The organism is Rosenbergiella collisarenosi (genome assembly GCF_018494085.1).
Taxonomy (GTDB): Bacteria; Pseudomonadota; Gammaproteobacteria; order Enterobacterales; family Enterobacteriaceae; genus Rosenbergiella; species Rosenbergiella collisarenosi.
Genome location: NZ_JABBFP010000002.1, coordinates 283,592 through 341,262, shown reverse-complemented (window position 1 = coordinate 341,262; position 57,671 = coordinate 283,592). Strand labels below are relative to the sequence as shown.

At 50.1% G+C, this 57,671-nt stretch carries 56 protein-coding genes and 1 pseudogene (2 of these 57 running past the window's edge); 10 read left to right on the top strand and 47 right to left on the bottom strand.

The window, feature by feature from the left end:
* Together HGT70_RS04475 and HGT70_RS04470 are read left to right on the top strand one after the other, a co-directional pair.
* A protein-coding gene (locus HGT70_RS04475) for a glucan biosynthesis protein D (RefSeq protein WP_214195017.1) crosses the window boundary here: on the top strand, positions 1–668 show its final stretch. Its footprint begins 991 nt before the window's first position; only the last 668 of its 1,659 coding nucleotides appear in the window; the start codon falls outside the window, past its left edge; its stop codon occupies positions 666–668.
* Between the two features lie 185 nt (positions 669–853).
* Positions 854–1,159 (top strand): hypothetical protein, encoded by a 306-nt coding sequence (locus HGT70_RS04470; protein ID WP_071430781.1) that lies wholly within the window; start codon positions 854–856, stop codon positions 1,157–1,159.
* Positions 1,160–1,250: 91 nt separating this feature from the next.
* Here HGT70_RS04470 and HGT70_RS04465 read toward each other — a convergent pair whose 3' ends face one another.
* From HGT70_RS04465 to HGT70_RS04395, 15 genes and pseudogenes are all read right to left on the bottom strand, one after another.
* A complete protein-coding gene (locus HGT70_RS04465; RefSeq protein WP_214195016.1) occupies positions 1,251–1,619 on the bottom strand; it encodes a hypothetical protein in 369 nt (122 codons plus the stop codon).
* Between the two features lie 157 nt (positions 1,620–1,776).
* Positions 1,777–3,234, bottom strand: a complete 1,458-nt coding sequence (gene nuoN / locus HGT70_RS04460; protein ID WP_214195015.1) for an NADH-quinone oxidoreductase subunit NuoN — start codon at positions 3,232–3,234, stop codon at positions 1,777–1,779.
* Positions 3,235–3,240: 6 nt separating this feature from the next.
* Positions 3,241–4,761, bottom strand: coding sequence for an NADH-quinone oxidoreductase subunit M (gene nuoM / locus HGT70_RS04455; protein WP_071430787.1), 1,521 nt, complete (start codon positions 4,759–4,761; stop codon positions 3,241–3,243).
* Positions 4,762–4,860: 99 nt separating this feature from the next.
* Positions 4,861–6,696, bottom strand: coding sequence for an NADH-quinone oxidoreductase subunit L (nuoL, locus tag HGT70_RS04450; RefSeq protein ID WP_071430789.1), 1,836 nt, complete (start codon positions 6,694–6,696; stop codon positions 4,861–4,863).
* Positions 6,693–6,995 (bottom strand): NADH-quinone oxidoreductase subunit NuoK, encoded by a 303-nt coding sequence (gene nuoK / locus HGT70_RS04445; protein ID WP_071430791.1) that lies wholly within the window; start codon positions 6,993–6,995, stop codon positions 6,693–6,695. Before nuoK ends, nuoL begins: the two co-directional genes overlap by 4 nt.
* A complete protein-coding gene (gene nuoJ / locus HGT70_RS04440) occupies positions 6,992–7,546 on the bottom strand; it encodes an NADH-quinone oxidoreductase subunit J (protein ID WP_071430793.1) in 555 nt (184 codons plus the stop codon). Before nuoJ ends, nuoK begins: the two co-directional genes overlap by 4 nt.
* A 10-nt stretch (positions 7,547–7,556) precedes the next feature.
* Positions 7,557–8,099 (bottom strand): NADH-quinone oxidoreductase subunit NuoI, encoded by a 543-nt coding sequence (gene nuoI, locus HGT70_RS04435; RefSeq protein ID WP_071430795.1) that lies wholly within the window; start codon positions 8,097–8,099, stop codon positions 7,557–7,559.
* A gap of 11 nt (positions 8,100–8,110) precedes the next feature.
* Complete coding sequence (gene nuoH / locus HGT70_RS04430) at positions 8,111–9,088, bottom strand: NADH-quinone oxidoreductase subunit NuoH (RefSeq protein WP_214195014.1); 978 nt, start codon at positions 9,086–9,088, stop codon at positions 8,111–8,113.
* Positions 9,085–11,808, bottom strand: a complete 2,724-nt coding sequence (nuoG, locus tag HGT70_RS04425) for an NADH-quinone oxidoreductase subunit NuoG (protein ID WP_214195013.1) — start codon at positions 11,806–11,808, stop codon at positions 9,085–9,087. The genes nuoH and nuoG overlap by 4 nt, the downstream gene beginning before the upstream one ends.
* Before the next feature lie 92 nt (positions 11,809–11,900).
* Complete coding sequence (gene nuoF, locus HGT70_RS04420; protein ID WP_198363455.1) at positions 11,901–13,241, bottom strand: NADH-quinone oxidoreductase subunit NuoF; 1,341 nt, start codon at positions 13,239–13,241, stop codon at positions 11,901–11,903.
* A gap of 2 nt (positions 13,242–13,243) precedes the next feature.
* Positions 13,244–13,759 (bottom strand): NADH-quinone oxidoreductase subunit NuoE, encoded by a 516-nt coding sequence (gene nuoE / locus HGT70_RS04415; protein ID WP_071430804.1) that lies wholly within the window; start codon positions 13,757–13,759, stop codon positions 13,244–13,246.
* Positions 13,760–13,761: 2 nt separating this feature from the next.
* Positions 13,762–15,575: pseudogene (gene nuoC / locus HGT70_RS04410) on the bottom strand (NADH-quinone oxidoreductase subunit C/D).
* A gap of 87 nt (positions 15,576–15,662) precedes the next feature.
* On the bottom strand, positions 15,663–16,343 hold the full coding sequence (locus tag HGT70_RS04405; protein WP_071430808.1) for a NuoB/complex I 20 kDa subunit family protein: 681 nt from the start codon (positions 16,341–16,343) through the stop codon (positions 15,663–15,665).
* A gap of 12 nt (positions 16,344–16,355) precedes the next feature.
* Positions 16,356–16,799, bottom strand: coding sequence for an NADH-quinone oxidoreductase subunit A (locus HGT70_RS04400; RefSeq protein ID WP_071430810.1), 444 nt, complete (start codon positions 16,797–16,799; stop codon positions 16,356–16,358).
* A gap of 445 nt (positions 16,800–17,244) precedes the next feature.
* Positions 17,245–18,177 (bottom strand): LysR substrate-binding domain-containing protein, encoded by a 933-nt coding sequence (locus HGT70_RS04395; RefSeq protein WP_214195011.1) that lies wholly within the window; start codon positions 18,175–18,177, stop codon positions 17,245–17,247.
* A gap of 819 nt (positions 18,178–18,996) precedes the next feature.
* Between HGT70_RS04395 and HGT70_RS04390 the strand changes: the two genes are divergently transcribed.
* Together HGT70_RS04390 and yfbR are read left to right on the top strand one after the other, a co-directional pair.
* Entirely contained in the window at positions 18,997–20,214 is a 1,218-nt protein-coding gene (locus HGT70_RS04390) for a pyridoxal phosphate-dependent aminotransferase (RefSeq protein WP_157725326.1), read from the top strand.
* A 61-nt stretch (positions 20,215–20,275) separates the two neighbouring features.
* Entirely contained in the window at positions 20,276–20,881 is a 606-nt protein-coding gene (gene yfbR / locus HGT70_RS04385; protein ID WP_071430816.1) for a 5'-deoxynucleotidase, read from the top strand.
* A 49-nt stretch (positions 20,882–20,930) separates the two neighbouring features.
* Here yfbR and HGT70_RS04380 read toward each other — a convergent pair whose 3' ends face one another.
* Both HGT70_RS04380 and yfbV read right to left on the bottom strand, forming a co-directional pair.
* Positions 20,931–21,569 carry a sugar phosphatase gene (locus HGT70_RS04380; RefSeq protein ID WP_071430818.1) on the bottom strand — a complete coding sequence of 213 codons (639 nt, stop codon included), beginning with the start codon at positions 21,567–21,569 and terminating at the stop codon, positions 20,931–20,933.
* Between the two features lie 17 nt (positions 21,570–21,586).
* A complete protein-coding gene (gene yfbV, locus HGT70_RS04375) occupies positions 21,587–22,036 on the bottom strand; it encodes a terminus macrodomain insulation protein YfbV (RefSeq protein WP_214195010.1) in 450 nt (149 codons plus the stop codon).
* A 298-nt stretch (positions 22,037–22,334) separates the two neighbouring features.
* Between yfbV and HGT70_RS04370 the strand changes: the two genes are divergently transcribed.
* Together HGT70_RS04370 and pta are read left to right on the top strand one after the other, a co-directional pair.
* Positions 22,335–23,537: an acetate kinase gene (locus HGT70_RS04370; protein WP_071430822.1), complete on the top strand. Its 1,203-nt coding sequence runs from the start codon at positions 22,335–22,337 to the stop codon at positions 23,535–23,537.
* A 54-nt stretch (positions 23,538–23,591) separates the two neighbouring features.
* Positions 23,592–25,727 (top strand): phosphate acetyltransferase, encoded by a 2,136-nt coding sequence (gene pta / locus HGT70_RS04365; protein WP_425328680.1) that lies wholly within the window; start codon positions 23,592–23,594, stop codon positions 25,725–25,727.
* 43 nt (positions 25,728–25,770) lie between these two features.
* Here the strand turns inward: pta and yfcD are convergent, their stop codons facing one another.
* From yfcD to pdxB, 15 genes are all read right to left on the bottom strand, one after another.
* Positions 25,771–26,292 carry an NUDIX hydrolase YfcD gene (yfcD, locus tag HGT70_RS04360; RefSeq protein WP_214195008.1) on the bottom strand — a complete coding sequence of 174 codons (522 nt, stop codon included), beginning with the start codon at positions 26,290–26,292 and terminating at the stop codon, positions 25,771–25,773.
* A 117-nt stretch (positions 26,293–26,409) separates the two neighbouring features.
* Positions 26,410–27,186, bottom strand: coding sequence for an ABC transporter ATP-binding protein (locus tag HGT70_RS04355; RefSeq protein ID WP_214195007.1), 777 nt, complete (start codon positions 27,184–27,186; stop codon positions 26,410–26,412).
* A 10-nt stretch (positions 27,187–27,196) separates the two neighbouring features.
* Positions 27,197–27,904, bottom strand: a complete 708-nt coding sequence (hisM, locus tag HGT70_RS04350; RefSeq protein ID WP_214195006.1) for a histidine ABC transporter permease HisM — start codon at positions 27,902–27,904, stop codon at positions 27,197–27,199.
* Positions 27,901–28,587 (bottom strand): ABC transporter permease, encoded by a 687-nt coding sequence (locus HGT70_RS04345; protein WP_214195005.1) that lies wholly within the window; start codon positions 28,585–28,587, stop codon positions 27,901–27,903. Before HGT70_RS04345 ends, hisM begins: the two co-directional genes overlap by 4 nt.
* 63 nt (positions 28,588–28,650) lie before the next feature.
* Positions 28,651–29,433: a lysine/arginine/ornithine ABC transporter substrate-binding protein gene (locus HGT70_RS04340; protein WP_214195004.1), complete on the bottom strand. Its 783-nt coding sequence runs from the start codon at positions 29,431–29,433 to the stop codon at positions 28,651–28,653.
* Between the two features lie 125 nt (positions 29,434–29,558).
* Positions 29,559–30,131, bottom strand: a complete 573-nt coding sequence (locus tag HGT70_RS04335; protein WP_071430837.1) for a UbiX family flavin prenyltransferase — start codon at positions 30,129–30,131, stop codon at positions 29,559–29,561.
* 98 nt (positions 30,132–30,229) lie between these two features.
* Positions 30,230–31,747 (bottom strand): amidophosphoribosyltransferase, encoded by a 1,518-nt coding sequence (gene purF / locus HGT70_RS04330; RefSeq protein WP_071430840.1) that lies wholly within the window; start codon positions 31,745–31,747, stop codon positions 30,230–30,232.
* A 35-nt stretch (positions 31,748–31,782) separates the two neighbouring features.
* Positions 31,783–32,268: a colicin V production protein gene (gene cvpA, locus HGT70_RS04325; RefSeq protein ID WP_214195003.1), complete on the bottom strand. Its 486-nt coding sequence runs from the start codon at positions 32,266–32,268 to the stop codon at positions 31,783–31,785.
* A 176-nt stretch (positions 32,269–32,444) separates the two neighbouring features.
* Positions 32,445–33,182: a cell division protein DedD gene (gene dedD / locus HGT70_RS04320; protein ID WP_071430844.1), complete on the bottom strand. Its 738-nt coding sequence runs from the start codon at positions 33,180–33,182 to the stop codon at positions 32,445–32,447.
* The gene (folC, locus tag HGT70_RS04315) at positions 33,172–34,440 is read right to left on the bottom strand and encodes a bifunctional tetrahydrofolate synthase/dihydrofolate synthase (protein WP_071430846.1); all 1,269 of its coding nucleotides are present in this window, start codon (positions 34,438–34,440) and stop codon (positions 33,172–33,174) included. Before folC ends, dedD begins: the two co-directional genes overlap by 11 nt.
* Positions 34,441–34,512: 72 nt before the next feature.
* Positions 34,513–35,427 carry an acetyl-CoA carboxylase, carboxyltransferase subunit beta gene (gene accD / locus HGT70_RS04310; protein WP_214195002.1) on the bottom strand — a complete coding sequence of 305 codons (915 nt, stop codon included), beginning with the start codon at positions 35,425–35,427 and terminating at the stop codon, positions 34,513–34,515.
* Positions 35,428–35,572: 145 nt separating this feature from the next.
* A complete protein-coding gene (locus HGT70_RS04305; protein WP_214195001.1) occupies positions 35,573–36,232 on the bottom strand; it encodes a DedA family protein in 660 nt (219 codons plus the stop codon).
* Between the two features lie 11 nt (positions 36,233–36,243).
* Complete coding sequence (gene truA / locus HGT70_RS04300; protein ID WP_214195000.1) at positions 36,244–37,068, bottom strand: tRNA pseudouridine(38-40) synthase TruA; 825 nt, start codon at positions 37,066–37,068, stop codon at positions 36,244–36,246.
* Complete coding sequence (locus HGT70_RS04295; protein WP_071430854.1) at positions 37,068–38,075, bottom strand: aspartate-semialdehyde dehydrogenase; 1,008 nt, start codon at positions 38,073–38,075, stop codon at positions 37,068–37,070. Before HGT70_RS04295 ends, truA begins: the two co-directional genes overlap by 1 nt.
* A 60-nt stretch (positions 38,076–38,135) precedes the next feature.
* A complete protein-coding gene (gene pdxB, locus HGT70_RS04290) occupies positions 38,136–39,266 on the bottom strand; it encodes a 4-phosphoerythronate dehydrogenase PdxB (RefSeq protein ID WP_214194999.1) in 1,131 nt (376 codons plus the stop codon).
* A gap of 143 nt (positions 39,267–39,409) precedes the next feature.
* On the opposite strand from pdxB, the gene HGT70_RS04285 reads away from it, so the two are divergent.
* Positions 39,410–40,504 carry a flagella biosynthesis regulator Flk gene (locus HGT70_RS04285; RefSeq protein WP_157725327.1) on the top strand — a complete coding sequence of 365 codons (1,095 nt, stop codon included), beginning with the start codon at positions 39,410–39,412 and terminating at the stop codon, positions 40,502–40,504.
* Between the two features lies 1 nt (position 40,505).
* On the opposite strand, the gene HGT70_RS04280 is transcribed toward HGT70_RS04285, so the two are convergent.
* The gene (locus tag HGT70_RS04280) at positions 40,506–40,931 is read right to left on the bottom strand and encodes a rhodanese-like domain-containing protein (RefSeq protein WP_214194998.1); all 426 of its coding nucleotides are present in this window, start codon (positions 40,929–40,931) and stop codon (positions 40,506–40,508) included.
* A gap of 85 nt (positions 40,932–41,016) precedes the next feature.
* Between HGT70_RS04280 and pdxR the strand changes: the two genes are divergently transcribed.
* A complete protein-coding gene (gene pdxR, locus HGT70_RS04275) occupies positions 41,017–42,456 on the top strand; it encodes a MocR-like pyridoxine biosynthesis transcription factor PdxR (RefSeq protein WP_071430862.1) in 1,440 nt (479 codons plus the stop codon).
* On the opposite strand, the gene HGT70_RS04270 is transcribed toward pdxR, so the two are convergent.
* Entirely contained in the window at positions 42,410–43,603 is a 1,194-nt protein-coding gene (locus HGT70_RS04270) for an MFS transporter (RefSeq protein ID WP_214194997.1), read from the bottom strand. The genes pdxR and HGT70_RS04270 overlap by 47 nt on opposite strands.
* 86 nt (positions 43,604–43,689) lie before the next feature.
* Entirely contained in the window at positions 43,690–44,910 is a 1,221-nt protein-coding gene (gene fabB, locus HGT70_RS04265; RefSeq protein WP_071430867.1) for a beta-ketoacyl-ACP synthase I, read from the bottom strand.
* 152 nt (positions 44,911–45,062) lie between these two features.
* Here fabB and mnmC point away from each other — a divergent pair, with 152 nt between their 5' ends.
* Positions 45,063–47,051: a bifunctional tRNA (5-methylaminomethyl-2-thiouridine)(34)-methyltransferase MnmC2/FAD-dependent 5-carboxymethylaminomethyl-2-thiouridine(34) oxidoreductase MnmC1 gene (gene mnmC / locus HGT70_RS04260; RefSeq protein WP_214194996.1), complete on the top strand. Its 1,989-nt coding sequence runs from the start codon at positions 45,063–45,065 to the stop codon at positions 47,049–47,051.
* Here mnmC and HGT70_RS04255 read toward each other — a convergent pair.
* From HGT70_RS04255 to prmB, 6 genes are read right to left on the bottom strand one after another with little or no spacing between them, the layout of a single operon-like run.
* Positions 47,044–47,337: a YfcL family protein gene (locus tag HGT70_RS04255; RefSeq protein ID WP_214194995.1), complete on the bottom strand. Its 294-nt coding sequence runs from the start codon at positions 47,335–47,337 to the stop codon at positions 47,044–47,046. The genes mnmC and HGT70_RS04255 overlap by 8 nt on opposite strands.
* A 26-nt stretch (positions 47,338–47,363) precedes the next feature.
* The gene (locus HGT70_RS04250; RefSeq protein WP_214194994.1) at positions 47,364–47,909 is read right to left on the bottom strand and encodes an elongation factor P hydroxylase; all 546 of its coding nucleotides are present in this window, start codon (positions 47,907–47,909) and stop codon (positions 47,364–47,366) included.
* Positions 47,910–47,927: 18 nt separating this feature from the next.
* Positions 47,928–48,722, bottom strand: coding sequence for a TSUP family transporter (locus HGT70_RS04245; RefSeq protein ID WP_071430873.1), 795 nt, complete (start codon positions 48,720–48,722; stop codon positions 47,928–47,930).
* Between the two features lie 9 nt (positions 48,723–48,731).
* Positions 48,732–49,559 carry a penicillin-insensitive murein endopeptidase gene (gene mepA, locus HGT70_RS04240; RefSeq protein WP_214194993.1) on the bottom strand — a complete coding sequence of 276 codons (828 nt, stop codon included), beginning with the start codon at positions 49,557–49,559 and terminating at the stop codon, positions 48,732–48,734.
* Between the two features lies 1 nt (position 49,560).
* Positions 49,561–50,649, bottom strand: a complete 1,089-nt coding sequence (aroC, locus tag HGT70_RS04235) for a chorismate synthase (protein ID WP_214194992.1) — start codon at positions 50,647–50,649, stop codon at positions 49,561–49,563.
* A gap of 37 nt (positions 50,650–50,686) precedes the next feature.
* On the bottom strand, positions 50,687–51,622 hold the full coding sequence (gene prmB, locus HGT70_RS04230) for a 50S ribosomal protein L3 N(5)-glutamine methyltransferase (protein ID WP_214194991.1): 936 nt from the start codon (positions 51,620–51,622) through the stop codon (positions 50,687–50,689).
* 173 nt (positions 51,623–51,795) lie between these two features.
* Here prmB and smrB point away from each other — a divergent pair, with 173 nt between their 5' ends.
* On the top strand, positions 51,796–52,344 hold the full coding sequence (gene smrB / locus HGT70_RS04225) for an endonuclease SmrB (protein WP_071430879.1): 549 nt from the start codon (positions 51,796–51,798) through the stop codon (positions 52,342–52,344).
* A gap of 22 nt (positions 52,345–52,366) precedes the next feature.
* Here the strand turns inward: smrB and sixA are convergent, their stop codons facing one another.
* From sixA to HGT70_RS04195, 6 genes are all read right to left on the bottom strand, one after another.
* Complete coding sequence (sixA, locus tag HGT70_RS04220) at positions 52,367–52,849, bottom strand: phosphohistidine phosphatase SixA (RefSeq protein WP_071430881.1); 483 nt, start codon at positions 52,847–52,849, stop codon at positions 52,367–52,369.
* Positions 52,850–53,349: 500 nt separating this feature from the next.
* The gene (gene mlaA, locus HGT70_RS04215; protein WP_071435023.1) at positions 53,350–54,117 is read right to left on the bottom strand and encodes a phospholipid-binding lipoprotein MlaA; all 768 of its coding nucleotides are present in this window, start codon (positions 54,115–54,117) and stop codon (positions 53,350–53,352) included.
* Between the two features lie 30 nt (positions 54,118–54,147).
* The gene (ccmI, locus tag HGT70_RS04210) at positions 54,148–55,359 is read right to left on the bottom strand and encodes a c-type cytochrome biogenesis protein CcmI (RefSeq protein WP_071430884.1); all 1,212 of its coding nucleotides are present in this window, start codon (positions 55,357–55,359) and stop codon (positions 54,148–54,150) included.
* Complete coding sequence (locus tag HGT70_RS04205; protein WP_241569222.1) at positions 55,359–55,817, bottom strand: cytochrome c-type biogenesis protein; 459 nt, start codon at positions 55,815–55,817, stop codon at positions 55,359–55,361. Before HGT70_RS04205 ends, ccmI begins: the two co-directional genes overlap by 1 nt.
* A complete protein-coding gene (locus HGT70_RS04200; RefSeq protein WP_071430887.1) occupies positions 55,817–56,374 on the bottom strand; it encodes a DsbE family thiol:disulfide interchange protein in 558 nt (185 codons plus the stop codon). Before HGT70_RS04200 ends, HGT70_RS04205 begins: the two co-directional genes overlap by 1 nt.
* Positions 56,371–57,671 carry the 3' portion of a heme lyase CcmF/NrfE family subunit gene (locus HGT70_RS04195; protein ID WP_214194990.1) on the bottom strand. 661 nt of this gene lie beyond the right edge of the window, so the window shows 1,301 of its 1,962 coding nt (coding positions 662–1,962); its start codon lies off the right edge, out of view; the stop codon is at positions 56,371–56,373. Before HGT70_RS04195 ends, HGT70_RS04200 begins: the two co-directional genes overlap by 4 nt.

The window sequence follows — 57,671 nt, the reverse complement described above, 5'->3', positions numbered from 1 at the left end:
ATCCAAAGGGCTTCGGGCTATTACAACTCAACCATAATTTTAGTGATTATCAAGATGTCATTGGCTGGTACGACAAACGCCCTAGCCTGTGGGTAGAGCCGGTGGGCCAATGGGGTAAAGGGGCGATTAACCTGATGGAGATCCCAACCACGGGTGAAACGCTGGATAACGTTGTCTGTTTCTGGCAACCGGCAACTACCGTTAAGGCAGGGACTGAGGTTAGTTTCGCCTATAACCTGTATTGGAGCGCTTTACCGCCTGTAGAAAGTAAGCTATCGCGAGTAGTTTCTACACGTACCGGTATCGGTGGTTTCCCTGAGGGTTGGGCGCCTGGCGAGCATTTCCCTGATACGTGGTGTCGCCGCTTTGCCGTCGATTTTACTGGCGCTGAGTTAAAGGATGCTGCAGCGAAAGGGATCGAGCCTGTGATCACCGTTTCGTCGGGAACCTTTAAACAAGTCGAGATCCTCTACGTTGAACCGACCAATACCTATCGAATCTTATTTGACTGGTATCCGAATAGCGACAGCACGACCCCTGTCAATATGCGCATGTTCTTAAGAACGAAGGATCAGACGCTTTCGGAAACTTGGCTCTATCAATATTTCCCTCCTGCAGCAGACCAGCGTAAATACGTTGACGACCGTAAAATGACTGCTGGAAATTAAGCCCTTACCCTGAACCGCCACATCGCGGTTCAGGGTTATCCCTCCTTGCACAAAATCTCGTTATTTCTCTGCCGCCTTCCTTGCTATCCACAGGAATTTGCTATAGTTAATTTGTGCAAGCTTCGAAATCATCACCTACTATTATTATATTCTCGCTTAATTCTAATCATAAAAAGGAAATCGCTATGCGCAAGGCAAGTTTATTAATTATCGGAATGTTAATCAGCGGTACCGCCATGGCAAACATGGCCAGTGGTAAATCGGAAGGTGAGCAAATTGCCGGCGTTTGTACCCATATCAAACTGAATGCACACGCTATCGCTGAAAGCGACGCCAACACCATGAATGTCGGCAATGAGGTGCGCTTGGCTTTTAACCATGTGTTAAAAAACAACCCGCAACTCGCGCAAAATCCGACTGATGCTAAAATTGAACAGTGCAAACAATTAGTCGGTCAATCGCTGCATCACCTGAAAAGCAAATCTTTATAACAGTATTGAAGATAACAGTCCGGATCTTGGGCTGTTATCTCTTTTGTTCACGCTTAGGCTTTACCAAGATCACCGTCTATCAACTAGGGTGTCAAGGCATACGAATGTCCAGCCCTGCTCGTGGTCCACTTTGCTGTAAAATGTATTTCCCCTTCTCTTTATCGAAAACCCGCTCTTGTACTGAAGGCCTTGCAGTAGGCGTTATTGAAAAGTCGGAAACTTCGCTTCGAGTGCCGTTCTCAAGCGCATAACACCGCTCATTATTAATACGCGATCCACGGCGTTCCAATTCTGCATGAATTTTCAGCACCAAGCTGCCATCGCCGTTATAAGTGCCTAGACCACGACATAATTCATCATTCGTCCAGGTCGACAACTTGGCCTCGGTAATAGAGGAAGGGTTCGCACAACCGGTGACCGCTATAATCCCCAGCGGAAGGAGTAATTTTATAAATATCATCGTTCATCCTTGAAAAAGCCGTTATGGGCATAACTCTAAGAAAGATTTTTGCGAGCTTTGACGGGGGTATTATAACACTAATGATAGCTAGAGTTCGGGGGGAGCTTGCACCTACTCAACACGAGGGTTTTTCAGTGCAAATAGAGTCTTAATAATCTTACAGCAGTGGCTGCGCCATCTGTACCAAGGTAATCAGCGGTTGAGGATAGAAGCCCGCGACAATAATCACAACTGCCGAGAGCAATACAACTATTCCCCCAGCCGTATAGGCCCAATTATCGTGAGTATCACGGCTACGCTGCTCAGGTCCTTTTAGGAACAAGCTAACCGTCACACGTAGGTAGTAGTAAAGGCCAATCGCACTCCCTACCACCACCGCGGCAGTCAGCCACCACAGATGGGCCTGCACACCATTCGCTAATAGATAAAATTTACCTATAAAACCAAAGGTGGACGGTATACCCGCCAGCGATAACATCGAGGCAGCCATTACGCTGGCTAATACTGGACGTTGCCAGAAAAGACCACGATAGGAGTAAAGTGAGTCGGTATCGCTCCCATTAGCCGGTGACGACATCAAGCTAATAACCCCAAAGGCAATCAACGAGCTAAACAGGTAGCCGACGAGATAAATGCCTGTCGCCTCTAATGACAGTTGATGAGACGGCGTCGCGATCAATGCAATCAATAAATAACCTAAGTGCGCAATGGATGAGTAGCCGAGGAGCCGCTTAATGTTACTTTGCGAGATCGCCATTAAGTTACCGACCAAAATAGAGGCGAAGGCGATCACGGCGAGGACGACACGGATAGACTCATTGTCTGCCACCGGGATGGAGATGAACAAGCGGATCAGGACGGCAAAGATCCCAATTTTACTCGCCGTCGCTAAGAAAGCCGAGACCGGGGCCGGAGCACCTTGATACACATCCGGTGTCCATAAATGAAAAGGCACCAACGAAAGTTTAAAGCCCAGACCGATAATCAGTAGCCCAAAGCCGGTGATTAAAAGAGGCTGTTGTACTACGCCTTCAGCGAAGACTTGTGCGAGTCCAGGAAAACCAAGACTACCGCTTGCCGCATAAATCAGTGCAATGCCGAACAGCATAAACGATGAAGCTGCCGCAGACAGGATCATATACTTCAGTGCCGCTTCTAAAGAGCGTTTCTGTTGAAACGCATAGCCGACCAAGCCAAAGAGAGGCAACGACAGCAGCTCAACCCCGATAAATAGCGAGGCAAAGTGGTCGGCATACGCCAACACTACGCCGCCAAGCCCGGCGATAAGGACTAATAGATAGAATTCATCTTTATGATCGGCATAGCGCTCAAGCCAACGATAGGCGAAGGTACATGTCGCCAAACTCGCAAGGATCACCAGACCACTATAAAAAAACGCATAATGATCGGCCCGTAATAAATCGGTAACCGTCGTTACCGATTGATGAGCAGGGATCCACAACGAGAAGAGCGCAAGGTTAAGGCCAATCACCGTAAGCGTAGCGTTCAAAAAATGATTGCGACGCCAAGCAATGGACAGCATCACCACCACCACTGTTAATCCAATGATTAGCATCGGTAAGAGTGAGAGCAATTGTTGAGAAGTTATTGTCATGGCGGATTACTGCCTTGTCATTGTAAGTGAAGCATTAAACCAGTGCTGAATGGCACCCATGGTCGATGAAGAGGTGTCGAGGATCGGTTGCGGGAAAACCCCCAGCAGCACGACCAATACCACCAAAATCAGGATCATCGTGAATTCACGCGCATTCATCGCCGCCAAGGGTGTCGCGGATTTCGGTGCGCCGTAATACGCGCGCTGCATCATGATTAACGAATAGACCGAGGCAAACACTAAACCGAAGGTGGCAATCACGATAATAACAGGGACCACTTGGAAGCTACCGGTGAGGATCATAAATTCCCCGGCAAAGTTACCCGTACCGGGCATCCCTAAGTTTGCCACCGCAAAGAACAGCGACATTGCTGGGATCCATTTGATACGCGCCCATAGGCCGCCCATCTGCCGCATATCACGGGTATGTAAGCGTTCATACAACTGACCGCAGAGGATAAATAGCGCAGCCGAGGAGAGTCCGTGCGCAATCATCTGCACGACTGCACCTTGATACGCCAGTTGACTCCCCGTGAAAATAGCGATGACCACAAAGCCCATATGGGAGATTGAGCTGTAGGCGATGAGACGCTTAATATCGGTCTGCGTAAAGGCCATCCACGCACCGTAGAAAATCCCGACCAATCCGAGTCCCATCGCGATCGGCGCAAACTCTGCCGAGGCCTGTGGGAACAGCGGCAGACTAAAGCGCAGCAAACCGTAGGCCGCTGTTTTTAGCAAGATACCGGCTAAGTCCACCGAACCCGCCGTTGGCGCTTGACTATGCGCATCGGGTAACCAGCCGTGCAGCGGAACGATTGGCATTTTCACCGCAAAGGCAATAAAGAATCCCAGCATCAGTAAATACTGCACATTATGTGACATTGGGGTGTTGAGCAGCTGCTCGTAGGCGAACGTCCATACCCCCGTGGCAGAATAATGAGTAAAGACTAGGCCGAGGATCGCAATGAGCATCACGAGGCCCGAGGCCTGGGTATAGATGAAGAACTTCGTCGCCGCAGAGATACGCGTTTTACCGTCGGAGGCTTTGTGGCCCCACAAGGCAATCAGGAAGTACATCGGAACCAGCATCAGTTCCCAGAAGAAGAAGAATAGGAACATATCGAGGGACAGGAAGACCCCCATTACGCCACCTAAAATCCAGAGTAAGTTAAGGTAGAAAAACCCTTGTCGTTTTTGGATTTCTTGCCATGAACACAACACCGCCATGAGACCGAGCAGTGCGGTGAGGACCACCATCAGTAGCGAAAGGCCATCAATCGCTAGGTGGAAGGTGATGCCAAAACGTGGGATCCACGCTGCGGTAAAAGATGACTGCCAGTGATCGACACCTACAGTCTGCGTGAATGAAAACCCACCTTGCGACCAGAGTTGCAAAGTAAGTGCTAGCGTTAGCCCCATCGTGACGAGCGCAATCCAGCGCGGTACTTTCACGCCTAAGCGTGCAGTCAGCCAGCACAGTAAGCCGCCAACGAAGGGGAGGATAATTAGCCAAGGTAGTAACACGGCGTAGAGTTCCCTTTTTTAGTGATTCTGAGTCATATTGCTCAAAAAAATTACGCTTGGAGGCAGAGGCACCGATAAACGCGCCCCCACCTACGCACCCTAGATCACCAGCAGTAACGCTAGCACAACCACAGCACCGATACCCATTGAAGCAGCATACCAGCGCACATAACCATTCTCACCGACCACCAAACCACGGTTAAATAATCGAGAGAAAACCGCAAACAGATTCATCAGTGCGTTGAGAGGATCCGATTTTAACAACCAACCTACCGCTTTAAAGGTTTTTACAAACAGTAGGTCGTAAAGCCAATCGAATCCCCATGCCGCGAACCACCACGTCGAAAGGAAACGTCCCGGAGCACTTGCCGCAATGGCATTGACCACGCGACGCTTACCTAGCCACAAGGCAGCCGCAATCAGGATACCAATGATCGCCACACAGCCAGATACCATTTCCAGCATCTCCTTGCCGTCGGATGAGAAATGGTTGTCAGGGAGGACGCCTGCTAGTGGCGGGGTAATCAATGCCCCAACGAAGGTCGATAGCACCAACAGCACCAGTAACGGTAGATGGTGGGTAATCCCTTTGCCCGCATGCGCTTTGATTTTCTCCTCGCCATGAAAGACGATAAAAATCATACGGAAGGTATAGATAGAGGTTAAAAAGGCACCCACTAATCCGGCGATCATCAGCCCATGATGACCGTTAGCCATCGCACCGAATAGAATCTCATCCTTACTGTAGAAACCGGCAGTAATGATTGGTAAGGCTGAAAGCGCCGCGCCGCCGACCAAAAAGCAGATATAAACTAGAGGGATGGATTTACGTAATCCGCCCATCTTGAAGATATTCTGTTCGTGGTGACAGGCGAGGATAACTGATCCTGACGAGAGGAAGAGTAATGCTTTAAAGAAGGCGTGGGTCATTAAGTGGAAAATCGCTGCATCCCAAGCTTGAACGCCCAATGCCAAAAACATGTAGCCAATTTGGCTCATCGTTGAATAAGCGAGGACGCGCTTGATATCGGTTTGCACCAACGCGGCGAATCCCGCTAAGACCAACGTTACGGCTCCTACAATACCTACAAGGTGCAGAACCTCAGGGGTTAACAGGAATAGACCATGTGTACGAGCGATTAAATAGACGCCCGCGGTGACCATAGTCGCCGCATGGATCAGCGCGGAAACAGGTGTTGGGCCTGCCATGGCATCTGCCAACCACGTTTGCAACGGAAGTTGTGCCGATTTACCGACGGCGCCGCCTAACAACATCAGGGTTGCCCACTGCAACATATGGTTGTTACTGGCGAAATGCTGAGGTGCCAATTCGACCACTTCACGAAAGTTGAGAGTACCCAACTCGTTGTAAAGGATGAACAGGGCAAAAGCGAGAAACACATCGCCGACACGGGTAATGATAAAAGCTTTCATCGCCGCTTTGCCGTTGTCTGGATTGGTGTAATAGAAACCAATCAGTAGGTATGAGCATAGCCCTACCCCTTCCCACCCGAGATACATCAGCATCAGGTTATCGGCTAAGACTAATACCACCATGCTCGCAATAAACAGGTTGGTATAGGCGAAGAAGCGGGAGTAGCCCTCCTCACCCCGCATATACCATGATGCAAACATATGGATAAAGAAACCGACACCGGTAACTACCGATAGCATGGTCATGGAAAGCCCATCAAGGGTGAACCGCACGGGGATAGTAAACGGCGGTACACTCATCCAGGTCCAGAGGGTCTGTTCGAATACCGCACGACCGTGAGCGAAAAAGTCCATTCCCACATACAGCGTTGTCAGCGCGGCAAGTCCAATTGATCCCATTCCGATGGTCGCGGAAAGATTCTCGCTCCAACGTCCCCGTGAAAAGGCCAGTAATACAAAACCAATTAGGGGAAAAAGCACAGTTAAATAAAGTAGGTTCATCCGCGCATCTCGCTCACTGAGTCAATGTTGAGTGTCTGACGACGACGATGGAGCTGAAGCAGCAAGGCTAGGCCGATGCTGGCTTCTGCCGCCGCTAAGCTGATGGCTAAGATATACATCACCTGCCCATCGGCCTGTCCCCAGTAGCTACCTGCAACCACTAACGCAAGCGCAGCGGCGTTGATCATGATCTCAAGACCAATCAGCATAAACAGCAAGTTGCGGCGTAAAATGATTGAGGCAAACCCCATGACGAACAAAATCGCCGCGAGGATTAAGCCATGTTGTAACGGGATCATGAACGGTTCTCCTTCTCATTATCCGCTCGGTCATCGGCACGATTAGCCAGCACTTCACCACGGCGTTCTTCGCGCCCTAAGTGATAAGCGACCACGACACCCGCTAACAGCAGCATCGACGCTAACTCGACCGCTAAAACGTAAGGGCCAAATAGGCTAATCCCTACCTCTTTCGCCGCGATAACGGTACCGTCGATACCCTGATCGTTAACCGTTAAAATGGACCTAACGATAACGACTAGCAGTAGTAAGGCAATCGTCCCCGGACCAACCCATAGGGAAGGTTTAAGCCATTCACGCTCTTGCTGAACGGTGCTTTTCCCTAGGTTGAGCATCATCACCACGAAGACGAATAACACCATGATAGCGCCCGCATAGACGATAATTTCCAATGCACCGGCGAAGTAAGCCCCGAGTGAGAAGAACACGCCAGCAATCGCGAGTAACGATACGATCAGATAGAGCAATGCATGAATCGGATTGCTATGAGTGATGACGCGTAGCGTTGCAAGAATGGCAATAATGCCGCAAAGATAAAACGCAAATTCCATGCCCGACTCCTTAGGGTAGTAAGCCTTTTACATCGATAGGTTTGGCTTCGTTTTCTGCGGAGCCCTTCTCTTTACCCTCGATCGCCATTCCCGCCATACGATAGAAGTTATATTCAGGGTATTTACCTGGCCCTGAAATTAATAAATCTTCTTTCTCGTAGACTAAATCTTGGCGCTTAAACTCCCCTAGCTCGAAATCCGGGGTCAGCTGAATCGCCGTGGTAGGACAGGCTTCTTCACACAGACCGCAGAAAATACAGCGAGAAAAGTTGATACGAAAGAACTCAGGATACCAACGACCGTCATCCATCTCCGCTTTTTGCAGCGAGATACACCCGACAGGACAGGCCACCGCACAGAGGTTACAAGCAACACAACGCTCCTCACCGTCCGGATCGCGCGTTAATACGATGCGGCCCCGATAGCGTGGTGGCAAATAAACCGGCTCTTCCGGGTACATCTGTGTTTCACGCTTGGCGAAGGCATGCATCCCTATCATCCAAATACTTCGGACTTGGGTTCCAAAACCCACCACTATATCTTTTATTTTCATGGTGTTATTCCTTACTGCGCGCTATAGAGAATGACGGCAGCGGTCGCCAGTAAATTCAATAAGGTAAGCGGTAGACAAACTGTCCAACCAAAGGTCATCACCTGGTCATACCGTGGGCGAGGAAGCGCTGCACGGATCAAGATAAACATCATCATAAAGAAGGCTGTTTTCAAGGCAAACCAGATAAACGGTGGTAACCAAGGCCCATGCCACCCACCAAAAAACAGGGTAACAATCAACGCTGAAACCGTCGTAATCGCCACATATTCACCGACGAAGAATAAACCAAATTTCATCCCGGCATACTCGATATGGTAACCGTCGGCTAGCTCTTGTTCCGCTTCCGGCTGGTCAAAAGGATGTCGGTGACACACGGCAACGCCCGCGATACAGAAAGTAATAAAGCCTAGAAATTGCGGGACGATGTTCCACAAGTGCGCTTGGCTATTTACGATATCTGTCATATTGAACGACCCGGCCTGCGCCACGACGCCCATTAACGAAAGGCCCAAGAATACTTCATAGCTAAGGGTCTGTGCTGAGGCACGCATGGCCCCGAGTAACGAATACTTGTTGTTACTCGACCACCCGGCGAACAGCACCGCGTAGACGGCCAAGCCTGCCATCATCAGGAAAAATAACAAACCGATATTAAGATCGGTTACCTTCCATGTTGGCGATACTGGGACGATCGCGAATGCGAGTAGTAAGGAGACAAAGGCAATAACCGGTGCCATGGTAAAGATCGCGCGATCAGTAAAAGGCGGTACCCAGTCTTCCTTAAAGAACATCTTAATCATATCGGCGACGAGCTGTAGTGAGCCTCCCCAGCCGACACGGTTAGGCCCATAACGGTTCTGGAACAAGCCCAGTAAACGGCGCTCAGCAAAGCTCATAAACGCGCCACACGCGACGACGACGAGTAAAATGACCACCGATTTTACGACTTGTACTAAAACGTCGATGACTTCAGGGGTGAACCAGCTCATGCTTGTGCCTCCTGCAACATATCCACTTGTGCCCCACTTAAATAAGGAGGAATGCCTGGCATGCCGACAGGTAGCCCTACTAACCCTTGCGGTAAGCTCGCCGAGATGCGTAGCGGTAGCGTCATCGCCACACCTAATGCGTGTAGGTTGACCGCTTGCCCTGCTTTAAGGCTAAGCTTTTGCGCATCATCAGGATGTAATACGACTTCTGCCGGTGCGACGCGCTGTTCAAAGACGGCAGAACGTTGTGACAGCTCTTCGCTCCCAAACAGACGCCACAGTGGTGCAACACGCCACTGAGATTGTGGCTGATAAGCGGCAGGGATCGCGGTGAACCATTCCCTCGCATGGCCTTGTCCGTCAAACAACCTGACACCGGGATCACCGTGTCGTAGATGGCCGCCCACTTCGTCTTGGAATTTATTCCACGCTTGAGGTGAGTTCCAACCCGGAGACCATGCGAAAGGAATCTGTGAACGCGGCGCATCAGGTTGGTTATTCCCTTCCATCGAGAAAGCGAACATCGTGTCCTTATCTTGCGGCTGGCGCGGCTCATGGACGCTGATATTCGCGCGCATGGCGGTCCGGCCACTAGAGCGATGTGGCGAACGCGCGAGTTTCTGACCACGAATACGGAATGATGCATCGGGGGCAGCATCTTTAATGGCATTGAGGAAAGGTTTTTCCGCAATCACCGCATCGATAACATGGTCGAGCTGTGACCAATCGGTTTCCCGACGATTGACGGCGCGCTCTAAGGCGTGCAGCCAGCGCCAGCTTTCCAGCTGTGTGATCGTCGTATCGTAGTAGGCCGGATCGTAGACTTGGAAGAACCGCTGCGCCCGACCCTCTTGGTTAATCAAGGTGCCATCCGCTTCGGCGAAACTGGCCGCAGATAAAATAACGGAAGCTTGCGCCAAGGTTGGCGTTGCTTGATGGTCAAGCACCACGACCTGTTCAGCGCGATTAAGCGCGTCATCGATGATTGCGGCAGGAAGGTGACGATAGAGATCGTTTTCCATGATCACGACCGCGTCGGCGTCACCAACGGATAATGCGTTTAACGCCTCTTCGAGCGGTTTACCGCCGAGGAGTCCAAGGCCAATACTGTTAGCTTGCGGTGCCAGCAGTGTGATACCGACATCGCTACCTCGCGCCTTTAACGCTTGTGCGACATTCGCAGCAGCGTGTAGAAGCTCATCGCTGCCCGCATGGGTTCCCGCAATGATCAATGGCTTTTTCGCCCCACTCAATGCTTGCACGATCACATCGACCTTGCCATTAAGTTGCGAGTCAAAATCATGAACCGCGGGTGCCGAGTCATCGAGGGCATGAGCAATCGCAAAGCCCAGTCTCGCTTGATCTTCCACCGCGGCACAGTAGTTCCATGCGGCGATATCATCAAGACGTGTCGGTTGTGCGGTAGTCATAAAGAGTGGATGTTTTGCATGCTGACCGATATTTAAGATCGCCGCAATCTGCCAATCAGCCACTTTCTGTGCCGCTGCTAGCTCCCGCGCCTTACCCTTAACGGCTTGACGTACAGAGAGTGCCACACGGGCGCCCACTTGGGTAAGGTCTTCACCTAACACTAGCACGGCATCGTACTGCTCAATCTCTCGCAGTGAGGGGGTATAAAGCCCACGATTTTGGAGAATATCGACAATCAGTTCGACGCGACGTTGCTCATCTGCAGGCATACCCGTGGAGAAGTTTTCTTGGCCAACCAACTGCTGTAGGGCAAAGTTACTTTCAACGCTAGCTCGACCCGAACCGATCCCGATAACACGCTTCGCTTGACGCAGCAGATCGGCGCTAGCGGTGATCGCTTGTTCAGCGTTCATCGTTACCCAGTTATCGCCATGACGTAGCTGCGGGTGACGAGGACGGTCTTCACGGTTGACATATCCATAGCCAAAACGGCCACGGTCGCACAGGAAATAGTGGTTTACGCTACCGTTAAAACGGTTTTCAATACGACGCAGTTCGCCATAACGCTCGCCGGGACTGGTATTACAGCCGATGCTGCACTGATGGCAGATACTCGGTGCATACTGCATATCCCACTTACGGTTATAACGCTCAGAGTGCGTTTTATCGGTGAAGACACCGGTTGGGCACACTTCGACCAAGTTACCGGAGAATTCACTCTCAAGGGTACCGGACTCAGTGCGACCGAAATAGACGTTATCATGGGCGCCGTATACGCCAAGGTCAGTACCGCCTGCATAATCCTTGTAGTAGCGCACGCAGCGATAACAGGCGATACAGCGGTTCATCTCATGAGAAATAAATGGCCCAAGATCTTGGTTTTGATGAGTACGTTTGGTGAAACGATAGCGACGGAAGTTATGGCAGGTCATCACGGTCATATCCTGCAGGTGGCAGTTACCGCCCTCTTCGCATACCGGGCAGTCATGGGGGTGGTTAGTCATTAACCACTCGACCACACTCTCACGAAATTCACGCGCTTCGGCATCATCAATCGAAATAAAGGTCCCATCGGCAGCCGGTGTCATACATGACATCACCAAACGACCGCGAGTGTCTTCCGCGTTTTGATATTGCTTCACTGCGCATTGACGACATGCCCCGACACTGCCTAGTGCCGGATGCCAGCAAAAATAGGGAATATCAAGGCCCATGGAGAGACAAGCTTGTAGCAAGTTCTCTGCCCCATTCACCTGATACTCTTTTCCGTCTACATGAATTGTAGCCATAGTCAACATGCTCAAGTAAGGCTCGGTTTGACGCGAGCGTTAAACATTAATACTTATTTTTGTGTATTCGTTTCGCCTTTAGGGCGAGCGAGTTACCAACGACTCTTTAATAAGTTCGGCTGAATCCCGCTGATACTGCGTGTGTTGCCAAATACTTGCGGAGCGATACCCGCTTCGAACTCTTCGCGGAAATATTTAATAGCGCTCTGTAGAGGCTCGACAGCACCTGGCGCGTGCGCGCAGAAGGTTTTACCCGGACCTAGCTGGCGACAAAGCTGCTCTAGCGTTTCAATGTCACCGGGTTGGCCTTTACGCTGCTCCAGCGCACGTAAGATTTTTACGCTCCACGGTAGACCGTCGCGGCATGGCGTACACCAACCACAGGATTCGCGAGCGAAAAACTCTTCTAGGTTACGTACCAGAGAGACCATATTGATCTCATGATCGACGGCCATCGCTAACGCAGTCCCTAAACGGCTACCCGCTTTACCGATACTGGCAAATTCCATCGGGAGGTCTAAGTGGCTATCCGTCAGAAAATCGGTTCCTGCGCCACCCGGTTGCCACGCTTTAAACTTCAGCCCATCACGCATTCCACCTGCATAATCTTCTAAGATTTCGCGCGCAGTAATACCGAAAGGGAGCTCCCACAGACCTGGATTTTTAACCCGACCCGAGAAGCCCATCATTTTGGTGCCCGCATCTTCGCTAGTCGACAAGCCTTTGTACCACTCGACACCGTTAGCCAAGATAGCCGGGACATTGGAAAGCGTTTCGACATTATTCACACAGGTCGGTTTGCCCCATACTCCCGCGCTGGCAGGAAATGGCGGTTTAGAACGCGGATTCGCACGGCGCCCTTCCAATGAGTTAATCAGGGCGGTTTCTTCGCCACAGATGTAGCGGCCTGCGCCGGTATGGACGAACAGTTCGAAATTGAAGCCAGTCCCGAGGATATTCTCACCTAATAATCCCGCTTGCTTCGCTTCTTCGATCGCCCGACGTAGATTCTCGGCCGCTTCGACATATTCGCCGCGCAGGAAGATATAGCCACGATAGGCTTTGAGGGCGAAGGCGCTGATCAGCATGCCTTCTACCAATTGGTGCGGCATTTGCTCCATTAATAGACGATCTTTATACGTCCCCGGCTCCATCTCATCCGCATTACAGAGTAGATAACGGATATTCATCGACTCATCTTTCGGCATCAAGCTCCATTTCAAGCCGGTAGAGAACCCTGCGCCACCCCGCCCTTTGAGGCCTGAGTCTTTAACTTGTGCCACGATTTCATCGGGGGCCATGCTGCCCAATGCTTTACGCGCACCCGCGTAGCCATTTTTTGAACAGTACTCATCAAACCAGACCGGCTGTTTATCGTCACGCAGACGCCAAGTCAGTGGATGTGTCTCTGCTGTGCGGACAATGGTTTTGATGCTCATGAGTATTGCTCCAACAGCGAGGGGATGGACTCGGGTGTCAGATGCACATGAGTCTGTTCGCCGACCATCATCGTCGGCCCCTTGTCACAATTGCCTAGACAGCAAGTCGGTAATAAGGTGAAGCGTCCATCTGCCGTCGTTTGCCCAGGTTTAATCTGTAGCGTCTCTTCTAATGCGGCCTGAATACCTTGGTAACCGGTAATATGGCAGACCACGCTATCGCAATAACGGATAACATGACGCCCAACGGGCTGGCGATAGATTTGGCTATAGAAGGTGGCCACACCTTCCACATCACTAGCCGGGATGCCGAGTACCTCAGCGATCGCCTCAATGGCTCCGTCGGGAACCCATCCACGCTGTTTTTGAACGATTTTAAGCGCCTCAATCGAGGCAGCACGCGGGTCTTCGTAATGGTGCTTTTCATGCTCAATCGCCTGCTGTTCATTTTCACTCAGCGTAAATTCGGGTTGAGTCTCGATCGTTTTAATTGAAATGGTTTGATCGTGCATAATTAGCGGTCCACATCTGACATAACAAAATCGATACTGCCTAGATAGACGATAAGGTCTGATACCAAACTGCCGTTGATCACCGAAGGGATCTGTTGCAGATGAGGGAAGCTAGGAGTACGAACCCGGGTGCGATAACTCATGGTCGAACCATCGCTCGTTAAGTAATAGCTATTGATACCTTTCGTCGCTTCGATCATTTGGAATGATTCGTTGGCGGGCATCACCGGTCCCCACGAAACTTGTAAGAAGTGGGTAATCAGCGTTTCAATATGCTGTAACGTACGCTCTTTAGGCGGTGGCGTGGTCAGCGGATGGTCTGCCTTAAACGGCCCTTCAGGCATATTTTTCAAGCACTGTTCGAGTATGCGTAAAGACTGCCACATTTCTTGCATTTTAAGCTGAACACGACTGTATGCGTCGCTGATACCATCACCGACCGGGATCTCGAAATCGAAGTTTTCATAGCCGGAATAAGGACGCCATTTACGCACGTCAAAGTCTAAGCCGGTCGCACGAAGGCCTGCCCCGGTAGTCCCCCAGCGCAATGCTTCTTCTTGGTTATAAGCGGCAACCCCTTTCGAACGCCCCACTAATACTGAGTTACGTAACGCTGCCTTGTCGTATTCTTTGAGTCGCTTAGGCATCCAATCCAAAAACTCACGCAGTAGCCGTTCCCACCCTTTCGGCAGATCATGAGCAACCCCGCCAATACGGAACCATGCTGGGTGCATCCGAAAGCCTGTAATCGCTTCCACCACGTCGTAAATTTTCTGACGATCGGTAAAGGCAAAGAAGACAGGTGTCATCGCCCCGACGTCTTGAATAAAGGTCGAGATATACAGAAGATGACTATTGATGCGGAAGAGTTCAGAAAGCATGACGCGAATGACGTCTACTTTTTCAGGCACTGTAATGCCAGCCAGTTTCTCTACGGCTAACACATACGGCATTTCATTAACGCAGCCGCCTAAATATTCAATACGGTCGGTATACGGGATATAGCTATGCCAAGATTGACGCTCACCCATTTTTTCGGCGCCACGGTGGTGGTAGCCAATATCAGGGACACAATCGACAATTTCTTCACCATCGAGTTGTAAGATGATACGAAAAGCACCGTGCGCTGAGGGGTGGTTCGGTCCCAAGTTCAAGAACATGAAATCTTCGTTAGCGGTACCGCGCTTCATTCCCCACTTTTCAGGATCGAACGTTAACGCTTCCATCTCCATGTCTTCTTTTGCTTTAGTCAGCATAAAGGGATCGAATTCGGTGGCTCGCGCTGGGTAATCTTTGCGTAATGGGTGACCCGTCCAAGTATCGGGCATCATGATACGCGTCAAGTGTGGATGACCTTCGAAGGTAATACCAAACATCTCCCAGGTTTCACGCTCATACCAGTTGGCATTTGGGAAAATTTTTGTCAGCGTCGGGAGGTTGAGATCGCGTTCGACTAAGGCCACTTTCAACATAATATCGCGATTACGTTCAATCGAAATAAAGTGGTAGAACACCGAGAAATCGGCTTCAGGAAGTCCATGGCGATGAGTTCTTAAACGTTCATCAACGCCATGCAGGTCGTAGAGCATGACGTAAGGTTTAGGGACTTGGCGTAAGAAACTGATTATCTCTAATAACTGCTCACGGCGTACCCATACTACGGGAATTCCGGTACGCGTAGGTTGAACCGTAAAAGCATCCGGCCCAAAACGATTGCGCAGTTCACCGACCACTGGATCATCCAAGTGGTCTTGTGTCTGCCAAGCAGCAGTATTCTGCTGTTGCATATTAATATCTGTCATACGTTGTTCACCATTCCGGCCAGTAGAGGCACGACAAAGAAGGCAGCCATCAGGCGAAGGAGTTATTGTTTTTATTCCTAACGCCGCCCAATGGTTTCAGGTCAAATTTCGTCTGGGGTACGCAGGTTAGTCACCGCGATACGCTCGCCACGCTTGCGCTCACGTTCCGATTGCATATTTGCGCGGTAAACCCCTTGATCACCGACCACCCATGATAGAGGGCGGCGCTCTTTACCGATCGATTCCTGCAATAAAAGCAACGCTTGCATGTACGCTTCCGGACGAGGAGGACAGCCGGGAATATAAACATCAACCGGCAGAAATTTATCGACACCCTGTACCACAGAATAAATGTCATACATGCCACCTGAGTTAGCGCACGCGCCCATGGATATCACCCATTTAGGCTCTAACATTTGATCGTAGAGACGTTGTATAACCGGTGCCATTTTGGTGAAAGGCGTGCCCGCAATAACCATGAAATCAGCTTGTCGCGGAGATGCGCGCATAACTTCAGCACCAAAGCGCGCCACATCGTGGACAGCGGTAAACGAAGTCGTCATTTCGACGTAACAGCAAGAGAGGCCGAAATTGTAAGGCCATAAAGAATTTTTACGGCCCCAGTTCACCATATCGTGAAGTGCATGTTCCAGCTTACCCATGTAAACGCTTCTATGGACGTGCTGTTCAAGAGGATCGCTGACAATTTCCTGCTTTTGCAAAGGATAGCGATCGTTCTCACCATTGCTATTGGGGTCTACGCGGGTGAGTGTATAATCCATCTTAATGCCTCTCTATAACTTTTGAGGAGAATTGCCGCGTCCGTTCTCTGATTTGACGACAATACGACGACGTGCTGGCGCCCAATCGAGTGCACCCGTTCTCACGAGATAAACTAATCCGGCTAACAGAATAAGAATAAATATTGCCGCTTCGGCGAAGCCTACCCAGCCACTTTCACGAACAGAGACTGACCAAGCGTAAAGAAATAGCGCTTCGACATCGAAAATGACGAAGAACATTGCGACAAGATAAAATTTAGCAGAGAGGCGAAGGTGGGTAGATCCGACAGGATCGATCCCCGATTCAAATGGAGTATCTTTATATCTGCCTTTAGCTCTTCCACCCAGCAACCAACCCCCGGTTAGCATGAATGCACAGAGTCCAAATGCAATGACGACAAAAACGACAAAAGCCCAATGATGAGCGATAACTTCGGTAGTGGTTGACATACTCATGCTTACTCTTCAAGTGTGGATGACAGTTTGCAAAACTGCGCAAGGAGTGACCACAAAAGTTTACGGAAGGTGTAACACCTTTTAGTAATGTCTGTTAAATATAACATAACAGTGTTTTTATAGGTTTTTTTTACTCCTTTTCATAACCTTCTGTCAACCTAAGGGGGTAAATATAAATATTTTTTAACAATTGACAAACATAGAATGTAAAGCTTTAACCTTGGGCCTTCGTCACATTTTCAAAAGAAACCTTAAGCAAGTTTGGCAGGTTTATAAGAATTTTCACGCACAATAAGTAAGGTTTTTTTGATCTGACTCATAATTCACTTCGATAAATACTTTCGGGTCACAGAGGCTTCCCTCATCGAGAAGCATCTAAAATGAGTCGATAGCCCCTACTCAGGAAGCGAATCGCTTTCAGCGTCGTAACATTGGGAGGTGAGTACTACCCTTCTTCTAACTCATAAACGTCTTGATCAGGTAACGCCATGCTGATCACCCGTTGAACAGAGTCAGGGATGGGCGCCAAAACGTTAAACAAAGAACGAACGAATGCCTTTTCACCTTGAGGTTGACGACAAAGTAAGTATTGAGTATCAGGAAGCGAGGGTAATCCTTCCGCAGCGCCGAGCACACGTAATTCAGGGTTAAGCATTTCAGCGGGCCTTGCGGTTGCTCCGAGTCCTGCTTTCACCGCAACATTGATCGCGGCTTTAGAATTGGCCACATAAGCAAACCGCCAAGGTACTTGGTGGGCATCAAGTGCATTAATTGCGAGTTCCCTAAATAATTCACCCTCATTCTGAATAACGAGAGGGATTGCTTCGCCAACTGTAATCGCGAAATCTGCCGCACAAAACCACAGCGTGGGTGAGGTTCGTAGAATCTGCTGCTCAAAGCGCGGGTCACCCTGAGTCGTCAGCGCAATATCAATCTCCTGTTGCGCAAGCAGGGCTAAAATAGCCTCGGTTCTATTCACGCGAATTTCAATGTCCAAACTAGGATAGAGCGCGGTGATTCTATTTAACATGAAGGGTAATAAACTTTCTGACGTATCTTCTGTCGCTCCAATAATTAATTTCTCTTGATCATTACTATATTGCAGTGATGCGCAAGCTTCGTCATTAAAGCGGAGTATTTTTCTCGCATAGCCCAGTAATTGTATTCCGTGCTCCGTAAGCAATTTATTGCGACCATGACGAGCAAAAAGCTCACGGTCTACAATTTGCTCTAAGCGCTGCATTTGTTGACTCACTGCAGACTGGGTACGACAGACCGCTGATGCCGCTGCGGCAAAGGTGTTTAGATCCGCCACCGCGACAAAAGTACGTAACAGATCAAGATCGAGATTAATCGATATATTATTGTGGATTGTCATAATTATTCACTTTTTTGATTTTATTTGAGTATTACACTGGTGTTGGTTATTACTGGTAAATATCGTCCACTTTCAAACTATTATGGGGAAAAACCATCACGTTAATGAGTGATAATCTTCCTTTAGTCATCCCTATACTTGCTTAAAAATCCATTTTCAGCCGCACTTCGACAATCAGACAGCAATGAAAGATGAGGAGGATAGATGGCTATTAAATTAATACTCCTTGTACGAGAAGTGTTTAACTGTTAATTCGACTTAATCATTTTTCTTCACTAATTGGAATTTTTTTTCAATAAAACTGTCCTTTTCTTGACTTAGTTCATATTCTGCTAGGTTGAGCGAGTCTTCTTCGTGTAACCCGAGCGAATTACAAGAAATCATATGATCGTTAATAATTTCATACTCCATTATTAATAACTAATACTCGAAAAACATTTAAGACAAATTAATAATTAGATATAAAATTCTCAGTTACTTCTTCCAATTGCTAAATAAAATTAATAGCTAAAAGAGGTTTGAAAATTCTTGTAATATTTTCTTTTCTATTAACATGACTCTAAGAAATTAGCCCACTAAGTATTCATTAATATTTGCTGGTAATCAGATCGAGTGTTGCTCAGAGGCTCGCCGCTAAAAGCGGAGCTTTATTTTGTTTAGGTTGTTTTTTTGGAATAAAATACTGCAAATGTAGATATCCCTTCTGTAATCGACGTTAGCCCGGTGAGGGCACTTCATTTAACTCTCTGACCAGAGTACATTTATGGGGAGAAGACTCCTTCATAGCCATTTCCCGTTTCTAAAGCCGAGATGAAGCCCATGAGCATAAAAATAGAAAAATCTGCCAAATTAGAGAATGTATGTTACGACATTCGTGGCCCTGTATTGAAAGAAGCTAAGCGGCTTGAAGAAGAGGGTAATAAAGTTCTTAAGCTGAACATTGGCAACCCTGCCCCTTTTGGTTTTGAGGCGCCTGACGAAATTTTAGTCGATGTCATTAAACACCTCCCGACTTCACAAGGTTACTCCGACTCAAAAGGTCTTTATTCAGCGCGTAAAGCGATTATGCAGCACTACCAAGCACTGGGGATGCGAGACGTTACCGTAGAAGATATCTATATTGGTAATGGTGTTTCGGAACTTATCGTCCAATCGATGCAGGCACTTCTCAACACCGGCGACGAAATGCTCGTGCCTGCTCCGGATTATCCGCTGTGGACCGCAGCGGTATCACTGTCTAGCGGTAAAGCCGTTCACTATCTTTGTGATGAAGGCAGCGATTGGTTTCCCGACCTTGACGATATTCGTGCCAAAATCACGCCGCGTACCCGCGGAATCGTGATCATCAACCCTAATAATCCTACCGGGGCGGTGTACAGTAAGGAACTGCTCATCGAAATCGTTAAAATTGCCCGCGAACATAATCTTATTATTTTTGCCGACGAGATTTACGATAAGATTCTCTATGATGCAGCCCAACATCATTCGATTGCAGCGTTAGCGCCGGATCTTCTCACGGTAACCTTTAATGGTCTTTCTAAAACCTACCGTGTCGCCGGTTTTCGTCAGGGCTGGATGGTTTTAAATGGACCTAAAAAACACGCAAAAGGTTATATAGAAGGATTGGAAATGTTGGCCTCAATGCGTCTATGCGCCAACGTTCCTGCGCAGCACGCAATTCAGACAGCGCTCGGTGGTTACCAGAGTATCAGCGAGTTTATCGCTCCTGAAGGTCGTCTTTACCAACAGCGTGAGCGGGCATGGGAATTAATCAATCAGATCCCTGGTGTGAGTTGTGTCAAACCTCAGGGCGCGCTCTACATGTTCCCTAAGATCGATATCAAAAAATTCAATATTTACGACGACCAAAAAATGGTTCTCGACTTTCTGCTGCAAGAAAAAGTTCTCCTCGTACAAGGTAGTGCCTTCAATTGGCCGTGGCCGGATCACGTCCGGATTGTTACGCTCCCGCGAGTCGATGATCTCGAGATGGCTATTAATAAATTTGGTCGCTTTCTTAGTCACTATCACCAATAATGCTTCATACCTAAGACGCCTGAAGGCGTCTTTTTTTTATTCAACGGGTTAAGGGGATTAAATGCCGATTCAAAGTACTTTCATGGCGTGGATCACGCGCATGCCTCTCATCAAGCGCTGGGCGCTAATGCATTGTGTGCAGAAAGAAAATGTTGCAGAGCATAGTCATCAAGTGGCCGTTATCGCCCATTTACTTACCGTAATCGGTAATAAACGTTACGGTAATCCACTCAATCCCGACCGTGCAGCCGTCGTTGCCCTGTACCACGAAGTTTCTGAAACCAAATTACAAGATATAAATTCTCGAACTAAATATCACAACCCCGAATTTACCCAGGCCTTTAAACACCTTGAAAAAATTGCAGAGCAGGAGTGTTTGACAACGCTGCCCGAGGATCTGCGTGACGCATTTTCCGGATTAATCATTCAAGATAATGTTGATCAGGAATATAAAAAAATTGTCAAAGCGGCGGATATTTTAGCGGCATATATTAAAACGCTTAATGAGCTACGCTTTAACAACGATGAATTTGTGCATGTCAAAGAAGGGCTTGAAGAGAGACTGAACCATCTTAGGGAAACCATGCCCGAGGTGAATGATTTTATGGAGATTTTTGCCGCTAGTTGTACTACAACCCTCGATCGTATCTCCGAAAATTATCAATGATTCAAGCGGGTATCGGATACCCGATACCCTCATCAATCGCCTAACACAGTTATAAACTGAAACCGTGCGGCTGTAGATGGATGGCGAGTTCATGTAACGTCTTGAGACGTAATGTAGCAGCAAGGTGCGCAGCATCTTGGGCAGGATTGACCGCGACCACGGCGCAGCCAGCAGCCAAACCTGCCTCAATCCCTGCCGCCGCGTCCTCTACCACCACACAATGTTCGGGGGAGAGATTCAGTCGCTTAGCCCCAAGTAGGTAAGGATCGGGGTGAGGCTTACCATTAGCCACCTGCTCAGCAGTAATAAATACCTCAGGCTGAGGGAGGTCTAACACTGTATAACGGGCGCTGGCGACGGGTGAACTTCCCGAGGTGACAATCGCCCAAGGGATCTGCTGTGCCGTCAGCTGGGTCAATAATTCGCGAGCGCCGGGCAACGCCACAATTCCCTCTGTCGTCGAGGACTCCAAACGCTCAAGCCACAGGAACTCTTCTCGTAGCAACGCCTCGTCGGCATGAGGTAAGAAGTGCCTTAATGAGGTGATAGCTTGCTTACCGTGGATAAATGCCAGAATATCAGCCGCCGCAATACCATGGCGTTCGCCCCACTGCGACCATGCCGTTTCCACTACCGCCAACGAATCTACTAACGTGCCATCCAAGTCAAAGAGAAATCCTTTATACATAGTCGATCACCTTATTACTAGAGTTCATCAAAAAAGGCTTTATCCAGTTGCTTAAAAGCCCGCATTAACAATTCAGCTAAATGTTGGTAAGTCACTTCTCCCTGAGGAGGCGTCACGATATGCCCCGAGGTGTGTAACTTTTCGCGAATGGTGTGAAACCACTCTAAGGTAACGGAAGGTAAGGGTTTAACCGCGCGTCTCCCCAGCCACCAGAGCCCTTGTATCGGTAGACTACAGGCGAAGACCGCCGTGGCAATTGCCGGTCCTATTTGAGCATGAAAGGTAATCTGCCAGCAGAGGATGAATACCGCAATGGGCGGCATAAAACGAATACCAAATTGTGTTGCGCGACACACTCTATTTTCTGGAAAAATAGCGGATAAGCTCTTTTCTAATGGCCAGCTCTTCATATATTTCTTCCCAAGACGCAGCGTGGTAAACATCCCGGGGCGATGCGTGTCGTTCATAGTATTTGCCTCAAAAGCCGATAGGTTCGAAAAATTGTAAATAACGAATGATTGGGAGTACCATTCGCTCCACGCTTTCTTAATGCAGTGATGGCTTTAGGATAACATCACCCCCACTGAACGATGAGAAAGATGACACAAACTTACACTGATGATTGCGGATAGTCTCACCTATCACGCGGATATTGCCTTGGAACATAGTTATCCCTACTGACCAGTGTATAGTAGCAGTAATGATAGTAATGACGATCCCCATCAGTCGGGGTGTTGCTCACACAGTAAAATTATAGGTGCGTTTATGTCGAATAACTTAGTTCTGGTTCTAAACTGTGGCAGTTCCTCTCTAAAATTCGCAATTCTCGATCCGACGACAGGCGCGGAATATCTCTCAGGCCTCGCTGAGTGCTTTTCTCTTCCAGAAGCACGCATTAAATGGAAATATGCGGGAAACAAGCAAGAGGCGGCATTAGGCGCTGGGGCCAGCCATAGTGAAGCATTGGCCTTTATCGTTGAGCATATCCTCGCCAGCGCACCTGAACTGTCTGAAAAGATCGCCTCTATCGGCCACCGCATCGTTCATGGTGGCGAGCACCTCACTCAGTCGGTCGTCATTACTGATGAAACGATTAAAGCGATCGAGCAAGCGATCTGTTTTGCTCCATTGCATAATCCCGCTCATCTCATTGGTATACGCGAGGCTTTTAAAAACTTTCCCGCCTTGGCGACGAAAAATGTGGCCGTCTTCGACACCGCTTTCCACCAAACTATGCCTGAAGAGTCATATCTCTATGCCCTTCCCTACGAACTCTATCAACAGCATGGTATTCGCCGCTATGGCGCCCACGGTACAAGCCATTTTTATGTTTCACGCGAAGCCGCCAAACAGCTCGGCCAGCCTGTTGAATCGCTGAATGTTATTACTTGCCATTTAGGTAATGGTGGCTCGGTTGCGGCAATTCGTAATGGTCGCTGTGTTGATACCTCGATGGGGCTCACTCCATTAGAAGGGTTAGTCATGGGCACGCGTAGCGGGGATATCGACCCAGCGATTATTTTCTATCTCCACGACAATCTCGGGATGAGCGTGGCAGAAATTAATCAACTGCTCACTAAAGAATCTGGGCTATTGGGGCTTACTGGGGTGACCAGTGATTGCCGCTATGTCGAAGACAATTTTTCTGATAAACCCGAGGCAAAACGCGCATTAGAGGTGTTTTGCCATCGCCTAGCTAAGTATATCGGGGGGTATAGCGCAATGATGGAAGGCCGACTTGATGCCGTTATATTCACCGGGGGAATCGGTGAGAACTCGGCGAAAATTCGCGAATATACGATTGAAAAGCTAGCACTTCTAAATTTATTTGTTGATGCGAATAAAAACTTAGCGGCACGATTTGGTGAGTCTGGCGCGATACACCGCGAGGGAAGCTGCCCCATATTGGTAATCCCTACTAACGAAGAGTGGGTCATCGCACAAGATGCTGCCTCACTGACCGCTTAAGATTAAGTCCCCGTTTACAGAATTCAAGAGGAGCTTATTTTGTCCCGAACAATTATGTTAGTACCGCTCAGTACCAGCGTCGGCTTAACCAGCGTTAGCCTAGGTGTCATCCGCGCGATGGAACGTAAAGGGATGCGTATTAGCGTTTTCAAGCCGATTGCTCAAGCGCGCGATACCGATGGACCACTGGACCATACCACTGAGATCATTAACGCAACCTCGTCTATCCCGGCGATTGCTCCCTTAGCCATGAGCTACGCTGAGAACCTTCTCAGCAACGACCAGCAAGACACCTTGATGGAAGAGATCATCGCACATTTCCACGATAATACGGCACATGCTGAGGTTGTATTAGTTGAGGGGTTGGTCCCAACACGTAAAAATAACTTCGCACAAACGTTAAATTACGAGATAGCCAAGACACTCAACGCCGAAATTATCTTTATCGTTTCGCCAGGATCGGATACCCCCGCCCAACTTAGAGAACGCATTGAACTGCAGCTAAACAGTTTCGGTGGACGGAAAAATAAAAATATCGTCGGGGTGATTGTTAATAAAATCAATGCGCCGATTGATGAAGAGGGTCGTACACGTCCTGACCTCTCAGAGATGTTCGACGACACGAATGAAGCAACCATCGCCAACATAAATATTGACCAGCTCAGCCATGCATCCCCATTACCTCTCTTGGGAGCTATCCCTTGGAGTTTCGACCTCATTGCTACTCGAGCGGTCGATGTGTGTCGCCACCTTAAGGCCGAGCTCATTAACGAAGGCGATATCGCGACACGACGCATTCAATCAGTGACCTTCTGCGCGCGCAGCTTGCCCAATATGCTCAAGCTGTTCCGACCAGGATCGCTACTTGTCACCTCCGCGGATCGACCCGATGTACTCGTGGCCGCGTGTCTTGCCGCGATGAACGGCGTGGAAATTGGTGCCATTCTACTCACTGGTGGCTATCATATTGACCCGGCGGTTCATGAACTCTGCGCGCGCGCGTTCCAAACTGGGTTACCCGTATTCTTAGTGAAGTCCAATACCTGGCAAACCTCATTAACTCTACAGAGTTTCAATTTAGAAATTCCGGTCGATGATACCCAGCGCATTGAAAAAGTGCAGGAGTTTATCGCCAGCCACATTGATAAGCCGTGGATCGATTCATTAGGTTCCATCGCCGAGCGCAGCCGACTACTCTCTCCGCCTGCTTTCCGCTATCAGCTTACCGAGTTGGCTCGGCAAGCAGGCAAGCGGATCGTACTACCCGAAGGCGATGAGCCGAGGACGTTACGTGCCGCAGCCATTTGCGCCGAGCGTAATATTGCTCAGTGCGTATTATTGGGCGATCCGGCCGAGATCCAACGGGTAGCTTCAGTTCAAGGCATCGTCTTAGGCCAGGGCGTCACGATCGTCGACCCACATGCCGTGAGGGAGCAGTATGTCTCACGACTGGTCGAGCTTCGTAAGAATAAAGGTATGACTGAAGTTGTTGCTCGCGAACAGCTGGAAGATAACGTTGTGCTTGGAACCTTGATGTTGGAAAAAGGAGAAGTTGACGGCCTGGTCTCCGGTGCCGTACACACCACAGCCAATACAATTCGACCACCGCTGCAGTTAATCAAAACCGCGCCAACGAGCAGCATCGTGTCATCGGTATTTTTCATGCTACTGCCTGAGCAAGTGTTGGTCTATGGCGACTGTGCGATCAACCCGGATCCTAATGCCGAACAGCTGGCGGAGATCGCTATTCAATCGGCAGACTCTGCCGCGGCGTTTGGTATTGAGCCTCGAGTCGCCATGATCTCTTACTCTACCGGTAATTCAGGGAGTGGTAGCGATGTGGATAAAGTACGTGAAGCAACACGCCTGGCACAAGAAAAACGTCCTGACCTGATTATCGATGGTCCGTTACAGTATGATGCCGCGATAATGGAAGACGTTGCTAAGTCTAAAGCGCCGAATTCACGGGTAGCTGGCCGAGCAACGGTGTTTATCTTCCCCGATCTGAATACCGGTAACACTACGTATAAAGCGGTACAACGTTCTGCAGAATTAATTTCGATAGGACCGATGTTACAGGGCATGCGTAAACCGGTGAATGATTTATCTCGTGGAGCGTTGGTCGACGATATCGTTTATACGATTGCGCTGACCGCTATTCAATCTCAACAGGCTGAAGAGCGAAACTAGTACTTGACCCTCCTGCCAACGAGCGGGAGGGCAATTTGCAGGGCTAGCGTCCTTCGTTGTTGCGGGTTAGCCAGAGGGCTAAGGCTTTGAGTGAGTCATCCGTAAATTCGTCACAACGCGCCGTAATTTCTTCAGGGGTCATCCAAAAGACCTCCGTCACTTCACCGTCTTGCAGTGCAAAGGGTCCGTGGCAAACACAGCTAAAGAGACTTCCCCAGACACGGCAACCTTCGTCTTCAAAATAAAATTTCCCGTGTTCCGCCAGTGGGACATCGGCGATGCCTAACTCTTCTTCAGCTTCACGACGCGCGGAAGCTAACAGCTCTTCCCCCGATTGCACCACCCCACCTGCCGTAGCATCCAACTTACCCGGTGCGAAGTCTTTGTTCATTGCGCGGCGCTGAACCAGAATACGCCTTGTGCCGTCGGTCACAACGATATAGGTTGCCCGATGACGTAATGACTCAGCACGCATTTGTTGTCGTGCAGCTGTCGCAACGACATCATCGTTCTCATCGACAATATCCACCCATTCGATTTGACCTACAGGCATTTGTTCAACCATGGTTAACCCTTTTCAACGCGAGCGATGACTCGTCGTTTTATGCTTTTATTTACCCTTAGAGTAATGAGTTAATCTAAATTTCGCAATCTCTCCTCTTAAGAAGAAATGCTTTTTGCGCTATTTCAGGTTACTGCTGAGGAATTGTTGTAAACGTGCTGACTGGGGTCGAGTGAAGATAGCCTCCGCCGATCCCTGCTCTTCAATTTTTCCTTGATGAAGAAAAATAACTTGGGAAGCAACCTCGCGCGCGAAAGCCATTTCATGAGTGACCATAATCATCGTCTTACCCTCCTTGGCCAGTTGCTGCATGATCCGCAGTACTTCGCCGACTAATTCTGGATCCAGTGCTGACGTTGGCTCGTCGAACAGCATAATTTCTGGTTCCATCGTCAGTGCTCGCGCAATCGCGACGCGTTGCTGTTGACCGCCCGAAAGATGGACCGGGTATTTTTTCCAATTCACCGAGTCGATACCCACTTTTCTTAGGTAGCTCTCTGCTCGCGCGGTGGCTTGTGCCTTAGACAATCCCAATACCTTGCACGGTGCCTCGATGACATTCTGTAATACCGTCATATGGCTCCACAAATTAAAATGTTGGAACACCATGCACAAACGAGTACGCAGCGCTTTTAACTGTTGCTTGTCCGTAATCGTTAGTTGATGTGTTCGATCCGGCGTTAACGGTATGTGTTGCTGGTTGAGCCACATCTCGCCAGAATTCGGAGACTCTAATAAGTTTAAGCAGCGTAATAAGGTACTCTTTCCAGAGCCAGAGGCACCGATAATGGCAATGACGTCCCCCTCTTTCGCTGTCAAACTTATTCCAGCGAGTACCTCATGCTGGCCATAAGATTTATGCAGCTGTTCGATTCGTAATTTTTCACTTGCACCCATCTATAAACCCTTAGCGTGAACTGATATGGGGTAACCAGCGTTTCTCCACTTGGCGAAACACTAGCAGTAATACGCATGAGATCAGCAGGTAAAGGACGGCTGCGATCCCAAAAGCAGTAAAGGGCTGATAAGTATCGGCATTGATATCGCGCGCGACTTTTAAAATATCCGGAACCGTTGCCGTAAAGGCGAGCGAAGTTGAATGGAGTAACAAAATAACTTCGTTACTGTACGCAGGCAGTGCAATACGTAAGGCACTCGGTAGTAAAATGGAGCGCCATAACACTATGCCACTCAATCCATAGGCTTTGCCCGCCTCTATTTCACCAGCAGGTACCGCGCGTATTGCGCCGGCAATAATTTCGGTGGTGTAGGCCGCGGTATTGAGCGTCAATGCAAGCAGCGTGCAATTCAATCCGCTGCGGTAAAACTCATTAAGTAGCTGATGCTCCTTCACCACCTGCAAGGTGTATAGCCCGGTGTAGATAATCAGGAGCTGCACATAAAGTGGCGTACCCCGAAAAATAAAAGTGAAGCAGGCAATGGGGGTGGCGATCCATCGATAGGCCGAGACTCGCCCAACAGCGAGAAATAGTGCAGTGATACCACCGATGATCATGGAAAACACCAGTAGCCAGAGTGTCATCGCTAATCCACTCATCTGGTAACCATTCGTCCACAGGAGCGATTGCCAATATTGCTCAAGGATGGCACTCATAACGTCACCTTCTTCACGCCGACAGAATAGATGCGCGCCAGCCCCCATAACACAAAATGTGAGACCGTTGTGAACAGCAGATAGATCGCTCCCGCGATCAACGCAAAGAATAGCGGTTGCCAAGTACTCTTACCCGCTAGCTGTGTAGCCTTAACCAACTCCTCCAAGCCTAGTATCGATACCAGTGCAGTTGCTTTTAAGATCACTTGCCAATTATTGCCGATGGCAGGAAGCGCATAGCGCATCATCAAAGGAAACTGTACACGGGTAAAGCACTGCCAAGGACTCATCCCATAAGCGATCGCCGCTTCGCGCTGTCCTGTAGGAATCGCTAACGCCGCACCTCTAAAGGTTTCGGTAAAATAAGCACCGTAGATAAACCCTAGCGTGATAATACCGGCTGGAAAGGGAGCGATATCAATATGCGCCACTCCAATACTGCGCGTTATCTGGTTTAACACCATTTGTAACCCATAGAAGATGAGTAACATTAAGACTAAATCTGGGATCCCACGAATCAGTGTGGTGTAAGTCGTTCCCACGGCCCGCAGTCCGACGAAAGGCGACAGCCTTGCCGCTGCGCCGCCTAAGCCGATCACTATCGCAAGGGCTAACGAGCCTAATGCCAGCTCTAGCGTCATCCCTGTCCCTTGTAAAATAACCTGCCCGTAACCTTCTAGCATCGACGACCTCTCTTAACCTGAGTAGGCAGAGCGGCCACACGCGCGCTCCGCCGCTAAAGCGTATTACTCGTCGTAAATATTGAAGTCGAAATACTTTTTCGCCAGCTTATCGTAGGTCCCATCTTTGTGCATCGAGGCAATCGCAGTATTGATAGCCTGTGTTAATGCGCTATCGCCTTTGCGTACACCAATTCCCGTCCCTACACCAAAAATGGCCTTATCTTTCACGGCCGGCCCTGCAAAGCTATACCCCTTACCCCCTGCAGATTTTAAAAAGCCTTCGCTGGCCTGGACTTCATCCTGGAAGGCGGCATCTAGACGGCCTGAGGCGAGGTCCTGATAAACTTGGTCTTGAGCCTGGTAAGGGACAACGGTTACCCCCGCAGGACGCCAATATTTATCGGCATAAGTTTCTTGGGTCGTTCCCTGTTCCACGCCTATCGATTTTCCTTTCAATGCGGCAACAGTCGGTTGTAATGGCGAACCTTTCACGGCCACTAAACGAGCGTTAGCGGCATATAATTTGTCGGAGAAATCAATTTGTTGCAGTCTTTTTTCTGTGATGGACAACGCTGAGATAATCGCATCAATCTTCTCGGCTTTCAGGGACGGGATCAGTCCATCAAAATCCCCAGGCACGAATTGACATTGAGTCGCGATCCTTTTGCAGATTTCATTCACTAGATCGATATCAAACCCGACCAGTTTACCATCGGGACCTTTCGACTCAAACGGCGGGTAACTCGGATCGGTACCAAAACGTAAAGGTGAAGGAAGCGCAGAGATAGCTTGGCTGGAGAGCGTCAGGCCTAATAGAAGCGAAGCAAATACCGTTAATTTTTTCATGTCTATCACCAGTGAGAAGAAGTCTCACTGGTTAAGCACAAATCATGCCAATCTGTTACGAGGGTCGGTGGGGATAATCGCTCAAAACCTGTACTGGCGCGGTGCAGTAAAAAAATATTGCACCATTAATGCCCTTCCCAGCGTGCAAAGAGATCTTGAGGCAAGTCGATAGCAAACTGGTCGATGATACGGTTGACCGTCTGATCGACGATATCGCTGATCGAGGTCGGACGATGGTAGAAAGCCGGGACTGGCGGCATAATTATTGCCCCCAACTCTGCGGCAGTCGTCATCATACGCAGGTGGCCGAGGTGCAGCGGGGTCTCTCTAACCCCTAGGACTAGCTTACGGCCTTCTTTTAATACTACATCCGCCGCACGCGTCAGTAACGTGTCACTATAGCTATGAACGATGGCAGAGAGTGTCTTAATGGAACAAGGCAAAATCACCATGCCCAACGTTTTGAATGAACCCGAAGAGATCGATGCACCAATGTCACGCACGTCATACACATGATCGGCCAAGGCTTGCACATCTCGCCAGCTGTAGTCGGTTTCCAATGCTAAGGTTTGACGAGCGGCCATGCTTGCCACCAAGTGAGTTTCCACCTCAGGAACGGACTTTAATACTTCGAGTAGGCGTACACCGTATAAAGCGCCACTCGCCCCAGAGAGGCCTACAATCAATCTTGTCGTCATAATGCTCTTCTTACTCACTTAGCGCTAATTGGCGAAGCGCAAGTATAGCAGAAAGCAAAACAGGGCGATATTCGCCCTGTTTCCATGGAGAAGAGAAGTTAGCCTTCGTTATGAAGTTCCAACCCTTCAACCTCGTTTTGGCGGGCAACGGCTTGCACGTCGTCCTTGCGCAGTGAGTGCAAGTAATCTAAATACTCTTGGTTCACATCGTTGGTCACGTAGATACCATTGAATACTGAACACTCAAATTCAGCGATCTCCGGATTTTCCTCTTTGACCGCCTCGATCAAATCGTCGAGATCTTGAAAAATTAGCGCATCAGCCTTAATCAGCTGGCAGATCTCATCGACCTCACGGCCATGCGCAATTAATTCGTTAACGCTCGGCATGTCGATACCGTAGACATTGGGAAAACGAATCTCCGGCGCTGCAGACGCTAGATACACGCGTTTGGCACCCGCCTCGCGTGCCATCTCGATGATCTGCTCAGACGTCGTGCCCCGTACGATAGAATCGTCAACTAACAATACGTTTTTATCGCGAAACTCTGCGCGGTTAGCATTCAATTTACGACGTACGGCGCTGCGGCGTAATTGTTGCCCAGGCATAATAAACGTACGTCCGACATAACGATTCTTAACGAAGCCTTGGCGATAGGGTTTATCTAGGATACGAGCGATTTCCAATGCAACGTCCGTCGACGTTTCAGGAATAGGGATCACCACATCGATATCGAGGTCGCTCCACTCACGGGCAATTTTCTCGCCAAGCTTAGTCCCCATACGGATGCGGGCGTTGTAGACCGAAATTTTATCGATAAACGAGTCTGGGCGAGCAAAATAGACATATTCGAATAAGCAGGGATTATTTTTTGGCTCATCGGCGCATTGACGAGTGAATAATTCACCTTGTTCAGTGATATAGACGGCTTCACCGGCCAGCACATCACGAATAAATTCAAAGCCTAATGTATCGAGTGCAACACTCTCCGAAGCCACCATATATTCGGTGCGTCCATCCGGTAGTTGGCGCTTACCCAACACCAGCGGACGAATACCGTTCGGATCACGGAACGCTATCATGCCATGACCGATTAGCATCGCGACCACCGCGTAGGCACCGCGAATTTGGCGATGCATACGCTCAACGGCGATAAAGATATTCTCTGCCGTCAGCGGATAATCTTGGAAACGATCCAATTCCTGAGCAAAAACGTTGAGCAGGACTTCCGAATCTGACGTGGTATTGATGTGGCGACGGCCTTGTTCGAACAGCTTAGTTCTTAACTCGTGTGCGTTAGTCAAATTGCCGTTGTGTGCCAGCGTGATGCCATACGGGGAGTTCACATAAAAAGGCTGAGCTTCCGAGGCACTGGAGCTACCTGCTGTTGGGTAGCGGACGTGGCCAATACCCATGGTTCCTTGTAGACGCTGCATATGACGCGCTTCAAACACATCACTGACGAGTCCGTTCGCTTTACGTAAGCGAAAGCAATTAAGGTGATCGATCGTACAGATGCCCGCGGCATCTTGACCACGATGTTGTAGCACCGATAACGCATCATAAATTGCTTGGTTTACAGGTAAAAAACCGCTGATACCGACAATCCCACACATGGTGTTATTTCCTCATAGCCGCTTGTCCCGACTCATTATCGGGGTAGAAAACTCGATGTGCTCTGCAGATAGTCGAAAAACCATCTGATAACAATACTAAACTGCGGGATCAACTGTGACTGCGTCCAATCAGGACTTTTTGAAAAACCAGTAAAGGTGTCTAGGAAGAACAGTAGCGCCGCGACAATTAAGCCACCGCGTAACGCACCGAAACAGACACCTAATACGCGATCTGTTCCAGATAACCCCGTCTTATCGACTAAACTCCCAATCACATAATTGACCAGAGCGCCCACAATTAGCGTGGTGATAAAGAGTGCCGCAATAGCGATACCATTGCGGATCATGGGTTGTTCAAACCCCGAAAACCAATCCGCCAACAAAGGGTAGTAATGACTTGCGACGAAGAAGGCACAGCCCCAGGTAATTAATGAGAGTGCTTCTCTAACAAATCCACGAATAAGACTGACTAACGAAGAGAGTCCAATGATGCCGATTATGGTGTAATCAATCCAATTCATCCGCGTAACCTATACCACTTCATGACATTGCTTCCTCTATCGCGGCGCATTCTATCAGAAAAAGAAAACGTTTGCGTATGGTTTTCCTGCGCCAAGTTAAAAAAGGGCAATTCCTAAAAAATAAGAATTGCCCTGCCCTTTCTCTCCCTATATTAGGAGATTTTTATCATCGTTTCTCAATGTACTCGGTAAGGCATAACGACCCCAAATAACCCTGTTTTGGCCTTCAATTCATTTACCTGAGATTGTAAATGACTCTTCGAGGTATCTGGGCCAACCAGGATGCGATTGATCTGACCTTGAACCGGTGTTGCGGGAATTGAATAGGCTTTAAACCCTGCGCTACGCAGTTGGTCGACGACTTCGCTGACCCGCGAAGCATTACGTAATGCACCCAGTTGGATAACATAGGCTTGGCCTGTCGGTGACGAAGGCGTGTCGTTTTGTGGACGTTGTTGTGCCTCGGCTTGTCGCTGAGCGGCTAACTGCTGTTTCTGCTGCTTTTCCAACGCCTGTTGCTGAGCCACTTGCTGCTGCCGCGCCTGATCCTTGAGGCGTTGTGCCTCTTGTCGGGCAAGTTGCTCCTGTGCGCGTTGAACCTGAAGCTGCGTTGGGTTCATGCCAAGGGCTTGCGGATGGTCGCTTCCCCGCGTGGCTGATAAAGTTTGCGAACTGCCATCGTCAGGGATATGTTGCGCCGCCTGTTGACGAATTGTCGTTGAAGGGATGGGCTGCGTAACCGGAGGCACCATCTCCTCACTAAGTTGATCGCCCGGTTTCGGCACCAACGGAATAGCCGCGAACTCTTCGTGATAGTGCTTTTTTTTACCATCTAACAAGCCGGGGAGGATAATAACGCCGAGGGCCACGAGTATAATGGTTCCCGCCATACGATTTTGAAATTTACTGGCCACCTAATTTCTCCTTCTCGCTCAATGCCATCACCGCGGCAACGGTATGAAATGATCCACAGACCAGCACAATGTCTTCGTCAGTCGCTTGGTTGAGTGCCGCCTGATAGGCCTGCTCGACGGTCGAGTAGCCGCTTGCCGCCGAGAGTGAGTATTGTAACTGCTCTGCAGAGGCCCCTCTAGGTCCTTCTAAACTTGCGCAGTACCATTCATCCACTCCCTCACTCAGAATCGCCAATGTGCCAGCAATATCCTTATCATGGAGCATACCGATTACGCAGCGCACAATTCCGGTGGGAGCAAATTGCTTCACCTTATCGACGAGATAACGTGCGGCATGTGGGTTGTGCGCCACATCTAGAATCACCTTCGGCGACTCTTGAAAGATCTGAAAACGCCCCGGTAGTGTGGCGCTGGCAATCGACGCTTTTAATGTCGTTTCGTTAATGGTTAACCCCGAGACACGCAACGCCGCCAGCGCTGTAGCCGCATTAGCGAGTGGGACTTGCGGAAGGGGTAAATCGACCAACTTGCCTTGGATGTCGGTAAACTGCCAACCTTGCGGCGAGGCTTGGTAAGACCATTGCTGGTCACGCGCTAATAAAATAGCCCCCTTATCCTGTGCCACTTTTTTAATGGTGAAAGGCATATCAGGCTCTCCGACCACTGCCGGCTTACCTTGACGAAAAATACCCGCTTTCTCGCGACCAATACTGTCACGATCAGGCCCCAGCCAATCGGTGTGATCTAAGGCGATAGAGGTAATCACTGCGACATCCGCATCGATAATATTGGTCGCATCGAGCCGCCCACCCAGCCCTACCTCCAGAATGACGACATCTAGATCGGCCTGCTTAAAAAGCTGTAAGGCGGATAAAGTGCTAAATTCAAAAAAGGTTAACGAGGTTTCGCCCCGTCCTTGATTTAGGCTATCTAGGCTCGCTACATGCGCTTGATCAGTCAGCTCTTGCCCGTTGATCCGAACACGTTCGGGATAACGGATAAAATGGGGGGAGCTATATACGCCTACGCGATACCCCGCCGCCAAGAGCAAAACTTCCAAGGTGCGGCAGGTCGTACCTTTACCGTTAGTGCCGCCTACCGTAAAAACAAAGGGTGCGGGCTTAAGCAGGTCGAGTTCTGTCGCAACGTGGCGGATACGATCTAAGCCGAGTTCAATGGCCTGACCATGTAACTGTTCAAGGTAAACAAGCCATTCCTCAAGAGAGGAAGACGAGTGAGGATGATGAGGCTTAGACATGGTATGAAATTTTTCGCTGAAACAATGATAAAAAAGACGCTACCAGAGCGTCTTTCAATGTGCAATATAGAATTAAGCGTCGCTTGGCGCTTGCTGAACCTTCTCAAGTTCAGGGGCTGGCTCTTCAGGAAGCGGAGCCGGTAGATTCATCATCTTCGCCAACAGACTCGCCACCTTGAAGCGCATCTCTGGACGACGGATGATCATATCGATCGCCCCTTTCTCGATCAGGAACTCGCTGCGTTGGAAGCCCGGTGGAAGTTTTTCACGTACCGTCTGCTCGATAACGCGTGGGCCAGCAAAGCCGATCAATGCTTTTGGCTCGCCGATGTTAAGATCACCGAGCATCGCGAAACTTGCTGAAACACCCCCCATCGTCGGGTCGGTTAATACGGAGATATAAGGTAAACCACGCTCACGCATCTTAGCCAATGCCGCACTGGTCTTTGCCATCTGCATTAAAGAGGTGAGTGCTTCTTGCATCCGTGCACCACCACTGGCGGAGAAACAGATTAGCGGGCAGCCCTCTTCCAAGGCTTGTTCTGCCGCACGCACAAATCGAGCGCCGACTACCGCACCCATCGAACCGCCCATAAAAGCAAATTCAAACGCGACGGCAACGACCGGCATACCGTGAAGCTGCCCTTTCATTGCGATAAGAGCGTCTTTCTCACCGGTCTCTTTCTGTGCAGCGACGATACGGTCTTTATACTTTTTAGAGTCACGAAATTTCAGTAGATCACGTGGCTCTAACTCGCTACCTAACTCGACGGTAGTACCCTGATCGAGGAAAGTAGTGAGACGAGGACGTCCATGCATGCGCATGTGGTGATCACATTTCGGGCAGACTTCTAAATTACGTTCTAGCTCGGCGCGGTAGAGTACCTGACCACAGCTCGTACATTTTGTCCAAATCCCTTCAGGAATACTCGCCTTACGGGCAGGGGCAACATTTGTTTTGTTAAGAATGCGTTCAATCCAGCTCATTGAGGACCTTTCTGTTTGAACCTGGTTTTACCAGTCACTGTGTTTCTGCTGAATGATTACTCAACAGCCAATAAATAGCGCTCATTAAACCACAACTGTAACGATCTGTGGATAAAAATATGGAGCGATTATACAGATATCAGCATTAAGCTAAAGGGTCTGTATTATTCTTCTTAATGCGATGACGGATCACCTCAATAATACCGGGTAAAACCGAAATAACGATAATCGCGACGATCAACAGATTAATATTGCTCTTTACTACCGGTAAATCGCCGAAGATCGCGCCAGCGTAACTGAACAAGGCAACCCAGCTGATCCCGCCAATGATATTGTAAAACCCGAATTGGCGATAGCTCATCCGTCCCATCCCGGCAACGAAAGGCGCGAAGGTACGAATTATTGGGATAAAGCGAGCTAAAATAATCGTTTTACCGCCATGCTTGTCATAAAACTGATGGGTTTTATCGAGATAGCTCTGACGAAAAATCTTCGAATTTGGGCGACTAAACAGCTTTTCGCCAAATAACCGGCCAATAGTGTAGTTCAGTGCATCGCCCAATATCGCCGCGATAATCATCAGCCCCACCATCACGTGCACGTCAAGGCCATTACTGGGTAACACGGCCAAGGCCCCTGCGATGAATAGTAAGGAATCACCCGGTAAAAACGGAGTTACCACTAACCCCGTTTCGCAAAAAATAATCAAAAAGAGAATCGCGTAGACCCATAGCCCATAGTGCGCAATGAGAGCGGTTAAATGCACATCAATATGCAAAATGAAATCAATGATCATTGATAGCATTTCATGACTCCTTATAGCGACAGATGAGGGTTATCGAGCAGGAATAGCGGCCCTAGCGTAGGGGTAGGCAACGCAAAATGGTCCGGGTAATCGACAGCGACAAGATAGAGACCTTCCGCACGAGCGGTGGCCGCAGCCTTGGTTCTATCGCGCAGTGCCAGAAGTTCAGCCATCCACGTTTCTGGCTGATTGCCGGCACCAACCTCTAACAAACTTCCCACAATATTACGTACCATATGATGAACAAAGGCATTCGCTTTGATGTCGACCACCACAAAGCTGCCTTGCCGCCGCACAGTAATATGCGAAATGTTACGCCATGGCGTTCGAGACTGGCATTGCACCGCACGAAACGAGGTGAAATCATTTTCACCCAGCAGGCTTTGTGCCGCGCGATGCATCGCGTCAGTATTGAGCGGATGATAGTAATGCGTTAAGCCTTTCCCTAAGATGGCAGGACGCAGGCGCTCATTATAGATGACATAACGATAGCGCCGGGCGGTGGCGCTAAACCGCGCATGAAAATCATCAGGTACCGCTTTCACCCAACGCACCGCAACATCGTCCGGAAGATTTGCATTGACCCCAAGCGTCCAAGCCGCGTCAGCCCGCTGCGCCTGCGTCTCGAAATGTACCACTTGTCCGGTACCGTGTACCCCTGCATCGGTACGCCCGGCACAAAATACATCAATGGGATGATTGGCGACCTGAGTCAGCGCTTTTTCAAGCGTTTGTTGGACACTCCGTACCTCACGTTGACGCTGCCAGCCGCAGTAACGGCTGCCATCGTATTCAATACCTAACGCAATTTTATACGGCGCTTCGGGTAACGACATTACAGATAATCCTCGACCAAGCTTTCGGCGATCTTAACCGCCATGAGTGCACCGCCGTAGCGTACGTTATCGGCGACTGACCAGAATTGTAATCCTTCTGCTTGCCCATAGTCCTGACGTATCGCCCCGATATAGAGCTGATCTTGGCCCGTACCCTCGCTCACTGGCGTCGGAAAATCCTGTTCATCGCTCACGGTAACATCAGCGCGCGCCGCCAGTAAATGCTGGGCCTCTTCGACGTCTAAGGGACGTGCGGTCATCACGCGAACGCTCTGTGCATTTCCGTAGAAAATCGGCGCTTGTAGCGACGTGACACTCAACGCGAAGCTCTCGTCTTGTAAAATTTTACGGACTTGATCGACGACGCGGCGCTCTGCGGGCACACTCCCCTGCTCATCCACCGCTAAAGGCATCATGTTAAAGGCTAACTGACGTCCAAAGTGATACTGCTCAGGTGGGATACCGTTTAGTAAACGCGCGCTTTCTCCAGCCAAAGCATCGACCGCGGCTTTACCTTGAGCTGAAACCGAGAGGAATTCGGTAAGTTGGATCGACTGCACGCCCGCTTCATCGTTGAGCGGAGCAATCGCGTTGATTAATTGGCTGACTTGGCTGTCTGCAACCGCAATAATATTACGATTACGATAGTCGGCAAGCGTACTCTCATTAACACCGACTACCGCGAGGGGCACGTCGTGCGCTAAGGCAAATAAGCCGCTACTATCGATAACGATACACCCGGCGTCTGCCGCTAGATCGGCATATTGTGCACTGGCTTGCTGCCCTGCCACAAAAAAGGCGAGCTGGTTGTCGCTCCAATCATGGGATTGCGCGTCTTTGACCTGATAATTTTTACCCGAAAAACGAATGGACTCGCCTGCGCTCTCTTCGGTGGCGAGTAAGGTCAAGTCGCCTACGGCAAACTGGCGTTGCTCCAGACATTCAATTAACGCACGACCCACCGCACCGGTAGCGCCTAAAATAGCAATATTCCAACCCTGGGACATGGGGTACTCCACACTCAATGTATAGGATGACCCGATGTCATCCCCAATAACAACAACGCCTTAGGCGCTATATAATGAATTAAATCCAAGTTGACGTAGGCGTTCTGCAGTCGCTTCTAATGAGCATTTCACTAACAAGGAAGACCATTCGCGGCGCTCTTGATAATGTTTTCTCAATCGATCAAAACCGCCCTCATCACCGATATGCAGCCTAAGCAATGCATCATCGCGGCGCACATCATACACGAGATGTGCCAAACGTTTTAGGAGTGACTGCGAAAACTCGCCGTTTACCTTAACCTCTGGAATATCGGGATGGGGTAATAACTCACTGAGCGATACGCTCTCCGGCTGTCCGATAAACGCCGTCCACGCTTCATAAAGTTGCGTAGTGCCTCGAACTTTACCTTCTAAGGTGTATCCCGCTATGTGCGCGCTCGCGATGTGAACTTGCGCTAATAGCTGTCGATCAAGATCCGGCTCTGGCTCCCATACATCGAGTACTACCCTAAGGTCGTCTCTATGCAGCAATACCTGTTTAAGCGCTTGATTATCAACGACCGCTCCGCGACAGGCATTAATCAATACACAACCTGGGCGTAGCGCTTCCAGCAGCGATTGATCGACGCAGTGCCAGGTTTGATAGGCGCCCTGCTTGATGAGTGGTGTATGAAACGTCAGGATATCGGCTTGCGCCACGACGCTGTCGAGCGAGAGAAATTCTTCTTTGTCGCCACGATCGGCACGAGGAGGATCGCATAACAATACCTTCATCCCCAGTGCTTCACAGCGGGCTTGCAGACGACTCCCCACATTACCCACCCCTACAATACCGATCGTTTTGTCACTCAGCAGGTAGCCATCTTTTTCTGCTAAGAGTAATAGCGCAGAAAGCACATATTCCACCACCGCAATGGCATTACATCCAGGGGCCGCAGAAAAGGCAATCGATGCCGCCTCAAGATCTGCGAGTTCAACATGATCGGTACCCGCAGTTGCCGACCCGACAAACGCCAATGACGTACCAGTAATCAGTTGTGTATTCACTGGCGTGACTGAGCGAACCATTAAGGCTTGTGCATCTTGCAGTGCGCTGATCGGCAGCGGGCGTCCTGGAACCCGAACAACCTCTCCCTGACGGCTAAATAGCTCTTGAGCATAAGGCATATTTTCATCGACGACGATTTTCATGGTTTGGCCTGGTGGGTGAAAAGAACAGTCTGAATATTCTGTCATACTCTCTGAATGAAAACATCTGAGAATGATTTGTCGTGATCCGATAAATAATAGGGGTAAGGCTCGATTGGCACTTGGGATTTAGCGAGGGGATTGCTATGATAGCCGGCTATTCCCCCGGTCATCCGGTTCGTAGCTCTTGTAAGGATGTTGCCATGCAGCCACTCAGCGGCCCTCGCGGATTTTCCGACGGTCCACACCGTCACGATTCCACCTCCCCGAATAGCCTTAAAGCTAAGCCGTTGCACAGTGAAGCGCTGACCTCAGCCCAACGCACTGCACTCGAACGCATCATCGTGAAAATTTTAGCGATTAGCAGTCTCAAAGCGCCTGCGTTATGGGCAGGTATTCGTCATCAAGTTAATGTAGGGGGCGATGCAGAACTCTTATCCGCACATTTCCCCGAAGCCGAAAAGTGGTTAAAAGACCTGCTCCAGCAAGAACAGAATAACCATTTAGCTCGCCGACAGCTTCAGCAATTGACTGACTTACTCCCGCAAGGTAACAACCGACAAGCCGTGAGCGAGTATATTCGTCATCAGTTCGGGCAAACGGTGCTGAGTGCGTTGTCACAAGCGCAACTACAACAGGTCCTGACCCGTTTGCAGCAAGGGGAAATCGCGGTTCGCCCCCCCCTGCAGACGACTTCTACCTCGCGTAGCCTATTGCCCGCCGAGCATCTGACATTGAGCCAACAGGTGATGAAATTATCGATGGCGAGCGGTGAATCAACGCTGAGTATTTGGGAAACCTTACATACGATGATCGGCTTGAAAGACGGCGACCCCATCCCTGCAAAACATTATCCCCTACTGCTTCAGTATTTGCAGGCACGGCAATCGCTAGTCGGCCAAGAAATGCAGAGTTTATCGCAGCTGCTACATGGATTAAAACAACCTGCCAGCGTTGACGAATCCCAGCAAGCCGAGGAGTATTGCCAGCAACATTTTCAGCTAGCCCCTACCTCCGCACTGTCGAGCGTTCAAGCGCATGACCTACTTAATGCGTTTTTCAGTCGTCGCGCAGGCTTCGGTTGGCAACCTGCAAAGGGACCACACTACCGCGGGCCACAGCCTATCGATAGACCGGTCCCCACTCAACATAATGACATGAACTTCTGGCCACTTAGCCCACGCGTGAAAATGCTGCTGATCGGCGCGGCCCTGCTGATCTTACTATTTTTTTGGATCTAAGTTAGCAGCCGCAAGCTTGGCCTTCAGTCGCTGGCCAAGCCTGCGGCGTTTCGCCTACCGCAATAGGGTGGTTATCGCGTCGCCAAAAATCTAAGCCACCGATTAACTCCTTCACCCTGAAGCCAGCCTGCGCTAAATTGAAGGCGCCCTTCGTCGAACCATTACATCCAATCCCATCGCAATAAGTTACATAAACCTTATCATCGGCTAACTGGCTAAGCGTTTGCGCATTCATCTCGCGGTGCGCGAAATGAACCGCCCCTGGGATATGCCCTGACGCGTAGTGTTCGGCCGAACGTACATCAAGCACCACATAGTAGGCATCGGCCTCTCTACACTTTTGTGCAAGATCCCAGGCATCGATGTAATACGCCAGTTTAGCTTTAAGGTATGCGGTACTCGCCTCAGGGGTAGCAAAATCGATCATTGTTTATCTCCTTGTATGAGACAGAGATAATATCGCACAATAGTGGCCCCAATAAGACCCATTTTTTATAGAGTTTAAGACCACAATGGCGCAACGTTCTTCAATCTGGCTATCCCTAACCTTGTCCGGACCGGGGACTCGCGTGGCACAACTTTGTCGTGCGCTAAAGTCGGCAGTCGAAAGGGGGCATCTGGTATCAGGTGAGCGTTTACCTTCTTCACGTCAGTTGGCAAATGATCTAGGCTGTTCGCGCGTAACCGTCGAAGCGGCTTATCAACACTTAACGGCTCAAGGCTATATCACGCGCCAGCCGGGACGAGGCAGCTTTGTTGCTCATCATGCCTTAACGATGGCTCCCTCCGCTTCTAAAGGGCTGCCCCCGGCGCTGTCGCAGCGTGGACAGCGACGAGCAACCCAAGTCCAGTGCCGTGATCCACAGCATATACAAGCCTTCAATACCGGCGTTCCAGATGTGCATGCATTTCCCTTAAAACAATGGACAGACGTGACGCAGCAAGTGATGAAAGCCCTACCCGCGGAACAGTTGCTCTATGGCGATCCGCAAGGGTTGGCTAGCTGTCGAAAAGCAATTAGCCACTATTTGACTCTCTCTCGACAGGTGAACTGCTCCCCGGCACAGGTTTTGGTAATGACCAGTTCGCAACAAGCCCTGCAACTACTCGCCCATGTTCTGGTCGATGAAGGCGATACGGTTGTTACAGAAGCCCTTTGTTATCCCGGGGCGGTGAATGCTTTTCGCCAAGCGGGCGCGCAACTTTTAGCACAGCCTCTTGACGATGATGGGGCTTATCCACCGACGTTCGCCGCTAAAATGGCCTATCTAACGCCTGGACATCAGTATCCGTTGGGAATGACCATGAGCCAACCGCGACGCCAGCAGTGGCTAGACTGGGCACAGCGCCACCAGAGTTGGATTATTGAAGACGATTATGATGGGGAGTTTCACTACGAAAACGCTACGCCGCCATCACTACAACGCGTAGATCGTGCGCAGAGGGTGATTTATATTGGAACCTTCTCGAAGACTCTTTTTCCTGGGATCCGCCTGGCTTATCTCGTCGCCCCGTCGTCTCTTATTCCGAGCCTAGTCAACGCACGCCAATCGATGGACGGCCATACTAGCCCATTAATGCAGGCCGTTACCGCAAAATTTATCAACGAAGGCTATTTCGCTAATCACCTACGGTTGATGAAAATACTTTATGCAGCGCGGCGGCGCTTACTGATTGACCTACTTGATCATAGTCCGCCCGATACCTTACGACTTTTTCCTTCGCAAGGTGGGCTACAACTCGCGGTAGAGTACCTGTTGGGTGATACTACGGCCATCACTCTCGCCGCGGCACGCCAAGGATTACACCTCACAGAGCTGGCTCCTCTTTGCCTCAACTCTCCCCCCCTACAGGGTTGGATCCTTGGCTTTTCCGCATTGACGCCACAGGCCATGCGTCATGCCGTTACGCTGCTGAACCAGATCTTGCAGAACGTAGCATCGCAGCGCTAACCAGAACCCCAATACCGGCGCTACAGGCTCCCGCCAAGTATACGGCACCGTAACCGGCACTATTGGCGAGAAAACCGGCTAAAGGCCCTGTCGCACCATAAGCGACATCTTGGAAGGCGGAAAAACATCCTAGGGCGGTACCACGAACTTGTGGATCGACACGCTTCATTATTTCCACGCCCATCGCCGGAAAGACTAATGAACAGCCTGCACCGGTTAATGCCGCGCCAACTAATGCCTGCCACTCTTGCTGGCTAAGGCAAAGCAGTAACAGACCCGCCATTTCCACCAGTAGAGAGATGATGGTTACCACAACCCCCCCTTTCTTGTCGGGTAGTCCACCGAAGAATACTCGAATCAGGACGTAGGCGAGTCCGAAGATGGTTAAGGTATATCCCGCGTTTCCCCAATGCTCTGCAGCAAAATAAAGCGAGATGAATGCACCAATTACAGCAAAACCGACGCCTTGTAGGGCTAATACGCTACCCGGGGCAAGTATCTGCCTGAGCACCGTCGTAAAGCTAGGACGGTCGCCGCCGCTCACCGGTACAGAGGGGATCTTGGCATTACAGAGCAGAGCGATAAGTGGGCATAGCACACACGCAATACTAACCCCGAGGAAAGCGAAGTGGTGATAGAGTAATAACCCGATCGGCGCACCCGCCGCCAATGAGCCATAAATCGCCATACCGTTCCAAGACATGACTATTCCGGAACGTTTCTGGCCAATCAGCCCCAGCCCCCAGGTCAAATTGCCGGTAAGTAAGAAACTTTCTCCAAGTCCTAACAGTATCCGACCGACCAGTAATAAGCTGAATTGCAACCAGAGTGAATGATTAATAAAAACCGAGAGGAGATACGCTACGCCGACTAAGGCAATAATGCTCATACCCAATCGCGTCGTCTGCTTTGCGCCGTGCTGATCGGCTTTTTTCCCCGCAAATCCGCGGTTGACGAGCGTGGCAAAAAACTGGATCCCGACGGCAATACCCACCATTACATTATTCATTCCTAGATCATTATGAACAAATAAGGGGATAACGGGTAACGCGATTCCAGCTGTCAAATAGGTGATAAATACCGAGAACGATGTAACGGCAACGGGCTTCACAGAGCGGTCTTCGGGGCGACTAGTATCCTGCGTCATCGGGTACTCCTACAAGAATAGAGGATTTGGTTTCTATACCAATAAAAAACGGCAGCCTAGGCTGCCGTTTTATCACAATATACTGATTATGACGTGAATTTGCGCATCGTCAATGTTGCGTTAGTCCCACCGAAACCGAAGCTATTTGACATCACGGTAGTTAATGCACGCTCAGTTGGCTGAGTGATGATGTTCATCCCTTCCGCCGCCGCATCCGCCTGCTCAATGTTGATACTTGGCGCAATAAAACCATGCTCTAACATCAGCAGACTATAAATGGCTTCCTGTACACCAGCAGCCCCTAAGGAGTGACCGGTCATCGCTTTCGTCGCCGAAAGAGCAGGCGTGTTATCACCAAAAACAGCACGAATCGCACCCAGTTCTTTCACATCGCCCACCGGCGTAGAAGTACCGTGGGTATTCAGATAATCGATAGGTGTATCAACACCTTCCATCGCCATCTTCATACAGCGTGCTGCACCTTCACCAGAAGGAGCAACCATGTCAGCGCCGTCAGAAGTCGCACCGTAGCCTACGATTTCCGCGTAGATGTGTGCGCCACGGGCTAATGCGTGCTCAAGCTCTTCAACGACGACCATACCGCCACCGCCTGCGATGACAAAGCCATCACGCTCAGAATCATAGGTACGAGACGCTTTTTCTGGCGTATCGTTATACTTAGTGGATAACGCACCCATTGCATCGAACTCGCAAGCCAGTTCCCAGCAAAGCTCTTCACCACCGCCGGCGAAGACGATATCTTGCTTACCGAGTTGGATCTGCTCAACCGCGTTACCGATACAGTGTGCGGATGTCGCACACGCTGAACTAATTGAATAGTTAACGCCATGGATTTTAAAAGGGGTCGCTAAACATGCCGACACGCCGGACGCCATTGCCTTAGTCACAACATAAGGACCTACCGCTTTCAAGCCGCGTGGGCTACGCATAGCGTCCGCACCAAATACTTGGAAACGAGGCGATCCGCCACCGGAGCCCGCAATCAATCCTACACGAGGATTGTTTTGATATTGCTCTTCGGTTAACTGGGAGTCCTTGACCGCTTCAGCCATTGAGAGGTAAGCATAAATCGACGCATCGCTCATAAAACGCACAACTTTGCGATCAATTAAGCCTGTGGTATCCATCTTAACGTTACCCCAGACGTGGCTGCGCATGCCTGCATCTTTCATTTCATCAGAAAAAGTGATTCCTGAACGCCCCTCACGAAGAGAAGCCAGCACTTCCTGCTGATTATTACCAATGCTGGAAACAATCCCCAACCCAGTGATCACTGCACGTTTCATTCACATTCCTCATAACAACTATCATCTTATGGGGTGCACTTTAGCGTACAGTTGTACGCCGAACAACCCCCTATTTATAACTCTTTGTAAATTTGCCTGTAAATTGTGATACCGCTAGACTAATGGCAAGTCTTCCGCTACGAGTCATTGACGTGAAATCAACCACTATCAGCCACGCTGCCCTACATTGGAACGAACTCGGTACACCTGTTTCGGAATTTTTTGGTGATGTCTATTTCTCAAACGATAACGGCCTTGCCGAAACTCGCTATGTATTTCTGGAAGGCAATCAACTTTCTACTCGATTGACCCAAACACACAACGACACCTTCACCCTTGCCGAAACTGGGTTTGGGACCGGCTTAAACTTCTTAACTTTATGGCAAAGCTACCAGCGGTTAAATTGTGAAGATAACGTCTCGACATTACCGCGTCTGCACTTCATTAGTTGTGAAAAATACCCGCTGACTTTACTCGATTTACAGCTCGCCCATCAGCATTGGCCGGAGCTGGCACGCTTCTCTGAGGCGTTGTGTCAGCAATGGCCGATGGCGGTTCCAGGCTGCCACCGTCTGGTCTTTGCACAAGGCCAGATAACGCTCGACCTGTGGTTTGGCGATATCAACGACATGTTAGAGGATCTCAACGCTAATTTAGTTCAAAAAGTCGATGCCTGGTTTTTAGATGGCTTTGCACCCTCAAAAAACCCGGACATGTGGAGCGATAGGCTTTTCGCTACGCTCGCAACGACAGCTAAGCCAGGTGGGACATTTGCGACATTCACCGCAGCAGGGTTTGTGCGTCGGGGTCTTCAGCAAGCAGGATTCTCCGTGACGCGCAGAAAAGGCTTCGGTCCTAAACGTGAGATGCTAGTCGGCGAGCTAACGACCGTTCCCAATTTCAGCCCACCGACCCCTTGGTATCCGCGTCTTGCCGCGCAGAATAAAGAGATCGCGATTATCGGCGGCGGTATTGCCAGTGCTTGCTTATGCGTGGCGTTAATTCGCCGGGGCTGGCAAGTGACGCTCTATTGTGCTGACGACTCTCCCGCCGAAAATGCATCAGGTAATCGACAGGGCGCGCTTTACCCACTGTTACACGCCCAAGATCCGCAATTGGCCACCTTTTTCACTGCGGCCTTCACTTATGCCACGCGGTTTTATCGAGCACTGCCGATAGAATTCGAGCACCAATGGTGTGGCGTATTACAGCTAGGCTGGGATGATAAGAGCCGCAAGAAAATCGACCAACTACTTAGCCTTTCTTTGCCGACGTCGCTTGCACGAAAGGTTAGTGCTGATGAGGCCAGCCTTCTCGCGGGATTACCCCTCGAACACGGCGGTATCTTCTATCCTGAGGGTGGCTGGTTGTCGCCAGCGGAGATAACGACGCGTCTAATCGATTGGGCAAAAACACAAGGCGTGGTTTGCCACTGGCAGCATCGTGTGGAACGCCTGCAACAGCTCCCCAACGACCAGTGGCGGCTTGATTTTGCGACCGGAGAGCAGGCAACCCACTCCCAAATAGTCTTGGCTAATGGTCATCGACTGAATCAATTCACCCAGAGCGATGCTCTCCCTATTTACTCGGTCGCCGGGCAAGTCAGTCATGTCGGATACCAGCAGCCGTTGAGTAAGCTCTCGACCGTACTCTGTTATGAGGGATACTTAACGCCACTCAGCCCTAGCCATCAGACTCATTGTATCGGTGCCAGCTATCGGCGTGGCAGCGCCGATTGCCGTTACTCAGCCACCGAACAGGACATGAATAAGGCGCGCTTAGCACAGTGTCTTCCCAACACTGAGTGGGCCTCTACCTTAACAATGGATGACCAAGCACGCGTCGCCGTGCGTTGCGCCACGCGCGATCATCTACCACTGGTGGGGGCGCTGAGCCACTACCAACAGTTCATCACGCAGCCTAATCAAACGAAAGAGGAAATGGCCGCTAACGTTTATCGCGGCGCTTATGTACTGGGTGGCTTTGGCTCACGGGGGATCTGTAGCGCTCCGCTCGCGGCGGAAATCTTAGCCTCACAGCTAGCCGGGGAGCCAGCGCCGCTCGACCCCGCGACCTTGAACGCGCTACACCCTGGCCGCTTTTGGATCCGTAAGCGCTTAAAGGGTAGACCGCTTATTTAGCAGGTGTTAAAGCCTCTACTGCTTGTTGGTAGAGGTCGCCCCACAATTGCCTAACGAGCTTCTGGTCGGGAGGGGAAAGTTCACCCGCCTTAATGGCTTGGGCAATACTGTGTTCCACATGCTGATGTAGCGCGTCCGGCGCTTCGATCTGCTGGGCTTCCAGCTCAGCAACGGCCAACGTCAGATGCCCGCGAAGGTAGCCGCCCGCAAAAAGCTCATCATCCGAGCCATGCTCAACGGTTTTATCGATATTGTCGAGAATGTGCTGCTCGAGATCTATAATCATGACTTATCCTAAAAAATAAACGGGTCTTAGAGCGTTTCAGCCCATGAAAACTGCGCCGAGTGCAGAGGGTTTGTATGATAAAACGCTCGCAGTGCTGCAACAAGGCGAGCTGGCCGTTCAGGCAGCCCCTGCTCAAGATAGCGCATTACCTGTGCATGAACCTGGCGCTGAAAAGCGATACGATCTGGTTCACAACTGCCTTCTAAATTATCGCAACTAATATTAAACGGAAATCCAGCCGCTACCGAGAAAATCCACTCTAAAGCCTGTGGTTTGATCTCGACCTGTTCGAACTGGGTCTGCCTCTGTTCATCGCGACCATCGGGGCAGTACCAGTATCCAAAATCTACGAGCAATCTGCGTTCTTGCCCGGCGATACACCAGTGAGAAATTTCATGCAGCGTACTGGCGTAGTAACCATGCGCAAAGACGATACGATGATAATCACACTGCTCATCCGCAGGCAGATAGATTGGTTCGTCGTCACCTTTTACCAACCGAGTCGTAAAATCTTCAAAGAAACAGCGGTCGAAGATCGTGATCATGTCCTGATAACGGTGTAACTGAGTCATTAAATTTTCTTCGTAAAATTATAAGCCGAAACTATGTAGTAGCGCTGCGCCGTGACTGTCCCATAGAAGCTTCGCGCTCATCACCATGGACACGATGACGACCATAGGTCGGATTAGCTTCTGTCCACGACTGAGCACCAAGCGCGCGCCCAGCCTTGCCCCGCACACCGCCCCAATGAGCATCACGATACCTACGCCCCACACCACTTTGCCACCCACCATGAAAAACAGTAGACTGGCGAAGTTCGAGGTAAAATTGAGGACCTTGGCATGAGCGGTCGCTTTAGCGAGGTTATAGCCTGCAAGCGTGACAAAACCCAGTGCATAGAAAGAACCAGCGCCCGGCCCAAAGAAGCCATCATAGAAGCCGACACATCCGCCACCGATACAGGCATAGGCCAGCCCCTCAAGTCGTGCAACCTTATCGACCTCACCTAATTTCGGCATGAATAAAAACCACAGCCCAATCCCAATCAGCAGTAACGGTAAGACCTGACGCAGGATATCGGCTTGCAGGTGCTGGATGGTAATCGTTCCCGCTACGGCGCCCAAAAATGTTAAAAGGATATTCAACCACTGTCGCCGCAAATCGACGGCTTTACGGCGGACAAAATAGAGGCTAGCCGAAAACGATCCCCCCACCGACTGAAGTTTATTAGTAGCTAATACTTGAGCGGGAGATAACCCCGCGGCAAGGAGGGCTGGAACAGTCAGTAGCCCGCCTCCCCCGGCAATCGAATCGATAAACGCCGCTAACACCGCGACAAAAAACAGTATGACGACTAGTAGGGGGCTGACAACAAACCAATCCATACTCGTTCCTTAAAGTAAGTGTTTATCCAATAGCAGTTGGCAGTTTGCCGGCAACACAGGCGGTTTTGGCTTAGTCGGATGAACGCCTGGTTTAGCAGGCTCGAACCAACTCTGTAGCTCTGCACCGCATCCATCACCGCTCGGCGGTGGGGCTTGTTCAACGCACTGAGAATCATTAGCAGGACAGTGTAGCCGAACATGCATATGGGCACGGTGGGCGAACCATGGGCGTACTTTCTGCAACCATTGGCGGTCACTGCCCGCATCGAGGCATAGCTGCTGCTTAATCGCAGGATTGACGAAAATACGGGCGACATGCGGATCTTCGGCCGCATGTCGTACCATCGTATCGATATCACGACTCCACAGTCGGCTCACCACCGATTTATCATCAGCCGTGACGAGGTCGAGTGGCTGCGGATGAAGGAGTTGCTGCGGTGTCCAACGTTGTCGAGGCAGCTGTAACCAAATATCGACATCCAAGCCAATTTGATGACTGGCGTGACCGCTACTAAAACGTCCCCCCGCCGGCATCCCCATATCGCCGATCAGCACTGTCCCTGCCGTCTGTTGCGCTATGTCTTGGCTAAAACGTTGTATAAATTGAATCAACAGTGGATGACCATAATAGCGATGCTGATCCGGACGCATCACTTGATAATGCTCAGCCTCTAACGGCAGCGCTTGCGCGCCAATGATACACCCATTCGCATAACTCCCTATCGGCTGAACCGGCCCAGCGATAGGTTGTCGAATAGCCTGCCACGGCGTTTGCGCACCCGCGCTGCACGCCATACCCATCAGTAGCGCCCCACCGATCATCCACTGTTTCAACATGCTAGCCGCCTTGTACTGAAGAGTTGATTACGCCACCGCATTGTGCGCGATGCCTGAGTAAGTGGTCCATCAATACGATGGCCGTCATCGCTTCAGCGATAGGCACTGCACGGATCCCGACACAAGGATCGTGACGTCCACGGGTAATCATTTCGACCTCTTCGCCTTGGCGAGTCAGCGTTTTACCTGGCACGGTGATACTTGACGTCGGTTTAAGTGCGATCGAGGCCGTAATCGTCTGGCCGCTGCTAATTCCACCTAAAATGCCTCCCGCATGATTACTCTGAAAGCCCGATTTACGAATTTCGTCGCGATGTTGACTTCCGCGCTGAGCAACGACCTCAAAACCATCGCCGATTTCAACGCCCTTAACGGCGTTGATACTCATCAGTGCATGCGCAAGGTCGGCATCGAGGCGATCAAATACCGGCTCACCGAGGCCTACCGGGACATTTTCTGCCACGATACTCACTTTCGCACCGATGGAATCACCCTCTTTTTTCAGCCCGCGTAATAGCGCATCGAGGGCCTCAAGTTGGTCACTGTCTGGACAGAAGAAAGGGTTCTGTTCGACTTGTGCCCACTCTTTTAGCTCACACGTCACGTCGCCCATCTGCGCTAAATAGCCCCGCACCGAGATATTATGGGTAATCTGGAGATATTTCTTCGCGATGGCACCGGCAGCAACACGCATTGCCGTCTCGCGCGCCGAGGAACGACCACCTCCTCGATAATCACGAAAGCCATATTTCTGGTCGTAGGTATAGTCTGCATGGCCTGGGCGGTATAGTTCTTTGATCTCGCCGTAATCTTGCGAACGCTGATCAGTGTTTTCGATTAACAGGCCGATCGAAGTTCCCGTCGTTTTACCTTCGAAGACGCCAGACAGGATCTTTACTTGGTCGGGTTCACGGCGCTGAGTGGTATAGCGGGAGGTCCCTGGGCGACGACGATCGAGATCGTGCTGTAAATCTGCCTCTGTCAACGGGATCCCGGGCGGGACGCCATCGACGACACACCCCAATGCTAGCCCGTGGGACTCCCCAAAAGTTGTCACGCGGAACAGCTGACCAATGGTATTTCCAGCCATGTTTAATCCTTATCGTTAATTCTGCTGAAAAAGCGACTTATTTCGTCGTGCGATTTTCAAAAATAGGCTTACATTCGACTAATTGCTGATAGTCCAGCATAAAGACCCCATCACCGCCCTGCTCGAACTCTAGCCATGTGAAAGGAACCTCAGGGTATTGTTCGATCATGTGCACCATGCTGTTGCCGACTTCACAGATGAGTACGCCATCTTCGCTTAGAAACTCTGTGGCTTGCGCAAGCATACGATTCACGAGAATTAAACCATCTAAACCAGCGGCTAAACCGAGCTCCGGTTCATGACGGTATTCGTCTGGCAGGTCATCCATATCCTCGGCATCAACATAAGGAGGATTGGTCACGATCAAGTCATACTTAATCGGTGCTAAATTATCGAATAAGTCAGAGCAAAGCGGCGTCACCTGATGCATCATGCCGTGTGCGTCAATATTTTGTTCGGCAACGGCGAGGGCCTCGGGAGAAATATCTGCCGCATCGACTTCCGCATCAGGGAATGCATAGGCACAAGCGATAGCGATGCAGCCACTGCCCGTGCACAGGTCAAGAATATGGCGAGGCGAACGATTTATTAGCCCAGAGAAGCCGTGATTAATGAGTTCACCAATCGGCGAGCGAGGGACAAGCACACGTTCATCGACGTAAAACTCGTGACCGCAAAACCAGGCCTGATTAGTCAGGTAGGCGACCGGGATGCGCTCGAACACTCGGCGGGTTACCCGCTCCACGATTAATTCACGCTCAGAGCGAGTTAACCTCGCGCTACGCATCTCTTCGGGCAAATCGAGAGGGAGATGGAGGGTCGGCAGTACTAATTGCACCGCTTCGTCCCAAGGATTATCGGTGCCGTGGCCGTACCAAATCTCTGCGGCTGAAAAACGACTAATGGTCCAACGTAACATATCCTGGATGGTATGCAGGTCGCTTACCACCTCTTCGGCAAAAAATTTATCCACATGCCCTCCAGGGCAACTAACAAAACTTTTCCTAGTTTGCCACGAAGTCGTGCTAAATTCAGCTGCAATAGGCGGCTATTTTCGCCGCCAAGGTAGAATTGTTTAGAGAAATTTGATTTTTGATGGATTGCCGTTAAAAATGACACAATGATCATTCAGTAGCTGGAATAGCGATGAGCCGCAAAAAACCCCTCGATAAAGAAGATGTAGACCTATTTAGAACATTGATGGGCGATACTCGTCGTATCAAGCACGACACAGTGCTACATCCCCTCGCTAAAAAAATTACGCGTGCGCTACCCGAAAAGCGGTTAATCAGCGAACAGATCGATAATAGTCATTACTTCTCTGATGAATACCAACCTCTACTCGCAGTAGAAGGACCGGTGAGATATACCCGTGCTGACGTAAGCCCCTATGAAGTGAAAAAACTGCGTCGTGGGGACTATACACCAGAGATTTTTTTAGATTTGCATGGGCTCACCCAGCAGCAGGCTAAGCAGGAACTGGGCGCCATGATCGCGGCGTGTAGACGGGAACGGCTATTTTGCGCATCGGTAATGCACGGGCATGGTAAACATATTCTTAAGCAGCAGACCCCGCTGTGGCTAGCACAACATCCCCACGTTATGGCGTTCCATCAAGCTCCTAAGCTGTTCGGAGGCAATGCCGCGATCCTTATGTTGATCGACGTCGATGAATTAACGACGCCTCTCTTTTAAGGCCTTATTATACGGTGTGTCGCTACATCGCTGCCGCAAGACGCGATGGGCTTTCCTGCCAACACAGGGTGCCGCGAGCGGCCTTCGCATCATAATCGATATGAGCAATACCCGCCGTGGCAAACATCAAGGGGCACTGTTCTGGACAAAGCGCAGAAACCAGATAACCAACTAATGGAAGATGGGAGATCACCATCACCGCTTCCACTCCCTCGCTGGCCAACCCTTGTAGATAATCGCTCACCGCCTGCGCATCCCCTGCAGGAGTCAGCATGTCGAGGGTCTCAACCCTACCACTCTGTACTACGTTATTAGAAAAAGAGGTGAAGGTTTGCTGTGCGCGTAGGAAAGGACTGACTAATGTTAGGTCAAAGTGAGATTGTCGACCAGCTAACCAGCGCGACATTTGTTGGGTTTCTTCTATGCCACAATGCGTCAACGGACGTTGCGCATCGCTTGCCGCTTCGAGAGCTGCGTCACCATGACGCATTATATAAACATGCATAAAGCACCGTTGCTGAGAGGAAAATGGGTTCACCGCTCGTGATAGTCCGCGTGTGAACCTGCTTTTTTACCCTAGGGCATGAAGACAGTCAAGCTTGTGGCGAGACATTAGTTAGCAACCTACTGTAAATAAGAATAAAAAATATACGAAATAAATTCTCTCTTCGCAGCAAAAGGTCTTGCCAGAGCAACCCATCCGCTTAAAAACTTTATTTTTCTTACTCTGTTTTACGCAAATCCCTTACGCTGCGCTCGCTCTAGATAACCTCAGAGTATTACACCCACCCGTCATTGTTGTGCTTGACCGAGGGAGGGGCTGAAGTCAGCGCGACCTAACCGCTCTCAGGTCATGACTGCGCTGATCGCTCTCCCTTGGACTGGGCACTTTTAGTCGGTAAGGCTTAGTCATGCAAGAGATTAAAAAAGGGTTCATGTTTACCATGAACCCTTACCGTCGAAGACGCTTAGTTAGCGCGCTGAGCGAATAGCGTCAGGCGTCGATTATTGCGAATCGATATCTTTCAAATCGTTTTGTATCGCCTGGGCATTCGGGTTATCTTCAGGCTTCAATTTCCCGCCATTCGCTAAGAAATCGTAACGCTGGAAGTACGCATTACGAATAAAGGAATAAGGATCGCTTTGCTGATGCAAAATACCGTCGGAATCGAGGAGCTGCGCACGCGTTTCAACGCCTTCTAGCACCCATTTACCGGCAGAGAACCAAATAGTCAACCAGCTCAGCGGCGCATAAAGGTTATCGACGTAATCGCCACCGTCTTGACGAACCGTAAAGCTACCATAACCCGGTAGCTCGACGTACGGACCATAACCTACCCCGTAATGCCCCAAGGTACTGCCGAAGCCGTGAGAATGTTCACGTGCAAGCTGAGGGTTCGCTTTTCCTGCAACATCGATTAACCCCCCTAGACCGAGCGTCGAGTTCAAGAAGAACCGGGTAAAGTGAATGGCCGCCCGCTCGACATCCCCTTCCAGTAAGTAGTTGACCATTGAGGAAGGTTCGTCCAGGTTACCGAGGACGTTACTAATCCCTGTGCGCGCCGGTACGGGCACATAGTCACGCCATGCCACCGCAACTGGGCGCACAATGTAGGGATCCAGTACATCATAGTTGAAATTAAACATCGTGCGGTTAAACCCTTGCAGAGGGTCGCTACGCTGTGACGTCTGCTGAGTTTCATCAGGTTTTGAACTCGCACATCCTGCTAAAACAAGTGCGGCTAAACTCAATGCCGTTAGCCGGTAAGACATGTTTTTTGCCATGTTTTGTACCATTATTATTTATGGTTCTTGCTGATCTATGATGACAGACAGTGACTGTTTACCGGTAAAGTGAGCCACTGAATTCAAGCCAAACCAGTCATTGTGTTGCGGTTTAGCACTACCATCCCGTGAAATACGCGCTCTAACTTGTAACTGATGCTGAGCGGAAAGTAGCCGCTCGGGCACCATCGCATTGCTGTCATCCAGCACTAAATTCAATGGAAAATGGCTCAGGGGAACCCGCTTTACCGCCACGGGTACAGGTGAGACACCATCAGTTACAGAAATATACAATACACCATTTTGGGGTAACATTCTTTTAGCAGAAGTGCTTAAATCAATATTTACGCTCAATTGGCTGGTTTGTAGGCCGGCATTCGTTTTCGCCTGCTCTATCCCCTTCTCGACCGCATCACGCTGTGCAGAACCCGGTGTTAAGTGAGGAAGTAGCTGTTGCCAGTAGCGAATCGCCTCCGGGTATTTCTGTTGCGCATAAAAATCGGCCGCTAATAGGGTAAGTAGTCGCGTGTCCTGCGGTTGTCGTCCTAGCATATCTTGCAGCATAAGCTGTGCTTGACGGTTATCTTGCGGGTCTGGAGAACGAACTAATACCTCTGCATAATCGCTTTTCAAACCGGGGTCATTCGGCGCGAGGCGCAACGCTCTTTCGAAGGATTGGCTCGCGAGCTGAATATTATTCAGTACCATGCCTAACCGCCCTAACATGGCCCAATCTTGTACATTATCTGGGTTATCTTGTAGAGAGGCGCGTAATCCTAACGAGAATTGCTGCAATTCTGCCATGCTCAAATGTTCGGCCTGTGGATCCATTAACCGTTCACGCAGCTGTGGATAATCCTGTTCAACTTGGCTCAGTTCCATTTGTTGCATGATACCGCCGGTTTTCAGGTACATTCCCACCGTTACCAGGATCACCACGAGGATAATGGGGAGCATCACCCAGCGTCTACCGACGACGACGGTTCTTTGCTGCTGCTCCGGTACATCGGCGAGGAGTGAGTGCTGCAGTTCAGTCACCAACTCAGCTTTTTCGGTAACGATCCCCTGCGCATCGTCTTCGTCAATTTCGCGCAGACGCTGTTGATAAAACAAAGTATTAAGCTGATCACGTAGTTGTGTATAGTCACGGGGTTTACGGCTTAAGGCGATACCAATCCATAGGCTGACCACCACAAGCATCCCAAGCAAAATTAACCCTAAATGTCCCATTATTTTTGCTCCTTATCGGCCATGACCTTTGCTAAACGTTGTTGCTCTTCACTCGACAGCATCGCTGTTGTAGGTTGGCGGTTGGCTCGTAGAAAAATAACAATGCCTCCCCCGATCACAAACAGCAGTGGCCCTAACCATAAGATAAGAGTTGAGGGCGTTACCGGCGGCTCGTAGGTCACAAAGTTACCGTAACGCGCCACCATATAATCGATGATCTGCTGGCGCGACTGTCCTTGGGACATCAACTGGTAGACTTTCTCTCGCATATCCGCGGCAATCATCGCCGAAGAATCGGCGATACTATTGTTCTGACACTTTGGACAACGCAAAGACTGCGTTAAGTCACGGTATTGCTCTTCTTGCTCAACCGAGGAAAAGTGGTAAGTATCGATCGCCGCCCACACCGAGGTGCTAAGCAGAAGACCACAGATAAACATCAGGCATTGTCTTAACATTAGTGCTGTTCCTGCTGCGAATACTTATCCCAGAGCGGTTTGAGCTCTTGCTGCCACACCCGTTGATTAATATCGCCCGCATGGCGGTAACGGATTATCCCTTGCCCATCGACCAGAAAAGTCTCCGGCGCCCCATAGACACCGAGGTCGAGGCCGAGCATTCCATCACCGTCAAATAGGCTAAGCGAATAAGGATTCCCCAAGGTATTTAACCAATTAATAGCCTTAGTTCTATCGTCTTTATAGTTTAAGCCAACGACGCGAACGCCCTGCTCTGCCAGCTGGTTAAGATACTGATGTTCGGCCCGGCAGGTTGGACACCAGGTTGCCCAGACATTGAGCAGCAGCGGCTTACCATCGATTAGCATCTTTTGGTCAAACCGTTTTCCCGGCTCGAACAGCGATTCGAGCCGAAAGGTGGGGATGGGTTTACCGATTAACGCAGATTCTAGGCGAGTGGGATCATCGCCCTCGGCGTTACGATTTAACTGCCATAGCAAGGCGGCGGCCAGCAACAGGAAAAGCACTAACGGGATAAAAAGGATTTTTTTATTCACGATGTTTCTCCTCGTGCCTGCGCTTTTTTCGCTGAGCGATAACGAGGATCAGCGATACAGAAAATGCCACCGATGGCCATAAATACGCCGCCGAACCAGATCCAGCGTACGAAAGGTTTATAGTAGATACGTACCGCCCAAGAGCCATCATCCAGCTCCTCGCCCAATGCAGCATAGAGATCACGCGTGACGCCTCCACTAATCGCGGCCTCGGTCATCATGGTGCGAGCTGCCGTATAAAAACGCTTCTCGGCATAGAGCACTGCCTCGTCTTTCCCTTGGCGCGTCACATCAATAATACCAGACCCGCCACTGTAGTTAGGGCCCTGCAGCGGTTTTACGCCGCGGAAAGTAAATTGATAGTCATGAATCGATACGCTATCCCCCGCTTTCATCCTAACGTCACGCTCAACGCTATATTGGGTGCTAAACGCAATACCAATGACCGTTACTGCCACACCAAGATGCCCGAGCACCATCCCCCAATGACTACGGGAAAGTTTCGTCAGACCTTGCCAGAAACGGTGGCGATGAGTTGCTCGTTCATGTAATTCCAGAATGGTCAGAATAATCACCCACACTGACATCAACAGCCCGACGACCGTCATTCCCTGAATACGATCCTGTAGCCACCAAGGGATAACGATGGCGGCCACTAAGGTCGCCGCCATCGCGATGACTAGACGCTTAACCAATTTTTGCGGTTCATCTCGCCGCCAGCGTACCAGCGGCCCGATACCTAAGAACAGGGCGAAGGGTGCCATCAACCAACTAAACATGGTATTGAAGAACGGCTCACCGATCGAGATACTGCCTAAACCTAGTTGCTTGTGAACTAAAGGGAGTAAGGTGCCTAATAACACGACTAACATCGCGGCAATCAGTAGAACGTTATTCCCCAGTAAGAACGATTCCCGCGACCATAGCTGGTTATCGATACGGCTACGGACTTTGCCACCCTTCAGTGCATAGAGTAATAGCGAGCTACCGATCACTATCACTAGAAAAATCAGGATAAACAGACCGCGCGTCGGGTCGGAAGCGAAGGAGTGCACTGAGACCAATACCCCGGACCGGACTAAGAACGTCCCCAATAAACTCAAGGAAAACGCCGTGATCGCGAGTAATACTGTCCACGATTTAAACGTACCCCGTTTTTCTGTAACCGCCAGTGAGTGAATTAGCGCGGTACCGGCAAGCCATGGCATTAACGAAGCATTTTCGACCGGATCCCAGAACCACCAGCCCCCCCAGCCTAACTCGTAATAGGCCCACGCTGAGCCGAGCACAATACCGA

Excerpts from the sequence above, each read along its gene's own strand:
- nuoE (WP_071430804.1), bottom strand. The coding sequence starts at position 13,759 with ATGCACGATCAAACCATTTCAATTAAAACGATCGAGACTCAACCCGAA.
- HGT70_RS04285 (WP_157725327.1), top strand. The coding sequence starts at position 39,410 with ATGATAGCCGGCTATTCCCCCGGTCATCCGGTTCGTAGCTCTTGTAAG.
- cvpA (WP_214195003.1), bottom strand. The coding sequence starts at position 32,268 with ATGAATTGGATTGATTACACCATAATCGGCATCATTGGACTCTCTTCG.
- HGT70_RS04280 (WP_214194998.1), bottom strand. The coding sequence starts at position 40,931 with ATGATCGATTTTGCTACCCCTGAGGCGAGTACCGCATACCTTAAAGCT.
- HGT70_RS04295 (WP_071430854.1), bottom strand. The coding sequence starts at position 38,075 with ATGTCCCAGGGTTGGAATATTGCTATTTTAGGCGCTACCGGTGCGGTG.
- HGT70_RS04380 (WP_071430818.1), bottom strand. The coding sequence starts at position 21,569 with ATGTATAAAGGATTTCTCTTTGACTTGGATGGCACGTTAGTAGATTCG.
- yfbV (WP_214195010.1), bottom strand. The coding sequence starts at position 22,036 with ATGAACGACACGCATCGCCCCGGGATGTTTACCACGCTGCGTCTTGGG.
- nuoK (WP_071430791.1), bottom strand. The coding sequence starts at position 6,995 with ATGATCCCGTTACAACATGGCTTAATCCTCGCGGCGATTTTGTTCGTC.
- ccmI (WP_071430884.1), bottom strand. The coding sequence starts at position 55,359 with ATGGGACATTTAGGGTTAATTTTGCTTGGGATGCTTGTGGTGGTCAGC.
- HGT70_RS04395 (WP_214195011.1), bottom strand. The coding sequence starts at position 18,177 with ATGACAATCCACAATAATATATCGATTAATCTCGATCTTGATCTGTTA.
- yfcD (WP_214195008.1), bottom strand. The coding sequence starts at position 26,292 with ATGGTTGAACAAATGCCTGTAGGTCAAATCGAATGGGTGGATATTGTC.
- HGT70_RS04470 (WP_071430781.1), top strand. The coding sequence starts at position 854 with ATGCGCAAGGCAAGTTTATTAATTATCGGAATGTTAATCAGCGGTACC.
- yfbR (WP_071430816.1), top strand. The coding sequence starts at position 20,276 with ATGCCGATTCAAAGTACTTTCATGGCGTGGATCACGCGCATGCCTCTC.
- HGT70_RS04370 (WP_071430822.1), top strand. The coding sequence starts at position 22,335 with ATGTCGAATAACTTAGTTCTGGTTCTAAACTGTGGCAGTTCCTCTCTA.
- pdxB (WP_214194999.1), bottom strand. The coding sequence starts at position 39,266 with ATGAAAATCGTCGTCGATGAAAATATGCCTTATGCTCAAGAGCTATTT.
- HGT70_RS04345 (WP_214195005.1), bottom strand. The coding sequence starts at position 28,587 with ATGCTAGAAGGTTACGGGCAGGTTATTTTACAAGGGACAGGGATGACG.
- mepA (WP_214194993.1), bottom strand. The coding sequence starts at position 49,559 with ATGTTGAAACAGTGGATGATCGGTGGGGCGCTACTGATGGGTATGGCG.
- HGT70_RS04270 (WP_214194997.1), bottom strand. The coding sequence starts at position 43,603 with ATGACGCAGGATACTAGTCGCCCCGAAGACCGCTCTGTGAAGCCCGTT.
- pta (WP_425328680.1), top strand. The coding sequence starts at position 23,592 with ATGTTAGTACCGCTCAGTACCAGCGTCGGCTTAACCAGCGTTAGCCTA.
- HGT70_RS04355 (WP_214195007.1), bottom strand. The coding sequence starts at position 27,186 with ATGGGTGCAAGTGAAAAATTACGAATCGAACAGCTGCATAAATCTTAT.
- HGT70_RS04465 (WP_214195016.1), bottom strand. The coding sequence starts at position 1,619 with ATGATATTTATAAAATTACTCCTTCCGCTGGGGATTATAGCGGTCACC.
- nuoH (WP_214195014.1), bottom strand. The coding sequence starts at position 9,088 with ATGAGCTGGTTCACCCCTGAAGTCATCGACGTTTTAGTACAAGTCGTA.
- HGT70_RS04205 (WP_241569222.1), bottom strand. The coding sequence starts at position 55,817 with ATGTTAAGACAATGCCTGATGTTTATCTGTGGTCTTCTGCTTAGCACC.
- HGT70_RS04390 (WP_157725326.1), top strand. The coding sequence starts at position 18,997 with ATGAGCATAAAAATAGAAAAATCTGCCAAATTAGAGAATGTATGTTAC.
- accD (WP_214195002.1), bottom strand. The coding sequence starts at position 35,427 with ATGAGCTGGATTGAACGCATTCTTAACAAAACAAATGTTGCCCCTGCC.
- HGT70_RS04405 (WP_071430808.1), bottom strand. The coding sequence starts at position 16,343 with ATGGATTATACACTCACCCGCGTAGACCCCAATAGCAATGGTGAGAAC.
- smrB (WP_071430879.1), top strand. The coding sequence starts at position 51,796 with ATGAGCCGCAAAAAACCCCTCGATAAAGAAGATGTAGACCTATTTAGA.
- fabB (WP_071430867.1), bottom strand. The coding sequence starts at position 44,910 with ATGAAACGTGCAGTGATCACTGGGTTGGGGATTGTTTCCAGCATTGGT.
- truA (WP_214195000.1), bottom strand. The coding sequence starts at position 37,068 with ATGTCGTTACCCGAAGCGCCGTATAAAATTGCGTTAGGTATTGAATAC.
- HGT70_RS04340 (WP_214195004.1), bottom strand. The coding sequence starts at position 29,433 with ATGAAAAAATTAACGGTATTTGCTTCGCTTCTATTAGGCCTGACGCTC.
- sixA (WP_071430881.1), bottom strand. The coding sequence starts at position 52,849 with ATGCATGTTTATATAATGCGTCATGGTGACGCAGCTCTCGAAGCGGCA.
- HGT70_RS04250 (WP_214194994.1), bottom strand. The coding sequence starts at position 47,909 with ATGACTCAGTTACACCGTTATCAGGACATGATCACGATCTTCGACCGC.
- mlaA (WP_071435023.1), bottom strand. The coding sequence starts at position 54,117 with ATGTCTTACCGGCTAACGGCATTGAGTTTAGCCGCACTTGTTTTAGCA.
- purF (WP_071430840.1), bottom strand. The coding sequence starts at position 31,747 with ATGTGTGGGATTGTCGGTATCAGCGGTTTTTTACCTGTAAACCAAGCA.
- nuoG (WP_214195013.1), bottom strand. The coding sequence starts at position 11,808 with ATGGCTACAATTCATGTAGACGGAAAAGAGTATCAGGTGAATGGGGCA.
- HGT70_RS04335 (WP_071430837.1), bottom strand. The coding sequence starts at position 30,131 with ATGACGACAAGATTGATTGTAGGCCTCTCTGGGGCGAGTGGCGCTTTA.
- nuoN (WP_214195015.1), bottom strand. The coding sequence starts at position 3,234 with ATGACAATAACTTCTCAACAATTGCTCTCACTCTTACCGATGCTAATC.
- HGT70_RS04400 (WP_071430810.1), bottom strand. The coding sequence starts at position 16,799 with ATGAGTATGTCAACCACTACCGAAGTTATCGCTCATCATTGGGCTTTT.
- nuoI (WP_071430795.1), bottom strand. The coding sequence starts at position 8,099 with ATGAAAATAAAAGATATAGTGGTGGGTTTTGGAACCCAAGTCCGAAGT.
- hisM (WP_214195006.1), bottom strand. The coding sequence starts at position 27,904 with ATGAGTGCCATCCTTGAGCAATATTGGCAATCGCTCCTGTGGACGAAT.
- nuoL (WP_071430789.1), bottom strand. The coding sequence starts at position 6,696 with ATGAACCTACTTTATTTAACTGTGCTTTTTCCCCTAATTGGTTTTGTA.
- pdxR (WP_071430862.1), top strand. The coding sequence starts at position 41,017 with ATGGCGCAACGTTCTTCAATCTGGCTATCCCTAACCTTGTCCGGACCG.
- aroC (WP_214194992.1), bottom strand. The coding sequence starts at position 50,649 with ATGGCTGGAAATACCATTGGTCAGCTGTTCCGCGTGACAACTTTTGGG.
- HGT70_RS04245 (WP_071430873.1), bottom strand. The coding sequence starts at position 48,722 with ATGGATTGGTTTGTTGTCAGCCCCCTACTAGTCGTCATACTGTTTTTT.
- HGT70_RS04305 (WP_214195001.1), bottom strand. The coding sequence starts at position 36,232 with ATGCTATCAATGATCATTGATTTCATTTTGCATATTGATGTGCATTTA.
- nuoJ (WP_071430793.1), bottom strand. The coding sequence starts at position 7,546 with ATGGAATTTGCGTTTTATCTTTGCGGCATTATTGCCATTCTTGCAACG.
- folC (WP_071430846.1), bottom strand. The coding sequence starts at position 34,440 with ATGTCTAAGCCTCATCATCCTCACTCGTCTTCCTCTCTTGAGGAATGG.
- HGT70_RS04255 (WP_214194995.1), bottom strand. The coding sequence starts at position 47,337 with ATGATTATAGATCTCGAGCAGCACATTCTCGACAATATCGATAAAACC.